This is a genomic window from Streptomyces adustus, from assembly GCF_009377175.1.
Classification (GTDB): Bacteria; Actinomycetota; Actinomycetes; order Streptomycetales; family Streptomycetaceae; genus Streptomyces; species Streptomyces adustus.
Window position 1 is genome coordinate 1 of sequence record NZ_VJZD01000004.1, and the last position, 57,671, is coordinate 57,671.

The 57,671-nt window shown below is 70.0% G+C and carries 48 protein-coding genes and 3 pseudogenes (1 of these 51 running past the window's edge); 24 read left to right on the top strand and 27 right to left on the bottom strand.

The features are described 5' to 3' along the window. Positions 1 to 24: 24 nt before the first annotated feature. Together FNH09_RS01850 and FNH09_RS01855 are read right to left on the bottom strand one after the other, a co-directional pair. Positions 25 to 453 carry a RacP protein gene (locus tag FNH09_RS01850; protein ID WP_152884389.1) on the bottom strand — a complete coding sequence of 143 codons (429 nt, stop codon included), beginning with the start codon at positions 451 to 453 and terminating at the stop codon, positions 25 to 27. A 4-nt stretch (positions 454 to 457) separates the two neighbouring features. Further along, positions 458 to 556, bottom strand: a pseudogene (locus FNH09_RS01855) (DUF6192 family protein); the annotation flags it as partial. Positions 557 to 561: 5 nt separating this feature from the next. On the opposite strand from FNH09_RS01855, the pseudogene FNH09_RS01860 reads away from it, so the two are divergent. From FNH09_RS01860 to FNH09_RS01880, 5 genes and pseudogenes are all read left to right on the top strand, one after another. Next, positions 562 to 1,197, top strand: a pseudogene (locus tag FNH09_RS01860) (transposase); the annotation flags it as partial. A gap of 410 nt (positions 1,198 to 1,607) precedes the next feature. Beyond that, positions 1,608 to 3,485, top strand: coding sequence for an amidohydrolase (locus FNH09_RS01865; RefSeq protein ID WP_152884391.1), 1,878 nt, complete (start codon positions 1,608 to 1,610; stop codon positions 3,483 to 3,485). A 131-nt stretch (positions 3,486 to 3,616) separates the two neighbouring features. Then, positions 3,617 to 4,279, top strand: coding sequence for a hydrolase (locus FNH09_RS01870; protein ID WP_152884393.1), 663 nt, complete (start codon positions 3,617 to 3,619; stop codon positions 4,277 to 4,279). A 55-nt stretch (positions 4,280 to 4,334) separates the two neighbouring features. After that, on the top strand, positions 4,335 to 4,859 hold the full coding sequence (locus tag FNH09_RS01875; RefSeq protein ID WP_152884395.1) for a DoxX family protein: 525 nt from the start codon (positions 4,335 to 4,337) through the stop codon (positions 4,857 to 4,859). Beyond that, positions 4,840 to 5,577: a YoaK family protein gene (locus tag FNH09_RS01880; RefSeq protein ID WP_152884397.1), complete on the top strand. Its 738-nt coding sequence runs from the start codon at positions 4,840 to 4,842 to the stop codon at positions 5,575 to 5,577. The genes FNH09_RS01875 and FNH09_RS01880 overlap by 20 nt, the downstream gene beginning before the upstream one ends. 50 nt (positions 5,578 to 5,627) lie before the next feature. On the opposite strand, the pseudogene FNH09_RS49710 reads toward FNH09_RS01880, so the two are convergent. Continuing rightward, positions 5,628 to 6,023 (bottom strand): annotated as a pseudogene (locus FNH09_RS49710) (NF041680 family putative transposase); the annotation flags it as partial. A gap of 406 nt (positions 6,024 to 6,429) precedes the next feature. On the opposite strand from FNH09_RS49710, the gene FNH09_RS01890 reads away from it, so the two are divergent. Continuing rightward, positions 6,430 to 6,837, top strand: a complete 408-nt coding sequence (locus FNH09_RS01890; RefSeq protein WP_338017433.1) for a 2'-5' RNA ligase family protein — start codon at positions 6,430 to 6,432, stop codon at positions 6,835 to 6,837. Between the two features lie 248 nt (positions 6,838 to 7,085). Continuing rightward, the gene (locus FNH09_RS48095; protein WP_338017434.1) at positions 7,086 to 8,975 is read left to right on the top strand and encodes a DUF2637 domain-containing protein; all 1,890 of its coding nucleotides are present in this window, start codon (positions 7,086 to 7,088) and stop codon (positions 8,973 to 8,975) included. A 76-nt stretch (positions 8,976 to 9,051) separates the two neighbouring features. Here the strand turns inward: FNH09_RS48095 and FNH09_RS01900 are convergent, their stop codons facing one another. The 22 genes from FNH09_RS01900 to FNH09_RS02005 form a co-directional block, all read right to left on the bottom strand. Then, the gene (locus FNH09_RS01900) at positions 9,052 to 9,495 is read right to left on the bottom strand and encodes a zinc ribbon domain-containing protein (RefSeq protein ID WP_238426384.1); all 444 of its coding nucleotides are present in this window, start codon (positions 9,493 to 9,495) and stop codon (positions 9,052 to 9,054) included. Continuing rightward, on the bottom strand, positions 9,461 to 12,880 hold the full coding sequence (locus tag FNH09_RS01905) for a LysM peptidoglycan-binding domain-containing protein (RefSeq protein ID WP_152884401.1): 3,420 nt from the start codon (positions 12,878 to 12,880) through the stop codon (positions 9,461 to 9,463). The genes FNH09_RS01900 and FNH09_RS01905 overlap by 35 nt, the downstream gene beginning before the upstream one ends. Further along, complete coding sequence (locus tag FNH09_RS01910) at positions 12,880 to 13,338, bottom strand: TadE/TadG family type IV pilus assembly protein (protein WP_152884403.1); 459 nt, start codon at positions 13,336 to 13,338, stop codon at positions 12,880 to 12,882. Before FNH09_RS01910 ends, FNH09_RS01905 begins: the two co-directional genes overlap by 1 nt. Further along, complete coding sequence (locus FNH09_RS01915) at positions 13,338 to 13,781, bottom strand: TadE/TadG family type IV pilus assembly protein (RefSeq protein WP_152884406.1); 444 nt, start codon at positions 13,779 to 13,781, stop codon at positions 13,338 to 13,340. Before FNH09_RS01915 ends, FNH09_RS01910 begins: the two co-directional genes overlap by 1 nt. A 14-nt stretch (positions 13,782 to 13,795) precedes the next feature. After that, positions 13,796 to 14,221, bottom strand: coding sequence for a TadE/TadG family type IV pilus assembly protein (locus FNH09_RS01920; protein ID WP_420802730.1), 426 nt, complete (start codon positions 14,219 to 14,221; stop codon positions 13,796 to 13,798). Then, entirely contained in the window at positions 14,221 to 14,532 is a 312-nt protein-coding gene (locus FNH09_RS01925) for a hypothetical protein (RefSeq protein ID WP_152884408.1), read from the bottom strand. Before FNH09_RS01925 ends, FNH09_RS01920 begins: the two co-directional genes overlap by 1 nt. A 45-nt stretch (positions 14,533 to 14,577) precedes the next feature. After that, entirely contained in the window at positions 14,578 to 15,462 is an 885-nt protein-coding gene (locus FNH09_RS01930) for a type II secretion system F family protein (protein WP_162467992.1), read from the bottom strand. Continuing rightward, positions 15,459 to 16,406, bottom strand: a complete 948-nt coding sequence (locus tag FNH09_RS01935) for a type II secretion system F family protein (protein ID WP_152884410.1) — start codon at positions 16,404 to 16,406, stop codon at positions 15,459 to 15,461. The genes FNH09_RS01930 and FNH09_RS01935 overlap by 4 nt, the downstream gene beginning before the upstream one ends. Next, on the bottom strand, positions 16,403 to 17,890 hold the full coding sequence (locus FNH09_RS01940; protein WP_420802728.1) for a TadA family conjugal transfer-associated ATPase: 1,488 nt from the start codon (positions 17,888 to 17,890) through the stop codon (positions 16,403 to 16,405). Before FNH09_RS01940 ends, FNH09_RS01935 begins: the two co-directional genes overlap by 4 nt. Next, positions 17,880 to 18,707, bottom strand: coding sequence for a CpaE/TadZ family protein (locus FNH09_RS01945; protein ID WP_152884412.1), 828 nt, complete (start codon positions 18,705 to 18,707; stop codon positions 17,880 to 17,882). Before FNH09_RS01945 ends, FNH09_RS01940 begins: the two co-directional genes overlap by 11 nt. Next, positions 18,707 to 19,339: an SAF domain-containing protein gene (locus FNH09_RS01950; RefSeq protein WP_338017436.1), complete on the bottom strand. Its 633-nt coding sequence runs from the start codon at positions 19,337 to 19,339 to the stop codon at positions 18,707 to 18,709. The genes FNH09_RS01945 and FNH09_RS01950 overlap by 1 nt, the downstream gene beginning before the upstream one ends. Positions 19,340 to 19,432: 93 nt before the next feature. Continuing rightward, entirely contained in the window at positions 19,433 to 20,362 is a 930-nt protein-coding gene (locus FNH09_RS48100) for an ATP/GTP-binding protein (protein WP_238426385.1), read from the bottom strand. Then, positions 20,356 to 20,892 (bottom strand): hypothetical protein, encoded by a 537-nt coding sequence (locus tag FNH09_RS01960; protein WP_152884416.1) that lies wholly within the window; start codon positions 20,890 to 20,892, stop codon positions 20,356 to 20,358. The genes FNH09_RS48100 and FNH09_RS01960 overlap by 7 nt, the downstream gene beginning before the upstream one ends. Before the next feature lie 608 nt (positions 20,893 to 21,500). Then, the gene (locus FNH09_RS01965) at positions 21,501 to 24,131 is read right to left on the bottom strand and encodes an ATP/GTP-binding protein (protein ID WP_162467993.1); all 2,631 of its coding nucleotides are present in this window, start codon (positions 24,129 to 24,131) and stop codon (positions 21,501 to 21,503) included. Then, complete coding sequence (locus FNH09_RS46965; protein WP_338017437.1) at positions 24,107 to 24,487, bottom strand: hypothetical protein; 381 nt, start codon at positions 24,485 to 24,487, stop codon at positions 24,107 to 24,109. The genes FNH09_RS01965 and FNH09_RS46965 overlap by 25 nt, the downstream gene beginning before the upstream one ends. A 260-nt stretch (positions 24,488 to 24,747) precedes the next feature. Then, on the bottom strand, positions 24,748 to 25,803 hold the full coding sequence (locus FNH09_RS01975) for a C40 family peptidase (RefSeq protein ID WP_238426386.1): 1,056 nt from the start codon (positions 25,801 to 25,803) through the stop codon (positions 24,748 to 24,750). Positions 25,804 to 25,895: 92 nt separating this feature from the next. Then, complete coding sequence (locus FNH09_RS01980) at positions 25,896 to 28,631, bottom strand: hypothetical protein (RefSeq protein WP_162467995.1); 2,736 nt, start codon at positions 28,629 to 28,631, stop codon at positions 25,896 to 25,898. Between the two features lies 1 nt (position 28,632). Continuing rightward, complete coding sequence (locus tag FNH09_RS01985; RefSeq protein WP_152884421.1) at positions 28,633 to 28,989, bottom strand: hypothetical protein; 357 nt, start codon at positions 28,987 to 28,989, stop codon at positions 28,633 to 28,635. After that, a complete protein-coding gene (locus tag FNH09_RS01990; RefSeq protein ID WP_162467996.1) occupies positions 28,989 to 31,670 on the bottom strand; it encodes an ATP-binding protein in 2,682 nt (893 codons plus the stop codon). The genes FNH09_RS01985 and FNH09_RS01990 overlap by 1 nt, the downstream gene beginning before the upstream one ends. Then, entirely contained in the window at positions 31,667 to 32,251 is a 585-nt protein-coding gene (locus FNH09_RS01995) for a hypothetical protein (RefSeq protein WP_162467997.1), read from the bottom strand. Before FNH09_RS01995 ends, FNH09_RS01990 begins: the two co-directional genes overlap by 4 nt. Continuing rightward, on the bottom strand, positions 32,248 to 32,589 hold the full coding sequence (locus tag FNH09_RS02000) for a hypothetical protein (RefSeq protein WP_162467998.1): 342 nt from the start codon (positions 32,587 to 32,589) through the stop codon (positions 32,248 to 32,250). Before FNH09_RS02000 ends, FNH09_RS01995 begins: the two co-directional genes overlap by 4 nt. Continuing rightward, positions 32,586 to 33,515 (bottom strand): conjugal transfer protein, encoded by a 930-nt coding sequence (locus tag FNH09_RS02005; RefSeq protein WP_152884423.1) that lies wholly within the window; start codon positions 33,513 to 33,515, stop codon positions 32,586 to 32,588. Before FNH09_RS02005 ends, FNH09_RS02000 begins: the two co-directional genes overlap by 4 nt. Before the next feature lie 710 nt (positions 33,516 to 34,225). Here FNH09_RS02005 and FNH09_RS02010 point away from each other — a divergent pair. The 13 genes from FNH09_RS02010 (at position 34,226) to cysK (ending at position 49,010) form a co-directional block, all read left to right on the top strand. Further along, positions 34,226 to 35,635, top strand: coding sequence for a hypothetical protein (locus tag FNH09_RS02010; protein ID WP_162467999.1), 1,410 nt, complete (start codon positions 34,226 to 34,228; stop codon positions 35,633 to 35,635). Between the two features lie 25 nt (positions 35,636 to 35,660). Next, positions 35,661 to 37,097 (top strand): hypothetical protein, encoded by a 1,437-nt coding sequence (locus tag FNH09_RS48105; protein ID WP_238426387.1) that lies wholly within the window; start codon positions 35,661 to 35,663, stop codon positions 37,095 to 37,097. A 665-nt stretch (positions 37,098 to 37,762) separates the two neighbouring features. Beyond that, on the top strand, positions 37,763 to 38,635 hold the full coding sequence (locus FNH09_RS02020; RefSeq protein WP_152884425.1) for a TauD/TfdA dioxygenase family protein: 873 nt from the start codon (positions 37,763 to 37,765) through the stop codon (positions 38,633 to 38,635). Further along, on the top strand, positions 38,632 to 39,411 hold the full coding sequence (locus FNH09_RS02025; protein ID WP_162468000.1) for an aldolase/citrate lyase family protein: 780 nt from the start codon (positions 38,632 to 38,634) through the stop codon (positions 39,409 to 39,411). The genes FNH09_RS02020 and FNH09_RS02025 overlap by 4 nt, the downstream gene beginning before the upstream one ends. Positions 39,412 to 39,425: 14 nt before the next feature. Next, positions 39,426 to 40,409, top strand: a complete 984-nt coding sequence (locus FNH09_RS02030; RefSeq protein WP_238426388.1) for a PLP-dependent cysteine synthase family protein — start codon at positions 39,426 to 39,428, stop codon at positions 40,407 to 40,409. A 1-nt stretch (position 40,410) separates the two neighbouring features. Beyond that, complete coding sequence (gene asnB / locus FNH09_RS02035) at positions 40,411 to 42,234, top strand: asparagine synthase (glutamine-hydrolyzing) (RefSeq protein WP_152884430.1); 1,824 nt, start codon at positions 40,411 to 40,413, stop codon at positions 42,232 to 42,234. Continuing rightward, positions 42,231 to 43,247 (top strand): 2-methylaconitate cis-trans isomerase PrpF family protein, encoded by a 1,017-nt coding sequence (locus FNH09_RS02040; RefSeq protein WP_238426389.1) that lies wholly within the window; start codon positions 42,231 to 42,233, stop codon positions 43,245 to 43,247. The genes asnB and FNH09_RS02040 overlap by 4 nt, the downstream gene beginning before the upstream one ends. Before the next feature lie 4 nt (positions 43,248 to 43,251). Continuing rightward, entirely contained in the window at positions 43,252 to 44,400 is a 1,149-nt protein-coding gene (locus tag FNH09_RS02045; protein ID WP_152884432.1) for an acyl-CoA dehydrogenase family protein, read from the top strand. Further along, entirely contained in the window at positions 44,388 to 45,788 is a 1,401-nt protein-coding gene (locus FNH09_RS02050) for a dihydroorotase (RefSeq protein ID WP_152884434.1), read from the top strand. Before FNH09_RS02045 ends, FNH09_RS02050 begins: the two co-directional genes overlap by 13 nt. Beyond that, a complete protein-coding gene (locus FNH09_RS02055) occupies positions 45,788 to 47,023 on the top strand; it encodes an FAD-dependent oxidoreductase (RefSeq protein WP_152884436.1) in 1,236 nt (411 codons plus the stop codon). The genes FNH09_RS02050 and FNH09_RS02055 overlap by 1 nt, the downstream gene beginning before the upstream one ends. Next, complete coding sequence (locus FNH09_RS02060; protein WP_152884438.1) at positions 47,013 to 47,324, top strand: hypothetical protein; 312 nt, start codon at positions 47,013 to 47,015, stop codon at positions 47,322 to 47,324. The genes FNH09_RS02055 and FNH09_RS02060 overlap by 11 nt, the downstream gene beginning before the upstream one ends. After that, the gene (gene epsC, locus FNH09_RS02065; protein WP_420802729.1) at positions 47,321 to 47,917 is read left to right on the top strand and encodes a serine O-acetyltransferase EpsC; all 597 of its coding nucleotides are present in this window, start codon (positions 47,321 to 47,323) and stop codon (positions 47,915 to 47,917) included. Before FNH09_RS02060 ends, epsC begins: the two co-directional genes overlap by 4 nt. Before the next feature lie 121 nt (positions 47,918 to 48,038). Next, positions 48,039 to 49,010, top strand: a complete 972-nt coding sequence (gene cysK / locus FNH09_RS02070) for a cysteine synthase A (protein WP_152884441.1) — start codon at positions 48,039 to 48,041, stop codon at positions 49,008 to 49,010. 1,224 nt (positions 49,011 to 50,234) lie between these two features. Here cysK and FNH09_RS02080 read toward each other — a convergent pair. Both FNH09_RS02080 and FNH09_RS02085 read right to left on the bottom strand, forming a co-directional pair. Continuing rightward, a complete protein-coding gene (locus FNH09_RS02080; protein WP_338017438.1) occupies positions 50,235 to 53,885 on the bottom strand; it encodes a S8 family serine peptidase in 3,651 nt (1,216 codons plus the stop codon). 328 nt (positions 53,886 to 54,213) lie between these two features. Then, positions 54,214 to 54,486 (bottom strand): hypothetical protein, encoded by a 273-nt coding sequence (locus FNH09_RS02085; RefSeq protein ID WP_152884445.1) that lies wholly within the window; start codon positions 54,484 to 54,486, stop codon positions 54,214 to 54,216. Positions 54,487 to 55,176: 690 nt separating this feature from the next. Between FNH09_RS02085 and FNH09_RS02090 the strand changes: the two genes are divergently transcribed. The 4 genes from FNH09_RS02090 to dpgC all read left to right on the top strand — a co-directional run. Next, entirely contained in the window at positions 55,177 to 55,416 is a 240-nt protein-coding gene (locus FNH09_RS02090; protein WP_152884448.1) for a helix-turn-helix domain-containing protein, read from the top strand. A gap of 287 nt (positions 55,417 to 55,703) precedes the next feature. Further along, complete coding sequence (locus FNH09_RS02095; RefSeq protein WP_152884450.1) at positions 55,704 to 56,045, top strand: hypothetical protein; 342 nt, start codon at positions 55,704 to 55,706, stop codon at positions 56,043 to 56,045. A gap of 328 nt (positions 56,046 to 56,373) precedes the next feature. After that, positions 56,374 to 56,580 carry an MbtH family protein gene (locus tag FNH09_RS02105; RefSeq protein WP_152884452.1) on the top strand — a complete coding sequence of 69 codons (207 nt, stop codon included), beginning with the start codon at positions 56,374 to 56,376 and terminating at the stop codon, positions 56,578 to 56,580. Between the two features lie 824 nt (positions 56,581 to 57,404). Next, positions 57,405 to 57,671, top strand: partial view of a (3,5-dihydroxyphenyl)acetyl-CoA 1,2-dioxygenase DpgC gene (gene dpgC / locus FNH09_RS02110; protein WP_152884454.1) — the 5' portion only. The gene runs 1,077 nt beyond the window's last position; 267 of the gene's 1,344 nt are visible here — the first part of the coding sequence; its start codon is at positions 57,405 to 57,407; its stop codon lies beyond the right edge, outside the window.

Below are 57,671 nucleotides of genomic sequence, written 5' to 3' on the forward strand. Positions count from 1 at the left end.
CTTCGCGGCCGGCCCCCACCGGGATCATGCGTCGATGTAGTCGGCGATCACGTCGAGCGTGGACTCGACGGAGTTGAGCTGGGTGTTCAGGTGCCGGATCCACCGGCCCTTGGGTTGCAGGGCTGCGTGCGGGGCGACGACGCCGGTAATGAAGCGACGGATCTCGGTGAGTTTCTCGCGGATGACCGCGACCTCGTAGGCCTGGAGCTCTGTGGGGTCGGAACAGAACTTGTAGCCGTCCGCTCTCGTCCAGATCAGGGGCGGCCAGCCGTGTTCGGCGATGGTGTCCCGAAGGCAGGCCAGGCCTGAGCGGGCCTGGTGGGCGGAGAGTTCACTCGACCTGACCAACTGGTTGAAGGCCAGGCCAGCAGGTCGTGCCTCGAAGAGGATGAAGCGGACGGTGTCGGCGTGCCGTTGGGCCGCCGGTGACCGGCGCTGTGACGCGCGCGGCATCCCACTACTCGCCCTGCAGCAGGCGGGCCAGTTCGCCGTCGACGTCGACCTTCCCGGTGTCCACCGCCGTCTCGATCCAGTCGAGCGTCGCCCGTACGCGCGCGCAGTGCGCTGGTCGCACTCGTGTACCTGCGTCACCACGAGACCCTCGCCCGTATCGCCGCGGCCTTCGGGATATCCGTCGGCACCGCCCACACCTACATCACCGCGGTCACCGCTCTGCTCGCCGAGCAGGCGCCGGGCCTGCTGAAGACGCTGCGCGCGCACGACCCGGACTTCGTCCTCTTGGACGGCACGCTCGCAGAATGCGACTGCGTCGGCGACGGCAGGGCCGACTACTCCTCGAGACACAAGCGGCACGGGGTGAACGTGCAGGTCGTCACGGACCCGGCCGGCGAGATTCTGTGGCTGTCGCCGGCACTGCCGGGCCGGAGCCACGACCTGACGGCCGCCCGCACCCACAAGATCCTCCGGATCTGCGCGCGCCAAGGCGTCCCGATCCTCGCCGACATGGCCTACATCGGTGCGGGCGACTGGGTCACCACCGCCAAGCGCCGCCCGCCAGGCGGTGAACTCACCCTCACCGAGCGGGCCCGGAACCGGGCCCTGTCCGCGACCCGGGCGCCCGTCGAACGAGGCATAGCACGGCTGAAGTCCTGGCAGATCTTCCGCAGATCCCGGATCAGCCCCAACCGCATGAGCGTCATCACCAAAGCCGTCCTCACCCTGGAGAAGCAACTCTGAAAACGCTCAATCACTGACCACGGCGCTTCGTCCCCGGTGCCTGCGCCTCCTGGCGGAGTCGTCGATCGTCACGTCAAGCCGCGGAGGCGGCGGAAATTCTCCATGAGTGCACCGGATCTGGCCCTACAGCGAATGAAGAAGCAGTTCACTCTCGGAACGCATCTGGTGCACCGTCGGGATATACGGACGCTTGGGCTCGAAATAGCCTGGTGGTGCAGGAGCCGAGGGACACCGGGCCTGAGCCTGTGTACCACGCGGAAACCCCACCCGGAATGCAGATCGGTTCAGCTTAGGCGGCAATTGCGCATTACCCGATTCCTTTGCTCCCGCCGCTGCCCAGTCACATGGAAGTCGATGCAAATGCAATCGACGCCGTTCATCCCGCAGGAGGTTGTCGAAAGGTGTCCACGATGCCGGTCGGTGGGCTGGTTCCCCGAGCCATCGACAACGCCGCGGACTTGGTGGTCCGCAATGCGAAGATCCACACCGGAAACCCCGTCCGCCCACAGGCTGAGGCGATCGCCATCCGCGACGGCATCATCACAGTTGTCGGTGACGACAACGACGTCGCCTCCCACGTCGGCCCGGACACGAAGGTGGTCGACGCCCTCGGCCGCCGGATGGTTCCTGGCCTCAACGACGCGCATCTGCACGTCATCCGAGGCGGGCTCAACTACGTACTGGAGTTGCGCTGGGACGGTGTCCCCACACTGCGCCAGGGCCTGGCGATGCTGCGTGAGCAGGCCGCCCGTACGCCCAAGGGCCAGTGGGTGCGGGTGGTGGGCGGCTGGTCGGCCGAGCAGTTCGCCGAACGGCGGCTGCCGACCGTCGCCGAGCTCAACGCCGCCGCGCCGGACACCCCGGTGTTCGTCCTGAACCTGTATCAGTCGGCCATCCTCAACCGGGCCGCGCTGAAGGCCGCCGGATTCGACAAGGACACCCCCGATCCCCGGGGCGGACAGATCATGCGCGGCCGGGACGGAGAGCCGACAGGCATGCTGCTGGCCGCGCCCGGCGCCCTCATCCTCTACTCGACGCTGGCCAAGGCGCCGGTCTTGGACGAGGAGCACCGGAAGAGCTCGACCCGGCACTTCCTGCGCGAGCTGAACAGGTTCGGGCTGACGTCCGCGATCGACGCGGCCGGCGGGTTCCAGAGCTTCCCCGAGAACTACAGCACCATCGTCGAGCTGGCCGAGGCCGGTGAGCTGTCGCTGCGCATCGCCTATCACCTCTTCCCGCAGACCGCAGGCCAGGAGGTCGCCGACCTCGCCCGCTGGATCGAGATGGCCTCTTTCGATGACGGCGACGAATGGCTGCGGCTCAACGGCGCGGGCGAGAACCTCACCTGGGCTGCGGCGGATTTCGAGAACTTCGCCCAGCCTCGTCCCGAACACCCCCCATACGAGGCGGAGTTCGAGAAGGCGGTGCGTCTTCTCATGGAGAACGGCTGGGGATTCCGACTGCACGCCACCTACGACGAAACCATCCGCCGGGATCTCGCGATCTTCGAGAAGCTAGCTGCCGAGGGACTCTTCCCGGCCGGGAACCGCTGGTTGTTCGACCACGCGGAGACCGCGTCGCCGGACAGTCTCGACCGTGTCGCCGCGCTCGGCGGTGCCATGTCCGTGCAGAACCGGCTGTCCTTCCAGGGCGAGGCCTTCCTGCGTCGCTACGGCCCCGGAGCCGCCGCCGACGCCCCGCCGATCGCTGCCATGCTGGAGCGTGGGCTGACCGTGGCCGGCGGCACCGACGCCACCCGGGTCTCCACCTACAACCCCTGGGTCGCGCTGCACTGGCTGGTGAGCGGCCGGAACGTCGGTGACCTGGTACTGCGCCCGCGCAGCAACCGGGTCGACCGGCAGACCGCGCTCAGGATGTTCACCCGGGCCGGCGCCGAGCTGACCGGCGAGGAGAAGGTCAAGGGCATCCTGAGCCCGGGGTTCTACGCGGACCTCGCCATCCTGTCCGACGACTACTTCACCGTGCCCGAGCCGGAGATCCCGCACATCGAGTCGCTGCTCACGGTCACCGGCGGGCGAATCGTCTACGCCGTCGGCGAGTACGAGGGCCTGGACGAGGAGCTGCCGGCCATCACCCCTGAATGGAGCCCGGTGGCGCACTTCGGCGGCTACCAGGCCACGCCCGGGACGGGCCTGTCGGGCGCCCGCCAGGCGCACGCGCTGGGCGAGGCCGTCGCCGAGTCGGAGCAGCACCGTCAGTGGCGCGCCCGACGCGGCCTGGCCCCGGAGACCGTGAGCTCGTTCTTCGACCCCTGCTTCTCCCTCTGATCTCCCGGGAGGGGCCCGGCCACGAGCCGCCCCTCCTGGGAAACCACCCCCAACTCGCGCCGCACAGAGCGCGGTTGCGTTCGACAGCGCACACCCGTCCGCGATCACCACACACCTGGAAAGGCCCCGTCATGGTCAATATCTCCGAGGTCACCGCAGCCCCCAGCCCCGACCTGCTCACCCCGGACAACTGCGCTGTGCTCTTCATCGACCACCAGCCGCAGATGTTCTTCGGTGCCGCCAGCGGCGACCGCACCGCGATCATCAACGCGACCGTCGGCCTGGCGAAGGCCGCCAAGGCGTTCGACGTGCCGGTCGTGCTGAGCACTGTGGCCGCCGAATCCTTCTCCGGTCCGATCATGCCGCAGCTGCCCGAGGTCTTCCCCGACCAGCAGATCATCGACCGCACCACGATGAACGCCTGGGAGGACGCCAACTTCGTCGAGGCGGTCAAGGCCACCGGCCGCAAGAAGCTGGTCTTCGCCGGTCTGTGGACCGAGATCTGCATCGCCCTGCCTGCGCTCTCCGCCATCGCCCAGGGCTACGAGGTCTACGTGGTCACCGACGCGTCCGGTGGCGTCAGCCCGCAGGCCCACGAACACGCCATCCAGCGCATGGCCCAGGACGGCGCCGTCCCGGTCACCTGGGTGCAGGTGCTGCTGGAACTGCAGCGTGACTGGGCCCGCAGTGAGACCTACATGCCAGTCATGGACGTGGTGAAGGAGCACGCCGGTGCCTACGGCCTCGGCGTGGTTTACGCGCAGGCCGTCATCGGAGCCCACGCGGCCGGCTGATCTCCGCCCTTTCGCAGAGCGGTCGAGGACAGAGCCAGGAACAGGCAAGGAAAAGATGAACGCTGGACTGCTGGTCCTCCGGCTGGTGGCGGGACTTCTCATCGCCGGCCACGGAGTACAGAAGGTGAGTTTCCGGCTCGGGGGCCACGGCTTGGCGGGCGGAACCGAGGAGTTCCGCCACGACGGGTTCCGCGGCGGGCGGCTGACCGCGATCGTCGCGGGTGCCAGCCAGATCGGGGCCGGCCTGTTCCTGGTCGCCGGACTGCTCACACCTCTGGCCGCGATGGCCGCCATGGGTGTGATGACGGTTGCGGGCACCGTCAAACGGGCCAAGGGCCTGTGGGTGCAGAACGACGGCTACGAATACCCGTTGGTACTCGTCGTCGTCTCCGCGGCGCTGGCCCTCACCGGGCCCGGCCGGTGGTCGCTCGACCAAGCCCTGGGCGTCACGCCCTGGCCGCTGTGGGTCGTCCTCCCCGCGACCGTGGCTGGCCCGGTGAGCGGACTGCTCACCCGCCTGGTGCTGCACCGCCCGTCCGTAGAATCGGAAAGGACGCAGTATGCGCAGGCTGCTGAATGACGCGGTACGCACGCTCGCACCGTCCAGACAGGACCCCCATGGCCCGCTGCCTCCCCTGATGCTGGCGCTGACGGTGGTCACCGGTCTGGTGGACGCGGTGAGTTATCTGGGGCTCGGGCACGTCTTCGTCGCCAACATGACCGGCAACGTGGTGTTCCTGGGGTTCGCTCTGGCCGACGCCGTGAACCTGTCCGTGCTCGCCTCCGTCGTCGCGCTGACGGCGTTCCTTCTCGGTGCGCTCGCAGGGGGCAAGCTCGGCACCCGGTTCGCGACGCACCGTGGAAACCTGCTGAAGACGGCCACCGCCGTGCAGACGGTGCTGGTCGCCGTCACCGTGGCTGCGGCCGCGGTCACCGACGGCCGGGTCACCACGGGTGTCCAGTACACGCTGATCGTGTTCCTCGGGCTCGGCATGGGCCTGCAGAACGCGGTCGCCCGGCGCCTCGGCGTCCCGGACCTCACCACGACCGTACTGACCCTGACCCTGACGGGGCTGGCCGCGGACTCCACCCCGGCCGGCGGGGCGGCGCCGCGGCCCGGCCGCCGCATCCTGTCCGTGCTGGCAATGCTTCTCGGCGCACTCGTCGGAGCCCAACTGGTCCTGCACGGCCACCTCGTGCTCACCCTGAGCCTGGCCCTGCTGCTCCTCGCGGTCACCTCCGTGATCACCCACCGCCTCTCGGCCGCCGACCCGGCCTGGACCCGGTCACCTTCCTGAGACGGGGACCGCTTGTCCCACAAGGGCGTAACGGATACGTCTGAGCTTGATCATTGACCTCGCTGCTGTTTCAGGCGGACGTGTTCGGTGAGTGCTTCGATTCGTTTCACGGTCTTCCCGGGCTCGTGACGTGGGGTTGGCCTGCGATTCTTCGAGCCGGGTGGTCGTCCGGGCCCGGCCTTTAAGGGTCTGGGCACGTCGGCGGGACGGGCGGCCTTCACGCGGAGGTGACGGAACGCCCGGCTGACCCGGGCAGGGGTGAGCCGACGAGGCTGCGCTGGCTGCTCCCGGGGCCTGCGCAGATCCTCGGCGAGGGGCCGGGCCAGGCGGAGTTGGGTGTGAGCGGAGGTGATCAGCCACGTCTTAAGGCCGGCCGTGTGTGGATCGCGGACCTTGGGGACGGTCCAGCCCAGGGTCTGCTTGAACAGCCGAAAAGTATGTTCAAGGAGCAAGCCGTAATGCCTGCATAGATGACTCCGAGGACGGGAATGTGTCGGCCATCGGGGTAAATGGCCCGCGTCGTCGGAGCGGCCGGGGCAGGTCTGCGCGGCGCGATCGAAGCCTTCTGCCTCGACTCCGCTCCCCGGCACCTCGCACTCTCGCCAGGGGGTGGCTCCGCCTGATTGGATCGCGGTCATGACATCGGACACCGAGACCATGCGGAACCACTGGTGGTGGTGGCCCGGTTGGAGCGTGGGCCGCCGCTTCTACACCTGACACCTCACCTTCGAGGGACAGGACGATGTCCACCGCCTGGCCGCTGAATACCGGGCCGCCCTCGCCCCACTGGGAGAAACCGTCACCCTGATCCCCGACCAGTGGCTGCACCTCACCATGCAGGGCATCGGCTTTGTGGGCGAGACGAGCGAGAAGGACGTCGACAGGATCGTGGACGCCGCCGGGGAACGACTCGCCGAAGTCGCGGCCTTCGACGCCGAGATCGGCCCGGCCGTCATCGACCCGGAGGCCATCCTGCTGCACGTCCACCCGGACACGCCGGTGCGGCGGGTACGCGACAGTGTCCGCGCGGCTATCGGCGATGTCCTCGACGAAGTGCCCGAACGCGCCGATGGGCTCACTCCTCACGTGTCGGTGGCCTACAGCGCCAGCGACGGCCCGGCCGTCCCGGTCGAGACTGCTCTAGCCACCATCGATCTCACGCCCGCCCGTACGCGGATCACCAGTGCCGAGCTGATCGTGCTGCACCGCGACCGGCAGATGTACGAGTGGGAGACGTACGCCACGGTCCCGCTGGGATGACCCGTGGCGCCATCCTTAGTGAGGGGGCGTACAGCGAAGTCGCCTGCTGGGCGATGGCGCCTTGTTTGCAAGTCGCCACAGGGGCGGTATGGCACCGACGCCATCGTCATCACCTCCCTAGCGCCATGTCACGACCGGTAAGGAACGTCGTTCGCGCCCGAGGGGACAAGCTTCTTGCGCAATCTGACACAAAGAATCCGCAGCCGTGGAAAGGTGAGAACTCCTGTACGAACAAAGACGAGACAGGAGTGGCAGCAGAAGTGACGGCGCCGGGGACCGACGCAAGGCCCGCACTTACTCGGTTACACCGAGTCCTGATCGGCGTCGTCGTGACGGGGGCACTGGTCATCGCCGGTATCGGCTTCGCCGGCTCGTACGCCGCCGTGCGCGAGCTGGCGATCAAGAAGGGCTTCGGGAACTTCTCCTATGTCTTCCCGATCGGCATCGACGCCGGCATCTGCGTCCTGCTCGCCCTCGACCTGCTGCTGACCTGGATCCGCATCCCGTTCCCGCTGCTGCGCCAGACCGCATGGCTGCTGACCGCGGCGACCATCGCCTTCAACGGCGCCGCCGCCTGGCCGGACCCGCTGGGCACCGGCATGCACGCGGTGATCCCGATCCTGTTCGTCGTCGCGGTCGAGGCCGCCCGGCACGCCATCGGCCGGATCGCCGACATCACCGCCGACAAGCACATGGAAGGCGTCCGCCTCACCCGCTGGCTGCTCTCCCCCCTGCCGACCTTCCTGCTCTGGCGCCGCATGAAGCTCTGGGAGCTGCGCTCCTACGAGCAGGTCATCAAGCTGGAGCAGGAACGTCTCGTCTACCAGGCCCGCCTGCACTCCCGCTTCGGCCGGACCTGGCGCCGCAAGGCACCCGTGGAATCCCTGATGCCGCTGCGCCTGGCCCGCTACGGCGTCCCGCTGTCCGAGACCGCCCCCGCCGGCCTCGCCGCCGCGGGCATTGACGCGCCGCCGATCCAGTTCACCGTTGAGCGTGCCACGGTCCCGGCGCAACGGCAGAGCCCTGAGCCTGAGACCACCGTCGTTCAGGAGACGGAACAGGAACTGGCACAAGTGCGCGGGCCGCAGCAACCTCAACTGACTGAGCTGACGCGAGACGCATCTCCGGGCCAGCCGCACGAACCGCAGAGCCAAAGGCATGCCCAGCACCTCGCCGATGCCTATCAGGCATGGCTCGCGGCCTTCGGATCCGAGCCGACGAGCGCCCAGTTCGCTCTGTGGCTCCAAGACCAGTACGGCATCGCGACAGCAGCCGGCAGTCCGCTGTCTGACAAGCAGCTTGAACCCCTGCTGCGACTCCTCAAGCAGCGTCACGCAGCCACAAATGAGAAGGCACGCCAAGCCCCGCAGGATGCGGACGTCGGGTGGGTCGACTACTTTTACAGCGCGTGGCTCACCTACGCGCACCAGCACGGGATCTACCCCGATGCGGCCACCCTCGCCACATACGTCTACGAGCGGGACCAAGTCGCTGGCAGCAACGGCCAGCCCATCACGGGCGAGGATCTAGAGCACTTCGTTGCGGGCTTTCGGCAGCGAGAGTTCGACGAGACGGAGCCGGCCGCCAACTCGGAAGCCGCCGAGTTCATCACGCAGGAACCCTCGGACGAGGCCCTCCCGCACGCCGGCCAGCCCGAGGAGGCACCCGTCGGTGCGGACGCGCATCCTGCCACGGAGATGCGCAACCCGCGAGCGAACGCCGCGATCGACCAGGCGGACGAGGACGACACGGCCAAGGGGCCTGCCACACTCACCACAGTCGACCGCTACTACCTCGCCTGGGCGGAGTACCAAACCGAGCACGGCGAGGAACCCCGGGCCGAGCAGCTCTCCGCCTACCTCGCCAACACGAAGGGCATGAACGGTCGCGGCGGAAAGCCGGTCAGTCCTTCCACCCTGCGCCGCTACCTCCTGCCGTTCCGTGTCTACAACCTCTGGGCGGAACAGCGCGTGCGCAACGACGCACCGTCGCTCGAGGTCATTGCGCAGGAGTGCGCAGCCCACGGGATCACTGCACAGCACAACCGGCCGCTGGCCACCGACTACATTGCAGCGCTAGCCGTTGATTTCGAACGGCGCTGGCACGCACTGATCCGCCACCACGCGCAGTCCCAATAGTGGCCAAATCTCCCGTTGCTGAGTCCGTAGTCAGGTCTCAGCATTCCGGGCATTTCGGCCCGGAAGGTCCGTCTCGTCACCAGAGCCTCAGGGGCTCGGCTTGAGTAGGGTCTCTCGATTCTGTCTGCCGCTGGTGCGGCAGGGTTGCGCCACCTGCCCGCCCCGCCTCCGCCGTGCGGCGGGGGCGGGTGGCGCGGGTCTTCTGGTCGGCTCCGCGAGGCTTCGATACCCGCTTGGGGGTGTCCTGGTCTCCGGCCACTCCGGTACCGGTCATGCAGGCTGCCGCGAGGGCGGCGAGGTTGCGTGCGGCGTTGGCGTCCCGGTCGATGACCAGGTGGCAGGCGTCGCATTCGTAGGTCCGGACGTGCAGCGGCAGCTTGGCTTTCGCCGCACCGCACCCGAAACAGGTCTCAAGACGGCCCTGATCGACCTGCTTGCCGACGCGCCAGGCGACATCATTCCCAGCGCCCGGTGCGCACCAACGGCTACAAAGCTTTGCGCACCGCAGGATCCGAGCCATTCAGGAGGTCGTTGATGAGCTGCTCAGTCTCCGGCTCCAGCGAGCAGTCCAGGGTCCGGTTGATCTGCTGTACGCGCGTGATCGCGGTGTGCACCCCGGAGCGGTTCCCGTGCGAAGCTTCAAGACGCATCCAGTCCCGGTAGAGGAGCTCGGCCGTGGGGTCGACGTCGAGACCGGTCGCGACGGCCTGACGCGCGGCGACGACGTCATGATGGGGGCCTGCAGGGATGCGGTAGGTGGCCACGGTGTGCGCGATGTCGATGATCCGCGTGATCATTTCCTGCTGGTGGGGCTCGGCCCACGGCAGCGGCCGGCCGCCGAACGGTCTGCCCCGCACCAGCGTCAGTGCCTTCTCCAGGTCGCCCAAGCCGGAGAGGCCCAGCGGCAGGGCGTGCTCGACGAGCTGGAGGAAGCGGGTCCAGTCGCAGCGGACACCGGCAGCCAGACGGTAGGGGTCCTCGCCCGCCTTGCGGCGAGGCACATAGAGTTTGTCGGCCGGGTCGCTGCCCAGCGAGCTGCGCAGCCCCTGCATCCGCGCATTGAGGGTGCTCGTCGACCACGGTCTGACGGGGTCCATGTCCGTACACAGCACATCCGCGCTCCGGCCGGGCCGGAAATACAACAAGGCGGCCAACTGCGCCATCTTCGGGCCGTGGCCGGTGCTGTCCACGCCCGTCACCTCTACCGGCCCCAGAACCCGGATCTCCGGTGCGTGCAGATCCTGCGCTTCACACCCGTTCTGCTCTCCCGCCGCTGTGTCGGCGGAGTCCGCAGCAGCCGGAGCCGATGGCGCCGTGGCTTCAGTGTCCGCACCGGCTTCGCTGTCGCGCTGGGCTGCTGTTGCGGCGGGGGAGAGGAGGCGCAGTCCGGACGGATCGGTGCCGGCGGCGAGCAGGGCCGGGAAGACCGCGTTGTTCGCATCCGCCGCCTCTGCCGGTGGCGGGACCGAGGCCGCACCCTCGGTCGCGGTGGACTCCTGCGGTGATGTCTCCTGGGGCGGTTGCGTGCCGGCGAGCTCGTCCGGGACGTTCTGCCAGGGCCCGGCGGCCGGGTGGGAGGGCTGACCGGACAGTTTCAGCGCGGTGGCGATCTCCAGGTAGGCGGCGTGCTCCAGGCGCTGCACCGTGATGTCGGTACCGGCGTAGTCGAAGGGCTGGGACTCGCTGAGGGAGGCGTTGAGGATCTCTGCCTCGGGGAAGTGGGCGGCCGCGGTGCCGGCCGGGGCGATCAGTGTGACGGGCACGGACCCGGCCCGGTCGATGACGTCGGCGAACTGCCAGGCCGCGTCTTCGTCGAGGGCGGACGCACACAGCAGCAGATAAGGCTGATGCCGCATTTCAGGCATCTGGTGCATTTCCAGCAGGCGTTCGCTCAGATCACGCAGCGCAGGGGTGGGCTGCCGCATGTGCGCGATCCGCGCGGTGGGCAGCAACTGCGGCAGGTCCTCGCCGAACCCTACGGTGACGACCTCTACGTCGCCCGCCCACGGACTCATCCCGAGTTCCAGGGCGAGCGAGGTGCATACCTCGGTGATGTGGACCGGGTTGCCGTCCAGCAGCAGTGCGGGCAGCTGCGCGAGGTTGAGCAGCAGCAGGTCGCCCGTCTCGGTACTGCCGATCGTGACCAGCGCCGGGTACGGCGCTGGTATGGCCCGGGCGGCCTCGTCGTCCAGGAGTGCGGCATCAGCGGGCAGGACCCACCAGCCGCCCTGCCCGGAGGTGAAGGGGGCCACCGGCTCCTGGGCGAGGTCCTCGGGCAGTACCTCCACCGTGCGGGCTCCGATGCGGGCGGCCCGCAGCGATGGCAGGACCGCATCTTCCCCTTGCTGGGCCACGTAGTGAGCCAGGGCCCGCAGCGCCAGGTCCAGGCGGGCAGCGGTGCCGGGTTCGGCGGTCGCCGCCAACTGGGCCTCAGCGGCGGAGGTCTCCGAGGCGATCGCGATCGTCTCGCCCGGCCTGCGGCGCCGGCGCTGCAGGGTCCGGCGCAGGGCGAGCGCGCCGGTGATGGCCGCAGCGAGCAGCGCACCGGCGCCGAGCACGATGCGCAGGTTCAGCGGGCCGGCCGACGGCGGCACCGGAGCCTGGGGCGTTTGGGCGCTGGGGGAGGAGGCAGCGGCACCGGATGGCTCCGTCGACGTCGACGGGGAGGCGGCCGAAGCCGAAGCCGAGGTGCTGGGCTCAGGCCTCGAGGACGCCGCTGCGGACGGCGAAGCCTGCTCCTGCCCGGACTGCTCGGCAGGACGACTGGACGGTGCACTGGGCGCCGACGACTGCGGTGCACCTGTCGCGTTCTGGCTGGGCACGGGTGCCTGTGCGTCGCCCGTGCCGTCGCCAGGCTTCTGTGTGCCGTTGGGGATCTGGCTGACCGGGGGAGTGGTCTCCTGGCCGCCCGACTTCTCGCCTCGTCCTCGGTCTTGGGGCGGCTGGGAGGTGGTCTCTGCGCCGGGCACGGTGATGTGCTGCCCCGGGTGAATCATGTCCGGGTCGGTGATCTCGGGCAGGCCGCGCGGCTGCGGCTTGCCCCGGCTGGCCTCGAACAGCCGCGGCCATTCATTGCCATCGCCGAGCTCATCCTCCGCGATCTTCGACAGGTAGTCGCCGGAGTGGACCGTGACGACGTGCCCGTCCTTCTCACCGGCAGCCGGGGCGCTGTCGCCGAGTTGCGCACTGACGCCTCCCACGGCGGCGGTTTCGGGCATCTGCAGCTGCCAGCCGGGCTGCAGAAAGCTGTTCGCGCGGAAGACCGTGCCGTCGGCCATGGTCCGGCCCCCGTTCAGGGCGGCGATCTCCCGCCACCGCTCGCCGTCCCCCAGCTCCTTCTCGGCAATGCCCCACAGGCTCTGCGCGGGACGCGTCTGGCGCACCGTGTACATGGCGCGAGACCCAGGCGCGCTTGCCGCGGGCGCCTGGGCCTGCTCGGTTCCGGCGGCCTGCGGCGCCTGGGCCTGTCCGGGGACGCGTGCCGACGTGGAAGTTGGAGCGGCCTGGGCGTCGGAGGCCAGCGCCGAACTGGTGGGCAGCAGCACCAGGATGCTGCCGATCAGCAAGGCCGCGGCACGCTGCGAGGCGCCCATCCCGCGCGGGGCGTGCCAGGTCCGGCCCCGCACCTGCGCAATGAGCTCGCGTGCGGCGCAGAACGTGAACTGCAGCCAGCCGATCCAGCCCACTGCGGTGAGCAGCAGCAGGAACACGCTGCCGGTGTCCTGCCGGTCGAGCAGGTGCGTGAGGTCATCGTGGCTGGCAGTCCAGATGACCGGGGTGGCCCAGGCCAGCAGGAGTGGCAGCCCGGCGACCGTGACCGCCAGGACCAGCAGGCTCAGCACGGCCTTGAGGATCCGCGTCAAGGTACGGCCGGCAGTTGCGGCGGGAGAGGGGGCGGTGCGCATCAAATTCCTAATTCTTCGGGAGCCGTGACGCCGTGCAGGAGGGTGGCCTTGCCGTGGCCGGACACAGGCAGCGAGCCGATCCCCACCACCGACAAGAACTTCGTGTCGTACGAGCCGGTGACCGTGACGGTGAGGGACGTGCCGTCGCCAGACACGCTGACCGCGCCGGTGACACCGGCGGAGCGCAGGTAGGCCTGGGCTGCGGCGACCGCGGCCTGCGGATCGACGACGATGGCCCTCCCGCCGATCGCGTCGGCCGGGTCGATGGCCTGCCCGCCGGCCCGCGCGGCCTCACCGGCGATGTAGTCGGCGCGTTCCGTGGCCCGCATCTTGCTGCCACCGTCGACGGCGACGCCGATGATCCCGATCAGCGCGATGACGCACACAGCGACGAACACCGTGACGCCTCCGGCATCGTCCAGCCGCGCTCGGCGCAGGCAAAGCTGGCGAAAGATCATCACTCACCCCTCTGCCTGAACTGGTCCACCACCGAGGTCGCCGTCGACGTGAGCGTCTTGGCTCCTGGCACGCCTGGAAGCAGAAGGTCGGACAGATTGACCACGCAAGTCACGGTCACGGTGACGGTGCCGACCTGTCCGACCGGCACACTGAGACCGCCAGTGTTGACACTGACGTTGGTCGACGAGCACTTGATGCCCTGGTCGTCCAGAGACTCGGCTGCCGCCGCCTGCGCTGCGCTCTGTGCGGCCGCCGCCGTGCGGTGGATGGACGCCTCCCTGGCCGCGTCCTCCGCCGCGGAGTCGATTTTCGCGCCGGAGGTGACGATCCGGCCGCCCGCGATCGCCATGCACAAGAACATGATCAACACTGGCAGGACGATTGCCGCCTCGATCGCGGCACTACCCTCATCGCTGCGTAGTCTGCCTGCCCAAAGAGCCATGGATGGCACGCGATTCACTCCCCCGGACTGACCCAGCGTTCCCGGGGCCCGGATGCCGACTGCGTGACCTGCAGGCCCGACACCCCGGGGATCATCGACAGGGCCATACCGGACACCTCAACCCGCACCCGCTGCCCGTCGCTGCTCGCGGCGACGCTGTAGCCGCGCAGGCTGTCACCCGCAGTGCGCTCCAGCACGCTGCGTGCCTGGCTGGCACCTGCGGCCGGGCTCGACTGATAGGCCCGGGCGGCGGTGGCTCCTTCGCGGGCAGCGGTCAGAGCGATCTGCCGGGCGTAGTACCACAGGGAGGCCTGGATGACGGCGACTGTGGCGAGCAGCACGAACGGGAAGACGATCGCCATCTGGATGCTGGTGTCCCCGCGGTCGTCGCGCCACCGTCGCCCCTGCCACCAGTCCGTCCGCGGCTTGGGAGGCTTCATCACAGGCCGGAGAGTTTGCCGTTGTACTTGGCGATCACGACGGCGATGGTCCCGGCGATCAGGACGGCACCGGTGACGGCGGCCACCCAGATGATGACGGTCGTGGTGGAGATATCGCCGCGGTCCGGCCGGCGGGAGGCCTCCTGAAGGCCTTCCTGCACTCGAGTGGTGAGCCGGAGAACTGCGCCGTTGGCGCGTGCCCAGGTGCGTGCACCCCAGCGGCCACGCCCCGGTCCGCGTGACGTGGCGGTGTGCGGGTGGGTGGCCGCAGGGAGCACAGCACGACGGGTGCGGGCTGCGGTGTGCTTCATGTTCCTTGACCTCTCTGGGGCGTTGAATAAGTCGGCATGGTCTCTTCAGACCGTCAGCATGCGGATCACGGCGGGGAAGGCCATCAGCAGCATCACCAACACCGCGAGCAAGGCTCCGGGCGCGGTCATTTTTTCGCTGGCCGCGTTCGCCTCGGCGGCCTGATCCGCGAGGAGTTCGGCGTTGAGGGCGGCGGTGCGGGCCCGCAGCGCTTTGTAGACGGCCGCGCCGTCGGTAGCGCTGCCGCGCATGATGTCGGCGACGTCGTCCAGGACGGGCAGCTCGTACTGAGCGGACAGTTCCGTGAGCGCCTGGTACGGCGGGATCTTCTCCAGCCGGGCCCGGCGCAGTGCGCTCTGCAGATACAGGAAGGGCCAGCCCTGGCCGACCTCGGCGGCCTTCTCCAGGGCCTCGGCGGGACCGGCGTCGGCGGCCCGCTTGAGCGCGACCAGGTCGAGATAGGCGGACAGGGCGTGCGCGAACTCCTCCCGTGCCCGCCTGGCCTGGTCCCGCACGGCGAGATCCGGGGTGATGAACAGCAGGGCGGCGACGATGAGTCCGACAGCGGCGGGCACATAGAAAGGCAGGCCTACGCCCGCGATGATCCATGGAATCGTCGCGATCACCGGGCAGAAGAGCCCGAGAGCTGCGAGCGCGGTCTTCTTGAGCATGAACTGGCCTGGCCCCTGTCCGAGCAGGGCCAGGTTCGTGGTGGGCACCCGGACGCTTGGCAGGCGCTCGAGGCGGGCCAGCAGCCACCGGCCCCAGACTTCCTCGCGGTCCAGTTCCGGTTCGGGCACGGTCAGTGTGGCTGGGGCGCTGCGCTTGAGGGCTGGCCCCAAGGCGGGCTGAGGCGGCAGGAGTTCCCGGATCAGCAGTGCGACGCCGGCGCCGACCGTGCCGCCGGTTGCAACGACGGGGAGCAGGTTCACGGGGCGGCTCCTTCCGGCTCGCGGGCAGCGGCCGGCCGCTCCGGCTCCGGTGCGGGCAGCCGGACGGTGCTGGCTGGGTCGATGATCAGGAATCGCGGGACGCGGCGGAAATTGCCCAGTTGCCGCATCAGGGCGAGCACGCCGACGAACCCGGCCGTCAGGAAGGCGAGGACGAGCTCTCCGAGGAGCGTCGAGTACGGCTTCGTATAGCTGGGCACGAAGAACCCGGCCACCACGACACTGACGGTGATGATGGTCATCCACCGCACGGTGGTGCGGGGCTTGGCCCGGTCCGCTTCGATGGCGCGCTTGCGGGCGACCTCTTCGCGCACCGTGTCCGACAGATCCTCCAGGGCCTGAGCCAGGCCGGGGCCGCGGTCGTTGACGGACAAGAGGAGCGCGGCGACCACCTTGTCGGCAGTGACGTCGTCGAGTTCCTCGGCGAACGCGCGCAGGGCCCCGTCCGGCCGCCAGCCCAGGCGCAGCCGGTCGGACAGGTTGACGATCTGTGGGGCGAGTTCGTCCGGCGCCCCCTGACGGCTGGTGATCATTGCCTGTTCCAGACCCATGCCCAGCCGGAGCAGGCCGGCGAGCCGCTGCGTCCACTCGCTCAGGCTCTCCAGCTGGCCGATGCGGTCCCGCGCCATCTGTGCCGGGCTGATCAGCCAGGGCACGCCGATGACGGCAGCCCCCAGGAGCGCCCCGCCGACGAAGTTCCCCGAGACCAGCCACACAGCGACGAAGACCACGACGGCTGCGGCGATGAGCGTCCGCCGGCGCAGCCGGGTGTCCTCGCTCTGGTCCTTCCCTCCGCGCACGGCTGCCTGCCAGCGCTTGAGCAGCGGGGCCCGGCGCGGCGCCGTGGTGCCCACGAGTCCCGCCACGACACCGATTAGTCCGCCGGCCACGGCCATGCCGCACAGCAGTCCCAGCAGCAGTGTCATCGGCCTGCCCCCACCTTCAGCGGCAGCGGTGCCTGCCAGGCCCCGTACGACTGCTGTAGCAGACCGGAGTCGAAGCCCACACGGCGCAGGTCATCGATGCAGCCCGGGTCCATCCGGGGGACCGCGCGCAGCTCCCCCCACTCGCGGCCGGGGGAGAAGATCTCGTTGGTGGCGGGGCGGCCGTTCTCGCCGATCCCGGTCAGTTCCAGCACGTGGGAGACGTAGCGGTGGCGGCGGCCGCCGATCTGCGTCTCGTCCGTCATGTCGACGTAGACGATGAAGTCGAGCCCGTTGGCGGTCTGCCGGTAGGCGAGCTGCTCGGAGAGGTTGTCCTGTGCGAGCGCGTAGAGCTCGGCGATCCGGTCGAAGATGATGTCGGGGCGACGCGCGTGGATGGTGCACAGGTTTCCGCCTGAGCCGTTGGTCAGCGCCTGCATCATGGCGACGACCTCGGGGCCGCGGACCTCGCCGACCACGATCCGCTCCAGCGACATCCGCAGCGCCGGATGCATCAAGTCCAGCAGCGTGACCTCACCGGCACTCCGCCCGGTGACGTCCTTCTCCCCGTTGGACTCCCGTCCGACCAGGGAGACGACCTGGCGGTGGTAGCCGTTGGTATGGGCGAACAGCTCGTCCTCGGTCTGAATGGTGGCGAACCGGCAGTCCGGATCGAACTCCTTGAGCATCGCCCGCAGCAGTGTGGTCTTCCCGGCCTTCTGCTTCCCCGCGATCATGATGTTCTTCTCCGCGCGCACGCACGCACCGAGGAACTCACGCAGGACCGGGTCGATCGTGCCCAGCCGCACCAGGCCGTCGAGATTCACATGGGAGATCCGGTGCCGGCGGATGACCGCATACGTCATCGGCCCCAGCCCCGTGATCGCCTGCAGACGGGAGCCGTCCTGCAGCGACAAAGCCAGCGTGGGATTCGCGGTAGAGATGGTGCGCTCACTGTGCCCGGACCCGCGTGCCAGCTCCCGCAGCAGCTCCAGCAGCTCTTCCTCGGAGTCCGCAATCGGCCCGACCCGCTGGCGCTCGCCGTCGCCGTAGTCGAGCCACACCTCGTGCGGGCCCTGGATGATGATGTCCTCGACCCGGTCGTCATCGAGATACGGCTGAAGCCGACCAGCTCGGAACAGCAGGTCGTACACGGCACGCCGCAGGACTTCGTCCTCCTGCGGTGCCATCGCCTGGGCATCCGACCACAGGGCGACCGCCTCGTTGATCCAGTCCAGGCAGCGTTGCTCTTCGCTGGCCCGGTCCATATCGGGCGTCGCCTTCAGCAGTTCCTCACGTTGCTTGGCGACCTGGGACGCAATCTCCCGGGCCACCCGGTAGTCCACGGTGATCTGAGGAGCTGCCGTACCGAGCACCTGCGTACCGGCCGCAGCACCGGCAGGCGCCGGTGCGTCGGCAGTCCGATGTCCCCGCTCCGGGGGCAGCGGCGCCACCATGGGGTCTGGGTGCAGGGGCCTAGCGTGCACGGGTCACCTCCCCGCCGGCTGCGCGAGGGATGCGCGGATCGAGTCGGGCCCGGCGCAGCGCGGCCCGCTGGAGAAGCAGCGAGCTGCTGGTGCGGGCGGCCTTCATCAACGGCGACCTGGTGAACCGACGGGGCTGTTCGGCACCGTCGGACAACACGCGAGCGTCGTCCGGCGCGTACGGAAGAGTCGCGATCACCGGAACCTGCAGCACACGCTGCACCTCGCCCGCCGGATACGGACCTTCGTTGATCACCAGCACGCCGACGTCACCGACACGCTCTTCCAGCGCGCGTACCCGGCCCTCTGCTGCCTGCAAGCACCGCAAGGTGTTGCGGACCACTACGAAGGTGGCGTCGGCGTGCTCCGCAAGGGTCCCGGACGGCCCGTACGCCCCGCGGCGGCCGAGGTCGATCAGCACGTCGTGGCCGCTCTCGGCCTCGATACCGCGGAACATCTGCGCGAGCATCTTCCAGGCTTGGCCAAGGCTCGCCGACTGAGAGGGGTCGGTGATACCGGGCAGCAGCAGCCGGTTGCGCGGCGATTCCTGCGCGCCGTCCTCACTGCTCAGGTCGATGAGCTGGCGCCAGAACGCGTCGCTGAACTCGCCCTTGCGGGCGGCGACCGACAGGTTGCGCAGCCCGTACCGGTCGCCGAGCGTGCCCTGCAGCAGTCCGTGCAGCACAGCCCCGCCGTCCGGGTCGCACTCGGCCAGGACCATGTTCCGCCCTGGCTCCAGCGGCCACGACAGCAACAGGGCCAGGGCGCTCGTGGTCACGCCGGGAGCACCACTGCAGCCAGCGAGCGCGATGACAGCCATCAGTGACCGTCCGGGGCGGCGAGGACCAGGCGCAGGGTGCCGGCTGCTTCCCATGCGGCGGCCGTGGGCCCGTCGGCGGCGGAAGTGGCCACGTCCACGACCACGATTCCTGTCCCGGGAGCGGCGTCGGAAGCCTTCACGACGCGGCCGTTGATGGTCTGTGGCGCAGCATCGGATGTCTTGTCCGCGTCCGTGGTGCCCAGGGCCGGTACGCGTACCAGCTGAACCTTCTGGCCCGGCACCAGCGCGGTGGCAGGGATCTGCTTGGGCTCCAGGCCGATCGGCACCAACTGTTCGCCGGCCTTCACCAGGTTGTCCTTGGTCACCTGCGAGGGGGCGAGCAGCGAGCCCGGCTTGAGTTCCACCGCGGCCCGTTTGCCCACCACCGACTTCAGATCGTCGGCGCGTACCGCCTTGACGGCCGGGTCCAGGGCTACGGATGCCCGGCCCAGGTCGCCCTCGGTGAGGACCTGGCCGACCTGGACATCACGGACCACGGTCACCACGTCGGTGCGGTTGCCGACCTGCAGCAGCAGGACGGCAACCCCGGCGCCGCCGGCGGCGATCAGGGCCAGTGACAGCGCGATGACACCTGGTCTGCGCCTGCGCGCCGACACCCGGGGCGGTGCCACGGGTCCTGCGACGCGTCCCTGCTGGGGGATGCCGCTCGATCTGGCGGCGTCTAATTCTTGGGTCTTGCTCAACGTCTCGTCCTTCCGGTGGCGTTATCTGACGACCTGCAGTTCGCCGACTGCCACCTGTATCCGGGACTGCCGGGTCTCCGTCATCTGGCCGGTCTGTCCGCCTCCTCCGGCGGTGACTTCCCAGTCGATCGACCACGTCGAGGTCGCGGTCACCGCGTACTTGCTGCCCTGGGCCTCAGCCGAGGTTTTGGCGTAGCGGTGACCGCAGGTCGGGGAATCGGCCATGCCGGACGACGCGGAGTACACCGTGCCCGGGCCCGTACACGTCACGGTGGCGCCATCGTCCATCTGCCATACGATCTTCGACACCTTCGCCGTCGCCGTGACCGTCACGGTGCCGGCAGACGCCGACGCCGACTGAGGCCCGTACGTCGTCGCGCTCTGGTTGACCCACATCCACATCGGAACGCCGACTATGTACTTGCCAGCAGTGCGCGGGCTGGCGATGTCCGGGCCGCTCAGCGTCATCTTCTTGACCGCCTGCAGTGCCAGCACTTCGGGATCCACGCCCGCGGCGCCGTTCGGAGGCTGGGCGAACCACTGGCTGGTCATGTTGGGGTTGTCAGGGCAGTACGCGCTGTAGACCGCGCCGTCTTCCGGGGTGTGCCCCGCCCATCGGGGATCACCCGCAGGTGGTTGGGGGTCGAGTCTCTGGAAGTAGCAATTGCGGCCGTTGACCCAGTAGCCAAAGTGCTCCAGATAGCAGGGGACTTCCGTGTCGCCGACCATGTTGCTGTCGTAGCACTTCGGATTGGCGGACTTGCCGTCCGAGGCCTGTTCGCCGTTACCGTCTCTACCAGGTGTGGTGGTGGTGTCGTCGGCTACGACCCGGCACAGGCCCCTCTCATTGCAGACGACCTTGCCACCGCCGGCATACGCGGTGACTTCTGCTGACGCTAAGGCGAGCAGAGCGGCCAGCGCGGCGCCTGCCAGGGCGCGCTGGCTCAGCATGTCTTCTCCTTGTTCGCCTTCTCGTCGGTGACCAGCCACTCCGAGCTCTGCTTTTGGAGGTGAGCGGTGATGACGTACCGCTTGACCTGCTTGGGTGGGGTGACGCTCTCGCCCGTCTTCTTATCGATCGACTCCCACGTGTTCAGGTCGAAGCACACGGTGAGAGTCGCCCGCGTGCCCGCGGCACTGAGCGCAACGTCATCTTCGGTAGCTGTCACCTTTGGTTCACCCCTGACGACGATGCCGTTCCGCATGTTGACGAAGACCGTGTCCTTCGCGTCCCGTAGCGCTGCGCCAGTGGCGTACTTGGTGATGTTGCTCCCGGCGAGTGACGACTTCGCGTACGCCTTGACCTCTTCGTCGTTCATGCCGCGGTAAGCGGCGATGACGTCTTTCCGCGCCTGGGCTTCTTCAGCGTTGGGGGAGTTCGTGGGGCTCGCAGTGCTGGCACTCGGCGACTCCTCGGCCTTTCCGTCGCCGCTGGACGAGCAACCCGTCATCGCGGCGGCCGCGAAAAGGGTCACCAGCATGGCCGGCACCGTGTGTCGATATCGGATGCTGGCCGCGGTCAGCCATGACGAACGATGTGGTCCTCGTGTCACGTTGTCTCCCCATACGAACGTGATGCAGATGGCCGCCTCCCTGGGCGCCTTGCGGCGGCAGACCAGGGCCATGGCCCATCCAAGCTGCGGTGATCCGTTTGTGCAGAGCGGCGCACAGGGTGAAAGTCGCGGCTGTGCCTCTACCTGGCGGGTCACGATCCCTCCTTGATCAGTGCCCGGCGACCAGACTGCCCAGTCTGCAGTCGCCCTGAAGCCCAACCCGACCGTGAGCCCTGATTGGATCGGGCATTCGCGCTCTCTGTGATCGGAACACTACGCAAATGCCAGTCAACTTCCCAGTCGTATAAGCGAGTTGTCCTGAGTAACGCTGGTCAAATGCGGTCACACGAGGACAGTGGCATCGGCAAGTTGCTCTCGCTGGAAAGCGACCGACGTCCCCGTTTCGCCCACGGACCGAGGCTGGCCCCGATGGGAGCGGAGGCGCGGCCCGCGGCTGGGCAAGGGGTGCACTCCCTCTCTGCATGTGGGGCTGGGCGCGAAGCCCACTGGCGTCCGTTCCTTGCTTTGGGCGGTGGTCAGTTCCATTCGCTTTCCTCCTTCGACAGGTGGACAGCGGCGTCGGCAGGAGCGTGCGCGGCGAGGAAGGCGGCGACCCGGCCGAGCTGCTGCGCGACGCGATCGGTGAGCTGGTCCAGAGGGAGCGCTTGGGCGTTCGCCTGGGCGGCCCGGTCCAGGGCGGGGACGTGCTGCGGGCGTGCCTGGGCGGCGAAGACGTCGTCGAGATAGGGGCCGCGCAACTGGACGGGTCCGACACGGCGGCCGCGCACGTTCATGGAGGCGTAGTGCTCGAAGCGTGCCATGGTGGCGACCCGGTCCGGGCTCGGGCTGTCGCCCCACTCGGCGGTGATCGGCGCGATCGAGGACTTCGACCCGGCTGTGGTGGCCAGCGTGGACGCGTTCTGCACCAGGGACAGTCGCACCGGCGAGGGCAGGCGTGCCAGCAGCTGCGTCATGCCGTGGACCTGGCACTTGTACTTCCGAAAGTCCTCGAACATGGCAGCGATGGTCTCGGGCGCCGCGCCAGTCAGCGTGATCAGCTCGTCGAAGTACGTTCGGAAGGGCACCCGCTTGGCTTCCGGGGTGTCACGCCGGGAGCGCACGGCCCGCAGCAGATCACGGGCCAGCAGCGCGGTCACCAGCCGGTCGGTGGGCCCGTTGCCGCCCGGGCACACCCACACGACCATCCGCGAGTCCATTGCCCCGCGGATGTTGTAGACGCCGACCGGCTGGCCGAGGAAGGCACGAGTGATCGGGTTGGCGGCCAGCCGGGCAATCGGGTTGAGGACGACGGCGAACGCGTCCGGCGGCAAGGTCGGGAAGACCACCTGCCACCAGGATCGGGTCTCCCCGTCCAGACGGTCGGCGACCGCGGCAAGCGCCGACTTGCGGAACGCGGTATCAGCGAGCAGTGCACGCACGTGGAAGATCGTGGCCTGGTCCTCGGGGCGGCCGACCCGGCAGGCGGCCTCGTTGACGGCGATCAGGACGGCCAGCGCGGCGGTGAGGATGGTGATCGCCCGGGGTGCGGTTGCGTCGTCCCAGGCCAACGCAGAGGCGTAGGCGTCAGCGATCGCCTCGACGACCTCGTGCGCCGTTTGGCCCTGGTGCATGCCGAGCGGATTCCACGAACTCACCCGCGGGTTGTCGCCGAGGCCGTTGAGGTCGACGAGCGCGATCCGCCGCATCAGATGGCCGTGGGCCAGGAACGGGAGGGCGCGGGGCCAGGAGTCGCGGTGCGGGTCGACGAACAGCAGGCCGCCCCCGGCATGCGCCCAGCCGATCGCCTGTGCCAAAGCCCGCTCGGTCTTGCCGCCGCCTGCCTTGCCCACGCCGACCTCGAACAGGGTCTCCTCAGCGTAGGTGGCGACCAGGCGCTCACGGCCGTCCGGGCCCCGGTAGGTGCCCTGCAGCAGCAGCTTCGGATCGCCGAACTCGAACGTCGGCAGGTCCCCGGCGAGCACCGGCAGACGGCAGTTGATGGTGGGCGGCTTGAGCAGGCCCGTCAGCTCTTCCAGCCTCACCCAGTTGGCGCGAGGCGGCTGGCAGTGCCCCAGGTTCCAGCGGCGCTCGAAGCCGCGCTTGGTGGGCCAGTGGTCGGCGCCGATCCGCCACGGTCCCAGCCGCCATCCGCGCATGGCCCACCTTGAGCGGCCGCCGAACACGTCAAGCGCGGCTTGGAGTTGGGCGAGCCGGGCCTGGGCGCGGCCCTCGGTGTTCGAGGCGCACATCACCAGTAGTTGAACCCGGACGAGGTGGTCGTCGTCGGCGAGCTTGCCCAGCGCCTCGGCTGGCTCGACCCGGCGGGGTACCGGCGGCATGACCAGTCGCCGGCCGGCGCCCGCAGCGGGCTTGTCACTGACCAGCTGCTGAAGCTGCCAGGTAAGCGAATCCTCGAGGCCGCCGGCATCCTGCCGCAGCCAGCGCGCGGCCCGCTGGGCCTCCCGGCGTTCCGCACGGCGGGCGGCGCCCAGCAACTGAATCCTGCGTGCCCGCAGGGCCCATTTGGGGGCGCGCTGGATGTCGAGCCGGATCTCGGCGAGGTCGCCGAGCTCGGAGCGCAGGTCGGCCACGGCGTCGATGAGGGGCTGCAGCGGGTCAGGGGTGAGGGGCACCTCACGCAGCGGGGCAGTGGGCTTGCCGCGCAGGATGAACTCCGCGCGCACGGTGTGCGTGCGCGACTTGTCGGCGATCGGCCGGCCCCGGGTGACAGTGACGTCCGGCCCGAACGGGGTGATGGACAACAGCCGTTGACCGCCGGCCGGGCCCTCGATGCGGTAGCGCAGCGGGCTGGAGCCGTCCGCGCGTAGCCGGATCTGCACGGCTTTTGTCCGGCGGGGCGCCCACCAGGGCATGGCCGTGGACGCGCGGGCGAGCTGCACGCCGCGGCGGAAGATCTCCTCCAGGCCGGGGTCGAAGTGCCGGTTGGACACCAGCTCCAGGGCCATCCGCTCGGCCGAAGCCTTGGCCGCGAGCCGGCGCACCACCATCTTGCCGACCCTCCAGGCCACGGCAATGACCACGGCTGGCAGGTACCAATGGTCGTAGAGCCAGTCGGCGGCGTCGACCAGGCTGGAGATCAGGCCGAGTACCTGACCAGCGGCCGTGTCATCGGCCCGGTCCGTCAGGTACGGGGCTGCGGATTCCACGTCGTTGCTTCCTTCTTCGAAGTAGTCCGGGCGAAGCGCCAGTCGGTAATGCGGAGGTCGGTGAAGGTGCCGCCGCGGTCCATGCCGGCCCACACCAGATGGACCACCGCCTTGTCCGGCCTGCCGTCGCGGCGGGCGATCGCCGCCTGGATGCGGAAACGAGCGGTGGCGAACGCCGGGACCACCTCCTGGCCGGAGCCGGGAAAGACGCCCGGCCACGCTGCGCGGCCGACTCCGGTGGCGTCCGCGCGCAGCAGCGCGCGACCAGCGGTGAGCAACTCCCGCTCGTCGGCGGCGGGGAGGTCGCAGGGCCAGGCCGCCACCAGTGACTGCTGGATGGCCCGGTCGCCGGCCACGCCCTCGCCATGTGGCGGCAGAGCGGACTGGGCGACTGACGGTGTCGATCCCGAGGGTGTCGTGGAGGGAGCCGTGGCCACGGCTGGCTTCCGCCCCGGCGCAGCGGGCGCGGATGACGGATCCGTGGTCGCCCGCGCGGTCGACGACGTTGCCGGAGCCAGTGGCTCCTGATCGTGCGCCATGACCAGCAGGGCGATGCCGGCGACGGCGAGCAGTGCAGTGCTCAGCAACAGCAGACGCGGGGAGCGTGGGGTGGTGGTCACAGCAGCCTCGCGCCCCCCGCAAAGCCGGACATGGCGGTGACCGAGTCCAGCCGGACGACAGTGCCCGGGCGGGCAGCGTTGATCATTTGACCGCTGCCGACATAGATCCCGACGTGGTAGATCGTCGTGTCGTGTTCGGGGGCGTAGGCGTAAAAGACGAGGTCGCCCGGGTCGAGGGCGCCGGTGCCGAGGCTGGCGGGGATGCGATGGCCGGTACTGGCCTGGGCGGCCGCGGTGCGTGGCAGGCTGATGCCGACCTTGGCGTACGCGTACACAGCCAGTCCGGAGCAGTCGAAGCCTTTGATGTCCGTGCCGCTTTTGCCGCTGGGGGAGCAGCAGATGCCGTACGACTTTCCGCTGGCGTTGCCGCCGCCCCACGAGTAGGGCACCCCTTGCTGGGAGAGCGCCGCCTCGAGCACCGTGCGGACCTTTTCCGGGACGTTCTTCAGGTCCGGGTTCTTGGAGGCTGCCGTGTACTGGTCGATCCAGCCCAGCACGCCTGTGACGTACGCGTTCGAGTGGTTGTACTGCCAGATCGCGGCGGTGAGTTGGGCGCGCTTGGCCAGATCGCGGCCGCCTGCGCACAGGTAGATCGCGGCGCCGAGCGCTGCGTCGTCGGCGTTATGCGGGTCGGCGACCATGTCGCCGTTGCCGTCCTTGCTGATCGACTCCCACGTGGAGGGCAGGAACTGGAACGGACCGACCGCACGCTCCCCTTGAGAGGTTCCGTCCCACTTGCCACCGTCGGTGTCCGAGACGACGGTCGTGTTGCCGCCCTGGCCGGAGCCGTTGAGGAGCACCCCGTAGATCTTCGGGCGGATGTCGCCGTTGACGGCGATGTTGCGGCCCACCGCGTGGTTGGACTCGACCTTCGCGATCCCGGCCAGGATCGGCCAGCGCATACCCTGGCACTTCGGCATATACGTCCCGACCTGCTGCACAGCCTTCTTGTAGGCGGCCAGCATGCGCGGCGGGATGTCCGCGGCACTGCCGCCCTCGGCGATCCCGCCGTCGTCCTGGGCACCCGTCTTCAGCGCGGCGTACGCGCTCATGGCGTTCCCCACCGGCGCGGCACAGCACACGGCGGCAAACATCAGCAGCGCCACCACACACCCCCACCGCGCCATCCGTCGCCGGGACGGCCTCACTCGTCCTCACCGTCCTCGGTCCCCCACCGGGCCCGCATTTCGCGCAGCGCTTCGGCCTGCCGCATCGCCTCCTGTATCCGGGCCTGGCTGCTGGTGCCTGCGGAACCGCCCGCGTCACCGTCGCCGGGACGAACCGGACGCCCGGGCCTGCCGAGGTCGGGCCGAGGCACCGGCGCAGGGCCGTCCCGGCGGGGGAGCGGTGCCGGGGGCGGAGTTGCTGCGGGACCGCCGGCAGGCGCGGCCGGCCGTGCGGGGGCAGGGGCCGGATGGCCCGAAGGACGACCGGAGGGCTCAGGCCGCGGACGGGGTGCCGGGCGGGGGGTCGCGGCCGGCGTGGCGGCGGTCGGCAGGCGGCGGCTGGTGAACGGACCGCTTCCGCCGCTGTCGTCGGAGTGCTCGCGGATGACCCGGGCCACGTGGCGCCCGGTCTCGCCCCAGGCCCGGCCGTCCTCGCGGACGGTGTTGCCCCATACCCGCACCTGCTGTCGGGCGTCCTGGGAGTAGCGCGAGCCCCCCGACCGCGCGCGGCGCACAGTGGCCGGCAGGCCAACGGTCGCCCCGTACACGGCTCGGCCCCCGCGGTGCAGGATGCGGTACCCGCGGAAGCGGACCAGCCGGTTGTGGGCCCGGGTCGACAGCAGGGTGCGGTCGGTGTTCTGGTCGTGCAGCACCTGGCCGGTGTTGCGGTCGACGACCTGCCCGTCCTCGTTGCGATACCGGTCGGGCGGCCCCCCGGGCCGACGCGGCCCCCTACCGCCTGAACCGCCGTCCGATGACCCGCCCGTGTTCGGATCGCCGTCGGCGGTGGGCTTGCGCCACTTGGCCAACTGCTCCTTGTCCGGCCGCCGTCCGATCAGCAGCCAGCCAGCACCTTTGACGCCGAGCCGTGCGCCCAGCCCGCCCACGGCCGCGGCCGCAGTCAGCGGGGCCAGGCCGCGCCCGGCTTCGGCCGTGGCATCGGCGAGGATGCCGCCGGTGTCCACCGGCATGCCCGCTCCGTCGAACAGGGAAGTGAGCGCGCCCATCAACCGCTGCCGGGTGCCGAGCAGCCCGAACCTGCCGCCGCCCCCGCCGGTGAAGGCACGCAGTCCCGCGCCGTATCCGCCCATCGCTGCGGGGGAGTTCATGGCGAGCGCGGCACCGAGCTCGGAGGTGTCGCCGGGCAGGTGGGTACCGCCGACCTTGGCGTAGCGCATCCGCATGGCCATGCGCCGGCCGAAGGAGGCGATCCCGGTCAGCAGTCTGCGGTGTCCAGCCGCTCCGGCGATGGCGAGGACGTCGATGAGCAGGATCCGCTCGACCATCAGGTCGGGCCCGTGGGTGATGGTGGCGTCTACGGCGATCCCGAAGAAGGGAATGAACGCGCAGATCCCGACCACGGCCAGGACCGCGATGCCCCACACGGACAGCCACTTCCACACCGACTGGCGCGCGGGCCCGGGCAGCATGCCCGCGACGAAGGTGACACCGCCGACGGTTGCCGCGGCCGCGCACACACCCTGGGTGCCGAGCAGAACGATCGCGCTGGACAGCAGCATGCCGCAGATGAACAGCGCGGCGATCAGCAGCAGGAAGGCACCGCCGACTCGCCACCAGGTGGGCTTCTCGGCGTAGGCCGCGCACGACTTTCCGACCGGGCCGGCCTTCTTCATGTCCGAGAGGAACGCGGCGAACGCCTGGTCCTCGTCGGTGACGATCGCGCTGGAGGCGTACAGGAGTTCGCCGCCTGGCGTGAGCTCCGGCGGATCGGTGATGGGCGTTGGGATGCCGTCGACACCGCGTTCGCAGTACTTCTTGGCCTGCCCGACGATCTTCTTGCAGGCGTCCTTGGCCTTGTCCGAGGGCTCCGTCTCCGCACGAGGCATGTAACCACCGGTGACCCACTTCAGATGGACGGCGTACGCCTTGAGGTCAGAATCCTTGGCCGGGTCCAGGATGCGCCCGTACTGCAGCAGCATGTACGGCTTCACAATCAAGGCATTGGTGATGGAATCCTGGAGAGGTCGGGCCACCTCTGCCGAGGAGACCGGCCCCTCGCCCTCCCGCTCCTCGCACTTGATCTCGGCATTGCCGGCCATGCCCGCGCACGGGTCATAGCTGGCAAGCTTGCCGCCCCAGTCATAGGAGTCGACGCTCTGCTGCGCGACCTCGGCAGCCACCTGCTGGGACTGCCCCAGCGGCCCGTCCGGGCCGAGCAGAGTGTCGGGGCGGATGAGAGCCGACGCGGCGATCGCCCCGATGAGCAAGGTGAGAAAGATTTCGCCCAGACCGCGGCCGACCCGGCCACGCACGATCATGAACCCCGCGAACACAAACGCCCAGGCCAGCAACAGCCCCTTCAGCCCGAGCGTGTCGACGACCACGCTGTCGTAGGTGCCAGCGACCTTCTGCGCCGGGTTGGCGAGGAGCTTGAGCAGCGGGAACCTGAACGCGACCTCGATCGCCCACCCCGCCAGCCCGACCAGCAGCCGGATCAGAGTGAACAGCCCGGACAGGGCGAAGGCCAGGGCCTGCGACTTGAAAGCGACGATGGACCCGCCGTCGGCGTTCAGGTCGTACCCGTCGATCGGGACACCCTCGGACGAGTAGATGTTCAACGGGGCGAGCAGATCTCCGGTCTCGCTGTTGCTGCCGGCCGCGTACACGACCTGCGTGTTCACCAGGAGGAACACACCGGTGAGCAGCACGACGAAGCCGGCGGAACGCAGTCTCGCGAGGTCTGGACGGAACACGTCAGCGCCGCCTTTGCCCAGCGGCGCCGCGCAGCCGCCACACCACGAGAGCGCCCACACCCGCACCGGCAGGCACCAGTCTCCACGTCCCGCCGGCCACGTTCTGATGACCGGCGGAGGCATTGGCCGCGACACCGCGCTCGCAGTAGGCCTTGGCCGGGCCGACGATCGCCGCGCAGGGCTCGTGGTGCGCGGGGCGGGCATCGGTGGCGAACGCCTGCCCGGTGTGAGGCCACCAAGTTTCCGGCAGGCACACCCCGAGAGCGAGGATGACCGCGCCGCCGACGACGGCGATCACGGTGAGGATGCTCCCGGCCGCGGCGATACGCCCAGAACGGGCCCCGGAAGAAGTGGGCATCAGAGGTGCTCCTTCGGACGGGCACCCATGACCTCACCGGCAGCGGATGCGGAGCGCGGTGGGGCGCTCGTGCGGCGTCCTGGCGTGGTGGTGATGGAAGTGGTGATGCGCTGGATGCGCGGGATGACGGCCTTGATGCGGCCGGTGTTCTGCCGCGGGCAGGTCAGCAGGAACTCGCCCTCGCGGCCCGTGTGGCCGACGGGGGACAGACCGGTGGTCACCAGCCGCAGTAGCTCCGGGTCGCTTGGGTCGAGGCCGACGAACTCAAGGCCTCGGCGGGCGCGTTCGCGGTCGGCGGTGCGGGCGAGTGCCCGGTAGGCCATCAGGCCGCGGTCGGGGCCGAGTTCTGCGGCGTCGTGCGAGCCGGCGAGCAGGCCTGCGCCGTGTTTGCGGCCGTCGTGGAGGATCTCGTGGACCAGCGCGGTGCCTTCGGCGGACGAGGTGAGCCAGTACAGCTCGTCCAGGACGACGGCGGTGAACCGTGCGGGGTCCTCGAAGGCGGTCTGCCGGGCGAGCGCGGCGATCAGGTAGAGCACCGCCCGGCCGATCAGCGCCTCGAGCGGCTGCTGGTGCAGGATCTCGGGGTTGGCGAACGCGGCCTTCGGGGGCAGCTTCAGACCCGTGGTGGTGATGACGATCATGTCGCAGGCGCTGGAGGCGTCCAGCCGCACCGGCGGCAGCGTCGGGTCGAAGACCATCCGGGCCAGGGAGTTGGTGGCGACGACCCGGATGAGGCCGGCGAGCGTGGCGGCTGCGTCCTGCCGTTTGCCCGCCTTGCGTGTGGCCATCTCCTCGAGGACCTCAAGGACGCGGTGCATGGAGGGGGCGTCGCTGAGGGCGGCCTGCTCGACGGCGTGGTGGAGGACCTCGCCGCTGGTGCTCATCGGGCCGATGCCGAGCTGCAGGGTGAGGTAGGACAAGGCGTAGTGCCGTCCCTCGGGACCGTCGAACATGCGCAGCGGGTCGATGGACACTTCGGCCTGGGCGGCGTCGATGATCTGGACGCGGCCCTTGGCGGCAGTGCGCGCGAAGGTCGCCCACTCGCGTACGGGGGTACGGTCGATGCAGATTGCGCAGCCGCCCCGCGCCCACACGGCCTCGGCGATCAGCTTCTGCAGCACGCTCTTGCCCGCGCCCAGATCCCCGACGATCCCCATCGACGCTGATGCGTCGACCTTGGGCGCATCCGCCACGTTGATCATGACGGGGCGGGTGGTACCGCAGTCCAGGTCGATCCCGAGGAACATGCCGTTGGGGTCGCCGACCTCCGCAGCGGTGAAGGCCCCGCCCAGAGCCCAGTCTTCGGAGACTTGGTGCTGGGTGAACTCCCGCACGATTCCCGGCCGTACGGTGCCGGGCAGGCCGAGGGTGAAGAGGGCCTCCTGCAGGCCGGCCGGGCGCACGGCGCGGTAGTCGGCGCCGCCGAGCAGCGCGGCCAGGGCGCGGGCCCTCGCGTCGCAGATCGCGGCGGTCGGCCCCCACACTGTCAGCGCCGTCACCGACTGCACCTCGACCTCCACGCTGGTGCGGGAGAGACGGGCATCGAGCTCGCCCAGGTCGCGGGCGGCCTCGGTCAGCGAGGCGGGCATGCCGGTGGGGCGGGCGTCGTACTGGTCGGCCTGGTCGATGAGTTCGTTCTTCTTGCGCCGCACCTGGTCGCGGGCCTTCTCCGCGGGCACGAGGGTGAGGTCGACGGTGTAGTCGACGGGGAAGTCGAGCAGCTCCAGCTGGGCGAACAGGTCGGCGGCGTCCTGGCTGACCGCGGGCGGGCATTCGGCCAGAGCCAACTGTGCCTGGTAGCCCACCCCGTTGTCGGACTCGACCTGCAGCCAGCGCCGCCCGAGCGGTGAGCCGGTGTTCACTCGCCACCAGGCCTTGCGGCCCGACCGGGTGATCCGGCCCGCGCTCTTGAGCTCACGGGCGTCGTCGAGGTCGGGGTCGATGCCGCCCTCCTGCAGGCGGACCTGGCCGAGGTCGGCGTAGCTGGGGGAGCGCAGCACCCCGTCGCGGAGCTGCCCGCCGTACATCTCGCTGGTCTCGGCCTCCGCCAGCAGCGGCTCGGCAAGGCCGCGGTGCAAGGCGTGCTGGATCATCCACACGATCTCCGCCGGACGGGCGGGGCGGAAGGCGATGCCGCCGGCGAGCGCGGCCTCCACCCGCGCAGCCTGCTCGCGATACGCGCTCACCTCGCGCCGGGCCACCGGCGCCGGGCGCATGCCCAGCATCGGTGCGACCTCGGCCCACGCCGCGCCGAGGGATGCCGACACCAGGCTGCCTGTTTCGGTCTGCAGGGGCACGGCCAGCCACAGGGTGCGGCGGTGCATCTCTTGGTCGTCGAGCAGGTCGAGGGCGGCCTCGACGTTCTCCACCCACGGGTGCCGGCCCGCACCGGGTGCCTGCTCGGCCGGCTCGATGCCCTCGATCATCCTGAGGGCGATCTCGCCCGGGTCGACCTGGGCGCACATGCCGTACAGGCGTGGGGCCCCGGACAGCGAGCGCACCAGGTGGGTGATTTTGGCGAGTTGTTCGTCGCGGACGGGGGCGGGCACGTAGGTGCCCTGGACGGTCTCCTCGCGGCGTCCCTGCGCGTCCGGGCCCGGGTGCAGGCGGTAGAGGGCCCACACGCTGCCCTGCGTCGACCACACCAGATGCCCGGCGATGTGACGGATCGGGACCCTCACCGCGCACCCCCCTGCTGGGCGAGCGCGAGCAGCTGCTGCACGCCCGACACCGGCCCCGATGCCGTGGGAGCAACTGGTTGGGTGCGGCTGAGTGCGGACGCGCGGTCTGCGGCCGGGACCGGGCGCGGAGCCCAGGCTGGACGCCGCTGAACGGCAGGGGAAGGCGCGGCCTGAGCAGCCGGGAGGGGAGCGGGCGCGGGCCTGTCCTCGATGGTGAAGCCGCCGAGCAGCGGGTGGGGAGCGCGGTCGCGGGCGGCCCGCCCGCCGATCCGCCCTCCGCGGGGCTGCCGACCGAGCAGCACCCAGCCCAAAGCGGCCTGCATCGGCGCACGACCCCGGACCTTCGGCCGGCGCACCATCCAGATGACCAGGCCCCACCCCACGACGGGGACCGGCCCCATCCACGACCACCAACTGATCGTCTTGACCAGAACGAAGCCGCCGCCGACGGCGACCGCGATCTGCGCGGGCGTGTACGGGCCGAGCGGGATCTTCCAGTCCGCGACCTTGCCCAGTACCCAAGGGTGGCGGCGGGCGGCGGTGTAGAAGCGGCCCACCCGTGCCGCGACGGCCGCGCTCACAGCCGGCCCCCGACGCCCGGCGAGTGGTCATGCGAGGCCGGGAGTTCGGACCGGACGATCCCAGGAACGGCGGGCGCCCCCTTGGACGGGTTCTTCACCTCGTCGGTGAACATGTTCGCCAGGTCGTTGCGCGAGTCGTACAGACCCAGCGCGATCACCATCAGGAGCAGGGCACCGATCCCCGCCTTCAGCGAGAACTTCTGGATCATGATGACGACGACCAGGCAGATCAGACCGGCCTGCAGCCCCTTCGTCGCCCACTCCTTGAACATGTTGATCCACGAGTTGCCGAGATCGTCCAGCTGCCCGGCGAGTATCAGGCTGTGCACGGTGTTCACCGGGCACCCCCGTCCTGGGCAGCCCCGGACTCCAGCGCGGCGACTTCCCACCGGCCCGAGCGGGCCTTGAGGTCGAGCTCGTACGCCAGCGGCCACCGGCCGGTCGCGTCACGGGCTTCCACCGCAGCGAGGACCCGCACCTTCGTACCGTCCGCCGGCAGCTGCCCGGCGGCCGCGGCCTCTTCGACGGCGGACACCTGCTGGACGGCAACAGCCGTGTACGGGGCGGGGGAGACGGCGGTGAGCTTCACGCCGGGCGCGAGATAGCGGTCGACCTCTCCGGCCCCCGTCAGGTAGGCGGCGAGGAACTGCCCGACAGCAGACGACAGATCCCCCTCTGAGACGGTCACCGAGTACGACGACTTCGCCACCTCGGCCCGGTCCGGGCCGGCTACCACGCAAGGCGCACCGGTCACCGTGAACGAGGAGCCTGTGCTGTCGGAGGCCACCGGCACGGCGTAGTACCGCACCGAGCCGCCTGCGTACTGCGCAGCTACCGTCACCGACCACGCACCGTCCGCCCGCTGCGCACTGCGCACTGCCGTCACGTACTGCGGCGCCGATTGCGCACCGGCGGCAGGGGCGGGCAACTCGACGTCCGGCGCCATCGACTGCGCAAGCCGCGCCTGCGCAGTCGTCTCGTTGTTCGCGTTGCTGCGCAACCACGCGCCGACGAACACCTGCGCATAGCCGCCCGGGGCGGCGGATGTCGCGGTGCGCACGGCGGTGGGCTTGGCCGCGGGGGCTGCCGCGAGCGTGGTCGGGGTGGAGGCGACGGCGACGCACAGGGCGATGGGGCCGGCCGCGATGAGGGTCCAGACCGCCACGCGTGACAGGCGTACGCGGCGGTGCATCGCCTCCAGCCGGGCGCCGGCCACCATCGGAGCAGCGGCCTCGCTCTGTGCGGACGGCTTGCCAGGGGACATGGTCAAACTCCCAGGTCAGAACGTGTAGTTGCTGACCTTGAGAAAACCCGTCGACCCCGACCCGACCACCGACCACGAACCCCCGACCACGGTCACGATGGGGACACGAAGTCCGTGGTCGGGGTCATGGTCGGGCCGACCATGACCCCGACCATGGGTCTGCTGCGAGTCGGCTGCAGGTCACCGCGTCCGGCGCGCTTTGCCCGGACCGGCGGCTGCCACGCGATCATGTGCTGCCCGGTCACAGGGCCCGGACACCCATGCGCAGACGGAAGCCGGCCGGACCGCGACAGAGGCCTGCGCGGTGCGCGAGACGGACCTGCGCAAGAGAAGATCAGGAAGTCCGGGCGGACTGCGCAGCCGCCCCAGCACAACTCGACTGCGCAGGATCCCCAGGCCGGTTGCGCAGCCGACTGCGCAACCCCTTTCCAGGGCTGCGCAGTCGACTGCGCAATCACTGACGGCCCGAGCTGAAGGCGCGTGGTCGGCCCAGACCATGAGCCCGACCACGGCAGCTAGACGGCGCCGTTGCCGGATCGTGACCGATGGTCGGGGCTCGTGGCCGTCAGCCTGGTCGGGGTCGGCCGGTGAGCTGACGCCATGGAACACACGCACGCCTCCACGCCCAGGACCACCGACCGCCCCACCACCGCGGCGGGCCCGGTGTGCCGCCGTGGGCACCGCCCGCGGCATGCGTCGGGAATACGGCGGTGAGCCGCTTCGGGGCCGGGATCCGCCGGGGCGTCATGGCGGCCGATCAGTTCACCCAGATCGCCAACGTGCTGTTCCGTGCATCCGGGCTGTCGTTCAAAGCCAAGGGGATCTTCGGGTACGTCAGCACGCACAGGAACGGCTGGCAGGTGACGGTCACCGACCTCGTCCGCCTGGGCCCGGACGGACGCGAAGCGGTACGCACCGGCCTGCAGGAGCTCGAGGCGCACGGCTACCTGATCCGTGAACGTCTGCGCCGCCCGGACGGCACCCTGGGCGAGATCGTCTACTGCATTACGGACCGCCCGGCCACCTTGGACGTCGCGCTGTTGGAGGCTGACTTGGTGGGCACGGCCCCCGGGGCCGAGCACACCGGCGGCCGCCCGGCGGGGATTCGCCGGGGCGTGATGGCGGCCGATCAGTTCACCCAGATCGCCAACGGGCTCTTCCGCGACACGCAGCTGTCCTTCAAGGCCAAGGGCCTGTTCGGACTGCTGTCCACGCATCGGGACGGCTGGCGGATGACGGTTGCCGATATCGCCCGTCGTGGCCACGACGGTGACTCAGCCGTCAAGAGCGGGCTGAAGGAGCTGGAGAAGCACGGCTTCCTGGTGCGGGAACGCGAGCGCGGCCCAGACGGCACCCTCGGTGCGGCGGCGTATTTCATCACCGACCTGCCCGCTCTGCAAAGCAGCAGGTCACAACCAGAGTCAGGTTTTCCACCAGTGGATGACCCTACGTTGGCTGATCGGTCCACTAAGAACACCAACAGAAAGAAGACCAACAAGCAGAACACCAGACCCCTCCGTCCGTGCCACCGCGAAGCGACGCGAACACCGGGACGGACAGACCAATCGGACACGCCGCCGTCCCCGCCGACCGTGCCTGTGACGGATGAGATGCACCCGGGGATCCGGCTGCTGCTCGACCTCGGGGCGACTCGCCCCGAGCTGCTGCTGACCGGGCAGGCGCTGACCGACCAAGGCCGCGTCGTGACCGTGATGCTGGAATCCGGCTGGAGTTATGAACAGCTGCGGCACGTCATCGCTGCCCGGCCCCTGCCCCATCCGGTGCGCACCACGGTCGGCGCGATCATTGCGGCCCGCCTGCGCGCCGCTCAGGCCTACCCGCCGCCCACTTTCGCGGCCGGCCATCACGACGCACCCGTGCGGGACGACCCGCCGCCACAGCCGATGAGCGGCTCCGCTGCCACACGCACGGTGAGCGAGGCCCTGACCTACCGGGCTCTTACCGAATGCGCCGGCTGCGGCGCTCCCGCAACCGCCCCCGGCGAGGATCTCTGCCCGGCCTGCCTCGGCTGGCCGCTCTGCCGTACCTGCCCCGGCCCCACACCCCGGCGCGCTCACCCCGACGGCGACGGCCACTGCACGACGTGCGCCTCCGCCTGACCCACCAAGCGGAAGGAAGCAGCCCGTGACCGACACCTGCCGCACACCACCGCCAAGCGGCATCACCGAGCACCGGCACCCCTTCGCGGCTGACCCAGGCCGGTGGGAGGCAGAACACGCACGCGCCCTGCGAACCGGCCACGTCCGCGACCCCACCTGCACAGCCGAGTGCGAACCCGTGCTCGTCTACGAGCGAACCCGGTGGGGCTGGCTCGCCTGGACGATCCCCGGCGACGGCTCCCGGCCCGAACTCCCCCACCAGATCGCAGTCCTCACCCCATCGGCCACGTCCATGCAACGCTTGGTCCTGCGCTGGCTGACCAGGCGCCCCGCCCGGCACCTCGGCCTGGCCCCCGGCATCCCCGGCTCGTTGCGCTTCACAGCCGTCGCGGTCGCGTTCTCAACCCTGATCGTCGGCCTGTTCGCCATGGCCGACGGCATCGCCGCCGATGTCGCCCTGCCAGCGATAGTGCTTGCGCCGCTGCTCGCCGAACACCTCCCCGGTCGGGTGGACGTCCGGGCCCGCGAACACGTCCGCAGCGTCGAAGGCGCCAGCGCCTGCCGTTACCTCCAGCGCCTCGCCGCCCTGCATACCTGCCGCGTCCAGGCCGCCGCAGGCAGCGACCGCTACGAACTGCGTCGGTCGGCCGAGATCGGCCAGCACCTGCTGTGGGACGCCGCCGACCTGCTCGAAACGCACGACACTCGCTCGGCCTCATGCGAACTGATCGCCCGCGAACGGCTGATGCTCCTGCTCGCCGACCAGGTCGCCCAGATCCTCAAACACGCACCCGCCCAGGCCGGGTCGGACCGCGCTGCCCAGGTCAGCAAGCCGGGTCGGCCGCCTGGCGCCCGGTCGACGACACGGCCAGCACCGCAGCACACGCCCGGCACGTCACTGCTGGAGGGAGCACTCGTCATGCCCGATCCCAACGCCGCTACCCGCACCTCAGGCGTCTACCTGCTCTTCGCGCACGAGCCCTACTACCCAGGCCCCAGAAGCCAGGAGATCAACACCACCCTCGTGGCCGCCGACACCCTGCTCCACCCGCAGGTACTCCAGCCCGACGGCACCCGGATCCACGCCCTCCTCACCCGAGGAAGGCAGCCGGGCGAGATCATCCCGCTGGCCACCCTCACCCACGAACTGAACGGCGGCGTCGACTGGCCGACGGTCGGCGACTGGGAACGCGTCACCGTGGACCTGGTGCACCTTGTGCGGACCCAGATGTGCGACGCCCTCAGCCTCGGGCTTTCCGAAGTCGCCCGGGCTCTGATCTGTACCGGCCCCGACAGCGAGGTGCGCGCCTTCGACGCTGCAGCAGGGGAGTTCACCGTCTACGGGCTGGACGACCGCATCAAGGTCCTGACCGAGGTCGGCATGTTCCTCACCAGCCTCGCGGCCGAGCAGCCCTTCTGGCCGGGCGACGGACTCCTGCCGCCGTTATGCCAGAGCGCCTGACGGCAACGTGAGAGCAGAACGCTGATCAAGCCACGACGGTTCGGACAAACGCTTGCTGCCCCAGGCTGGCGGCCTTTCTCGTCATCTCCGCGACGTGCTGCGGCAGATAGTCATCCAGCGCAATGACGTCGTCACAGAGCCGCGCCCGCAGGCCGCATGGGAGGCGGCTGGCAGGGCCACGCGGGAACCGGGTGGCCGAGCACCCTGCCAGAGGGATCCTTCCGCACATCAGCGCCGCCGCCAGCCCCAGGCGAGTCCTCGCACGGAGGGGGGTGCACCCCGGCGGGGCCGCAGGTGAGGACGGCGCGAACGCGATATTGTATCGATCGTTCCATAAATATGGAGCGCGGGATGTGTCACGCCGAGCCGCGTTGCGAATGGTTGAACATTGGACTACCTTGGTCGTGTCGCAGCGGAGCCGCCAGCGATCGGCGAAGGCCGACCGGTTCCAGGGACGCATCAGCGACCGCGACCAGGAGCGGCAGACCCAACCTCCTGTCCGGCTCCGCAGGGCCGGTAGATGCCCCGGACGAGCCCCGGCAGTTACGGACAGCGTGGTCCGGACCCGTAGGACACCGGGAGCCGCAGCCGGAGCCATCGCCCCTACTTGTGATCAACGGAGCACGAATACCCCTGGGTTTCCCACCGGATAGGTGATTCGAGGAATGTGCAGTTTCGACATACGCCGGATCGGCGGGCGCATAGGCGCGGAAGTCACCGGCGTCGATCTCTCCACCGAGCTCTCCGACTCGGTGTTCTCTCAGATCAGGGAAGCGTTCCTTGCCCACAAGGTGCTGTTCTTCCGTGACCAGGAGCTGACCGACGAGGCACAGCTGGCCTTCGCCGGACGCTTCGGCCCGCTCACCCAGAAGCACCCGACGATGCGGACAACGGAGGAGAATCCGCAGGTCATCCCGGTGGACGGCGAGGATCAGCGCGCCGACCACTGGCACACCGACATCAGCTTCACCATGACGCCCTCGCTCGGCACCTCGCTGCGGAGCGTCGTGCTGCCGCCCTATGGAGGCGACACGCTGGTGGCCAACGCTGCCGCGGGCTACCGGGACCTGCCGTCCGAGTTGCGTGAGGTGGCCGACCGACTGTGGGCGGTACACACCAACCACGCCGAACAACCCCGGCTCGGCACCGAGCGGGGCGAGGCGGTCCGCAGGGCCTTCCTGGCCAAGCGGTACGAGGTCGCGCATCCCGTGGTGCGCGTGCACCCCGAGTCCGCAGAGCCGGTGCTGTTCCTCGGCGGGTTCGCGCAGCGCCTGGTCGGCATGACCCTGCGGGAATCCAGGCCGATCCTCGACGTCCTGCAGTCCTATGTGCGCCGTCCGGAGAACCAGGCGCGCTGGAACTGGCGCCCCGGTGATGTGCTGATCTTCGACAACCGGAGCACCCAGCACTACGCGGTCAACGACTATGGCGACCACAAGCGGGTGCTGCACCGGGTCTCGATCACCGGCGACCTGCCCCGTGGTCTCGACGGCCGGACCAGTTACCCGCTCGAGAACCGCCAGGAGGGCACGCTGTGACGGCCACCAAGACCTTCGCCCACCGACTGCGCGGACGCGAGCGCCTTGTCGGCTACTGGATTGCCCTGGACAACCCGGCGGGGACCGAGCGCATCGCCCGCCTCGGCTACGACTACGTCGGTGTCGACGGCCAGCACGGCGTGATGTCCCAGCCGGGCTGGCAGTCGGCGATGCTCGCCGTAGACGCGGGACAGCGGTCCGCCGGCGTGATCCGGGTCCCGTCCGTCGACCCGATTGCGATCGGCACAGCACTGGACACCGGCGCCCACGGCGTGATCGTGCCCATGGTGAACTCCGCGCAGGAGGCCGCCGTGGCGGTCCGCGCCACCCGGCACTGGCCGGCCGGTACGCGCAGCCTGAGCGGCCCGGTCCGGGCCGAACTGCGGCTTGGCGCGGTACCCGCCGAGATCGACGACGAGGTCGTCTGCATCGTCATGATCGAGACCGCGGCGGCGCTCGACGAACTCGACGAGATCTGCGCCACCCCGGACCTTGCCGCGGTGTACGTCGGCCCGGCCGACCTGTCCGTAGCGCTCGGTGCCCGGTTCTTCGGCGACCCCGAGGCCGAGCCGGCCCTGGAGAAGGCGCTGCACCGCGTCACCGCCGCCGCCGAACGGGCTGGGATCGCCTGCGGCATCCACTGCCTGGACGGCGCGAGTGCAGCCGCACGGCTGGCGCAGGGTTTCACCTTCGCCACTGTCTCCAGCGACATCACTCACCTCCAGCAGATCGCCGCGGAGCACCTCGCTGCCGCGCGGGCCGACGAGCAGGGATGACGGAGGGCACGAGCTTGGAATCCGCACAGTCCACGGCCTCCGGCGCCCGGATCGTCCGCTCCCTGGAGGAGCTGGTCGGTGGCACACCACTGCTGGACCTGCGCCTGCCCGGAGTACCGGACACCGCGCGGATCCTGGCGAAGCTGGAGATGTTCAACCCGCTCTCGAGCGTCAAGGATCGCGCCGCGCTGCACATGCTCCGTGCCGCAGAGGCCTCCGGCGCGCTCCCGGCGACCAGCGGCACTGTGATCGAGTGCTCGTCGGGAAGCACCGGCATCGCGCTCGCCGCCCTGTGCGCCGCACGCGGCCACCGCTGCATCATCGTGATGCCGGACAACGCGACCGAGGAACGGCGTCAGATCCTCCGGGACCTCGGTGCCGAGGTCGTACTGCGCCCTCACCACGACGGGCTGCTCGCATCCTGGGCGTTCGCCGAGGATCTGCGGCGCGCGACCCCCGGCGCGTGGATGCCCCGCCAGGACACCAACCCGGCCAACCCCGCGGCGCACTACGCGACCACTGGTCCCGAACTGTGGGAGGCCACCGGCGGCGCCATCGACGTGCTGGTGTGCGGCGTCGGCACCGGTGGCACCCTGACCGGCACCGGGCGTTACCTCAAGGAGCGCCGCGACGTGCATGTGGTCGCCGTGGAACCGGAGCGCTCCGCCGTCCTCTCCGGCGGCGAGGGCGGTCCGCACGGCATCCCGGGGATCGGAGCCGGCTATGTCTCCGAGATCACGGACCTCGGCCTCATCGACGAGGTGCTCCCCGTCTCGGACGAGGACGCCACTGAGGCGACCCGCCAGATCACTCGCTCCTCTGGTCTGCTGGCCGGGATCTCCTCGGGCGCGGCCGCGCACGCCGCTCGTCGGCTGAGCCGGCAGCGGCGCTGGGCGGACGCGACGATCGTCACCGTCTTCCCCGACACCGGGGAGCGCTATCTCTCCCTCGCCCTGGGCGGACCGACCGCTTCCGAGCCGAGCAGCGAGGACAGCTGACATGTGCCGGATCTACGGCTACTTCAACGCCATTGCGTCCGTCCACGAGGTACGGGCGGTTGCCGCCCTGCAGCGGCACGGCGGCCCGGACGGCAGTGGTCGGACTCTGACCGGCACCTGGGGGGTCGGCAACAACCGGCTCGCCGTAGTCGACCTGGATGGCGGGCAGCAGCCGTTCCACCTGGGCGAGCGGATCACGGCGGTCTTCAACGGCGAGATCTACAACCACGACGAGCTGCGCCGCCGGCTGCGACGGCACGGTTATCGCTTTGCCGACCGCAGCGACGGCGGGATCATCCCCGCGCTGTACGAGACCTACGGCGAGGGTTTTGTCGATCTTCTCGACGGCATGTACACGGTGGCTGTGCTCGACCGCCGAGGCGCGGTGCCGAAGCTGGTGCTGGCCACCGACCACGCCGGGATGAAGCCGCTGTACCTCCGCTGGGACGCGGCCGCACGGTCGTTGCACTTCTCCTCCGAGATCCCGGCCCTGCTCGGATTCCGGGCCGTCTCCGGGGCCCCCTGGGAGCCAGGCCTGCACTCCTACCTCAGCAGCAAGACGCCGTTCGGCGAACAGACGATGTTCTCCGACATCACCGTGCTGCCTCCGGCGACCACGCTGGTCTGTGATCTGGGCCAGGTGCCGAGGACAGTGCGTCGTGGGCTGCCGGAACGGGAGGGCTCGCACTTCTCCGGCGCGGCCGAGGAGGCCGCCGCCGCGACCGAGCTGAGGGAGCGGCTGCGCACCGAGGTGCGCCGGCTCCTGGTCGCCGACGTCCCGGTCGCGGTGATCACCTCCGGCGGGCTCGACTCCAGCCTCGTCACCGCGCTGGCGGCCGAGCACGGAGCGGTGCACTCCTTCAACATCGCCTACCGAGGCCACTGGCCGTTCGACGAGCGGCACTTCGCCCGGCAGGTCGCCGAGCACGCCGGTACCGTCCACCACCAGGTGGAAATCGACCCGGCCGACTTCCCCGCTCTCATCGAGGACGTCGTCTGGCACCTCGGCCAGCCCAACGCCGACCCCATAGCTCTGAGCACCCTGGCGCTCTTCACGGCCGTGCGTGACGCGGGGTTCAAGGTCGCGCTCACCGGCGACGCGGCCGACGAGGTCTTCGGCGGATACGGACGGATGCGGGCGGCGGCCGAGGACTCGGCTGCGCACGGCGACTGGTACCAGACGTATCTTGACGAGCTGGCCGTCCTGCCCGCGCACCTGCGCCACGGCCTGTACACCGAGGCCTACCAAGACCTCGTCCGTGCGTCCTCGCCGATCCCCGAGGAGGCCCTGGAGCGCCTGCGCCGTGGCCCGGACACGGTGCTGCGGCGGATCACCGACTTCGAAACGAGCCACCGACTGCCCGCGTATCACCTGCGCCGCGTGGATCACCTGAGCATGGCCGGCAGTGTCGAGGCACGGCTTCCGTTCTGCCAGCGCGACGTGATGGCCATGGGCGCGGGGCTGCCCGACGCGCTGCGGATTCGCGGCGGCAAGGTCAAGCGCGTCCTGTACGCCGCAGCAGCCGGAATGCTCCCGCAGTCCGTGCTGGACCGGCCGAAGCAGCCGTTCACCCTGCCGGTCACCGCGATGCTGGCCCCCGGCACGCCGCTGTGGGTGTATGCCCGCGACATGCTGGAACCCCGGCGCTTGGCCGCGGCAGGGCAGCTGGAACCGGGGGCGGTGGACGCTCTGTTCACCGCGCAGACCGAGAAGCCCGACGACACCACGGCTCTCACGCTGTGGGCGCTGTTGGTGCACGAGGTGTGGCGGGAGCAGTTCCAGGGCGGCGTGCGTCGGACCGGCCCGCTGGGGGTGGCCGCATGATCGGCCACATCGCCTACGCGCATGGCAGCCCCTGCCCCACGGCGGTGCTGGACGCCCGGCAACTTCCTCAGGGCGATCACACGCTGAAGCAGGCGCTCACCGACATCAGGCGATGCCTGCAGGCCGCGGGGGAGGGCCACGTACTGAAGATGGCCCTGATACGGCCGTCCGAGCATCCCATGTACGACCTGGACTACCGCTTCGTACAGGCGTTGCCGGGGGAGGACCGGTTCGAGCTGCGCGGCTCCTGCGGGCACTCGATCCTGTCGGCGGTGACCGCGGCGGAGCGCTCTGGAATGCTCGGCGCCCTGGAAGTCGGTGACCGCGTGCGGGTGAATGTCCTCAACAACGGGGACAGCGTGGTCTGTGAGGTCGATGAAATCTCGGGCGACGAAAGGGAGTTCACCGCCTACTTCGTGCGTCCGCAGGCAGTCCCGGTCGCCCGACTGCTGCTGACCGGTGAGGCCACGACGGCACTGGAGGCCGGCGGGGCCCGCCGCGAGGTGTCACTGATCTCGTCCGGCAACCCCTATGCGTTCGTGGACGCGCGCACGCTCGGAATCAGCGACCACAGCGAACTGTTCATGGCCGGGGCGGAGTTCTTCGCCGCGTTGGCCGAGATCCGGGCCGCCGCCTCCGCGCACCTCGGATGGCCCGCAGACGGGGCGTTTCCGAAGATCGCGGCGATCATGCCGGTCGAGGCGGGTCGGATCGCCGCACGGGCCATCTCCGTTCCCGGCTGGCATCCGACCATCGCGCTCACTGGCGCGGTATGCCTCGGCACCGCGATCCGCACACCCGGCACCATTCCGTGGCGTCTGGCCCGGGAAGTCGGCTGCATCGACGGCCTGATCGACATCGTCACCCCGGGCGGGAACACCGCGGTGACCGCGGCGACTCCGGATGTCGCCGGAGAACCGGCGCTGACCTGGGTCTCCGTCAGCCGCAAACGGGTCGACTTCCACGGCTCGTTCGCGATGCAACCGTCGGCCCCCTGCACTTCGAGGAGCTAGCCCGATGACTGGCAGCGTCAAGGACACCCGGACCACCGGTCCGCGAGCGGCCGCGGCGCGGATCGCCCCGGCACTGCGCGGCACACTGCGCGAGTCGGCGGCACGGACCGCGATCACGGGGGCACCCGACAAGGACCTGCTCGCCGACATACGCGCTTCCGGCCTGCTGGCCGCCGCCGTCCCGGTCGCGTACGGCGGCGCGGGCGGCGATTCCTCGGAGGTCAACCGGCTCGTGGAACAGCTGGCGGCCGTGAACCCTTCGATCGCCATCATCGCCTTCCAGCACTTCGCCGTCACCGCGAGAATCACCGAGTGGGGCAGCGAGGAGCAGCGCGCCACGATCCTGCCTCGACTGGCCGACGGCACCTGGCTGGCCGCGTCCGCGTGGAGCGAGCCCGCGGCCGGCGCGGCCAAGCAGAATCTCGCCAGCACGGCGGAGCGGCTGGACGACGGCCGATGGGTACTCAACGGGGCGAAGTCATTCACCACCGGTGCCTCGCTCGCCGACATCTACCTGGTGCTGGTGCAGACCGCCCGGCCGGAAACGGGGACAAGCGGGGTCTACGGCGCGTCGGGGCAGACCTTCTTCCTGGTCGAAGGAGCCAACCCCGGACTCGTACCGGACCTCGGCCTGGATCTGACAGGCATGCGCGGCTCGGCGACCGGCTTCGTCACTCTGCGCGACTGCCTGGTCGGCGAGGACGACCGTCTCGGCCCTGAGGGCAGAGCTCCGCAGATCATCTCCGGAGTACGGGAATCGGGGGCGACCCTGGGCGCGGTCGCACTCGGCGTCGCCCAGTCGGCCTTCGATCTGGCGCTGGACCACGCCGCGCGGCGCGGCCTGCTGGCCCGCCCCACGGTCAGACACCGCCTGGTGGATCTGGAGACCCGGATCGAATCGGCGCGCGCGATCGTCGAGCGGGCCGGCGCCAGGACCTCGCCCACACCAGGGCTGACCACCCTGCACAGCAAACTGCACGCCTCCGAGGCCGCCGAGGAGATCTGCCTGGAGGTGGCCCGCCTGCTCGGATCGGCCGGCTATGCGACCGGCCACGCCCTGAACCGGATGCTCGCGGACGCCCGGGCGGTGGCGCTGATGGGCCCGACCAACGACCTGTGCCGAGAACTGGTGGCGACAACATGGCCGAGTTGACGAACGACATCTCCCGCACCGCGGAACTCGTGGTCAGCGGCAGCCGACTGGTGACACCCCAAGGCGTGCGCGCCGGACATGTGCTGATCGCCGCCGGCCGGGTGCTGGCCGTGGCGGACACCGACACGGCGCCGCCCTCCGCGAAGCGCATCGACGCCCGGGACGCGTATGTCCTGCCAGGCCTCATCGACTCCCATGTGCATTTCCGCACCCCCGGCCTCACGCACAAGGAGGACTGGGAACACGGCGGCCGGGCCGCTGTCGCGGGCGGCGTGACCACGGTGCTGGACATGCCCAACACGGTTCCGCCGACGCTCACCGAACAGGCGCTGCGGCAGAAGGCCGCCCTGGTGAACGGTCGCACGCTCGTCGACTACGGCTTCCACCTCGGCGTCGACCCCGAACGTCCCGAACTGCTCGCCTCGCTGGACCCGGCAGTCGCCCGCAGCGCGAAGATCTTCATGGCCGGCCACCACACCGCGCCGACCGTGCTCCGCGAACCGGCACAACTGCAGAAGGCCTTCGCCGCGGCCGCCGAGGGCGGCGTGCAACTGGTGCTGCACGCCGAGGACGACTCGCTCTTCGCGCTGCTCGACGGCTGGTGGGGTGAGCCCGGCAGCTACGCCGAGTACGAGGCGCGGCGCCCGCGCAGCGGTGGCATCGTCGCGGTCGCCAAGGTCATCGAACTGGTACGGCGTCACGGGACCAAGGCGCACATCCTGCACCTGTCCAGCCGTGAGGAGGCGGACCTGGTCTGCGCCGCGCAGAACGCCGGTCTTCCGGTCACCTTCGAGGTGACCGGGCATCACCTGTCCTTCACCGACGAGGACACACACCGCCTCGGTGCCCGCACCCGGCTGTCGCCCGCCATCCGCAGCCGCGCCGACCAGGACCGGCTGTGGGAGGCCGTGTGGGCCGGGCAGCCGACGGCCATCGGCAGCGACCACGCCCCGCACACGGTCGAGGAGAAGACTCGTGGCGTGCGGCAGTCCCCGCCGGGTCTGCCCGGCGTGCAGGAACTCGCGGTCGCGGTGTGGACCGGGATGCGCCGCCGCCGGCCCGACGAACACCCGGACCGGGCCGCCGAGCGACTGGTCCGGCTGCTGGGGAGCGGCCCCACCGATCTCTTCGGCCTGACCGGCAAGGGCCGCATCGAGGCCGGCTCCGACGCCGACCTGGCCTTCCTCAGACCCGATGACACCTGGATGCTGTCTGCCGCCGACGTCCGCTCCAAGTGCGGATGGTCGGCCTACGAGGGCTGGACGATGGCCGCACGCGTGACCCGCACCCTGCGGGCGGGACGGGTCGTCTGGGACGCCGAGGACGGCACCTTCGGAGAGCCCGACGGCCGGTGGCTGACTCCTGCCGACAAGCACGGAGGTCTGTGATGTCCGACCAGCTCACGGCCGTGATCGCCGGCGGTGGCATCGGCGGACTGGCCACCGCGACCGCGCTGGCCCGGGCCGGACTCGCCGTCACCGTGGTCGAACGCACCGAACGCCTCGCCGGTGCCGGGGCAGGCCTGGTCCTGTACCCCAACGGGGTGGCCGCCGCCGAAGCCGTCAGCCCCGGGCTCGGTGACCGCCTCCGCGAGTCCGGGCACATCGTCGGCCCCGGCGAGGTCCGGTTGCTCCTGGATCCCTCAGGACGTGTGCTGTCCCGCGAGCCCATCGGCGACGACAACGAGCGCTTCGGCAGGCCCCAGATCCCCATCCTGCGCAGCCACCTGCAGACGGCACTGGTGCAGGAGGCGACCGCGGCGGGGGCCCGGCTCATCCTGGGCACCGGCGTACAGGCGTACCGCGACGCCGTGGGACGGGTGTCGGTGCGACTGTCGGACGGCGGAACGCTGGAAGTCGATCTTCTGGTCGCCGCCGACGGCATCAACTCGGCGCTCCGCAGACAGATGCTGGGCGACGGCCCGCCGCTGTACCGGGGCTACACCTCGGTGCGCGGGCGCAGCTCCGGCTCGGGCCTTCCTCAGCAGGGCTTCGTGGTCAACGGGCGCGGCGTCCAGCTCTTCGTCGCTCCGGTGGGAGACGACACCCTGTACTGGACGGCGAAGATCACCGCGGCGCAGGGCGTCTGGCCGGCCAAGGGCCCGGCAGGAGCACGGCGCGCACTGGTGGAATCCCTCACCGCATGGCACGAACCGGTCGTCCGGATGATCGCCGGATCCGACGACATAGTGGTGAGCGACATCCACGACCGCGACCCCGTGCGGCGCTGGGTCGACGGCCGGGTCGTCCTGCTCGGCGACGCCGCGCACCCGATGGTGCCGGCACTGGGCCAGGGGGCGAACACCGCCCTGGAGGACGCGGCGGTGCTCGCCCACGAACTGCTGAAGCACCGCGTCGCGGCCGGCGGCGCGCTGACGGCGCCGCTGGCCGCGTACGAGCGGCAGCGCACCGAGCGGACCGCCCACGTGGTCCTGCGCTCACGACGGCAGGGCTCGCTGGACCAGGGCGCCGGGCGTCTGCGCTCGCTCGCCCGTGACGTCTCCATGCGGCTGCGCGGCCGCAAGGACGCGGCGATCCTCGACATCGCCGCCTGGACTCCCCCTGAACCCCCTCGCGGAACCCCCGACGCAGAACCACTGAGGAGACACCATCATGAGCGCTGAGCAGCAGGAGATCGCGACCTTCCGCGCGGGCCCCATCTGGCGGGACGCCAATGTGCGCACAGGCCCGTCCTTGGACAGTCCCGTCATCGAGTTGCTGCTGCCCGACGACGGCGCCGACTACCGGGCAGAGGTGTGGACGGTCGGCGAAGAGGTCGTCGAGGGAGTCATCGTCAGCGACATCTGGCTGCGGTTGTCCGCCGGTGGCTGGTGCAGCGCGGTCAACTTCGACCAGGAGACCATGGCGAGGATCCCGCGGGAGGCCGAACTCCCGCCCGGTGAGACCGGACGGGTCGACCGGTGACCTCGCTGCCGCGCCTTCTCGCCGAGGACCTCCGCACGGTCGTCGAGCGCGATCCGTCGGTCCACGGCCGGGCAGAAGCGATGCTGCATCCGGCGCTGCCCGCGCTGTGGGGACACCGCGTCGCGCACCGTCTGCACCGCCGCGGCCGCCGACTGGCCGCCCGCCTGCTCATGGTCACCGCCCGCGCCGTCACCGGGGTGGAGATCCACCCCGGTGCGGTGCTCGGCCGCCGGGTCTTCATCGACCACGGCGCCGGGGTGGTGATCGGGGAGACGGCGCGGGTCGGTGACGACGTCACCGTGTATCACCAGGTCACGCTGGGTGCTGTCGGCTGGTGGAAGGACAACCGCCGATCGCCGGGCGAGCGACGGCATCCGGTGGTCGGCAACGGGGTGATCCTGGGCACGGGCGCCACGGTGCTGGGTCCGGTGACGGTCGGAGACCGCGCGATCGTCGGGGCAAGGGCTCTGGTCGTCAAGGACGTCCCGGCCGGAGCCCGGGCACTGGCCCCCGCCGCGGTGATCGACTGCCGCACGGACAGTACTCAGGCCGTCGAGATGCCGCGGCACACCGCCTCCGCGGGTTCGCGGTGAGGAGGTAGGGCCGGGTCCGGTGCGCGCCGCCCACCCGCGCTCACCCATCGACCGCAGTCCCGTCAGAGAACGCCGACGCCGACGCCGACGCCCACGCCGCCCCCCGATCAGGAGACCCCGCATGTCCATCCCCACCGAGTCCGCCGTGTCAGCGGCGGCCGTGCCCCGCATCGCCGACGGCATTGACCAGTTGATAGGCGGTACGCCCCTGTTGCGGCTGCCCCTCGACGGCGACGCCGCCCCCGGCGTCCAGGTCCTGGCCAAGCTGGAGTCGGCCAATCCACTGGCCAGCATCAAGGACCGGCCGGCGCTGTGGATGCTTCGGGCGGCCGAGGCGGCCGGGGAACTGGTGCCTGGCCACGGAACCGTGATCGAGGCGACGTCCGGGAACACCGGTATCGCGCTGGCGGCCCTGGCCGCCGCCCGCGGCTACCGCTGCGTGATCGTGATGCCGGACAGCGCTACCCGGGAGCGGGTCAGCCTGTTGGGCGCCCTGGGCGCCGAAGTCGTCCTCACGCCACGGGAACTGCGCTTCCAGGGCTGCATAGACAAAGCCGAGGAGATCCATCGCGGCACCCCGGGCTCCTGGTACGCCCGACAGCATGAGAACCCGGAGAACGTACGCGCGCACCGGGAGACGACCGGCCCCGAGATCTGGGCGGACACCGGGGGCAGGGTGGACGTGCTGGTCTGCGGGATCGGCACGGGAGGCACACTGTGCGGGTCCGCCGGTTTCCTCAAGGAGCACAACGCGAGCCTGAAAGCCGTGGCAGTGGAGCCGGCCTCCTCGCCCCTGCTGTCGAAGGGATTCGCCGGTCAGCACGCGATCCCCGGACTCACCGGCGGCTTCGTGGCCCCGGTCACCGACCTCTCGCTGATCGACGAGGTGCTGACCGTCTCCGACGATGAGGCTCTGGAGACCGCGCGATGGCTGGCCCGGCGCGCGGGTGTCCTGGTCGGGATCTCCTCGGGCGCGGCCGTCCACGCGGCGCTGCGTCTTGCGCGGCTGCCGGAGCAGGCGGGCCGGACCATCGTCACGATTCTTCCGGACACCGGCGAACGCTATCTCTCAGTGTGGTCTACGACGGAATGATTCCTGACAGATCTGCGTGAATCCGCTGTGCGGGCGCCTGGGATCCGTCTTGACAGATCATCGAGTGGCGGATCATGACGGGTTGATAGGCCGCCATGAACTCATCGCTCAGGATCGGAAGTTACTCGACTCTCGCGGTTTTCCCAGGGTCGCCCGGGTGGGTGTGACTGCTGGCGTTCGGCGCCTGGGTGCTTGGCGTTGGCCGTAGGGTGCGGCTGCGGATGAGTTGCTTGTTGCGCGGGTGCGGATGCTCGATCAGCAGGGCCGGTCGGCGAAGGCGATCGCCAAGGCGACGGGGATGGGCGCTGGAGAGATCGTCGGGGTGCTGAATGGCGCCGTCGCGGTCTCAGGGCCGGGGCGCGGCGAGCCTCGTTGCTGGGTGAACGCCGACTGGAGCCACAGTGTGGATCTTGAGGGTGCGCCGCAGTGGGCGGGCTTTGATCCTGGGGCTTCCGATGCCGAGGCCGTGCGTGGTTTGGTCGCGGTATTCGTCGCCGCGGCCAGCACGCGCTCCACGAAGGCGCAGGTTGCGGGGTTTCTGCTGGACGTGTGGTGTCTTGGCGTGAAGAACGCGCTCGCGCCGGAGCCGATGAGCGAGAGTCAGCTGGCCAGCCACCGGGGGCTCCACTTCAGCGCTTTCGAGATGCATGTACAGGTTCCGGCCGACCTCGTCCGCGCTCTGGTATTCGAGACCGCCGCCTACGGGCGCGGCTTCGGATTCGAACCCGAGGGGGAGCTTGCCGAGGAGACCAGGGCGAGGTGTTCGAGCCGGTGGCTTCCACGCCCACGACCTGGCGGCTGCGGCAGTCGCCGCCCGGCTTACCCGCGGCGGCCGCCGCCTCCACTTGAGGATCTCGGCGACCTGGCCCTGGCGACACGAACTCACCACCGCGTTCCACCGCCTCAGTGCCCTGCCCCCCAGCCAGCTGACCTACAGGTCCCTGTCCGCCCACGACCCGAAAGACCTCGACGAACCAGGCCACAGCGCCGGGACCTCGACATGCCAGCAGCTGAAACCGACCAGACCACTACCAAGTTGGCTGCGCACCACACCTCGCCAGCCGCAACCGAAATGGCGAGGCTAGCCGCACGCACATGCCATCGACCGGTCGTGCGGGAGCCCCCTCTCGTCACCGGGGCCAGTGCAGAGGCGGGAGCGAGGGCTCACCCTGCCGGGGGCTGGTGTCGTGCTCGCGAGCGCGACACCAGCCCCCGGCACAAGGGTCACTTGAGGCCGAAGGCCCGTATGACCGTCTGGGTGACGCCGCCGCCGTTGCGCTGCTTGACGGTGACGCGGATGGACACGTACCTGGACCGGTGCGGTGCACTCAGCTTCGCCAGCCAGGAGCCCGTGCTGCCCTTCAGGCTCTGACGCGTCCAGGTTCGCCCATCGTCGTAGGAGACCTCGAGTCCCAGTGACGAGACCGCGTCCTTGGCGGAGGAACTGCCCAGTACGCCGGGTGTGATGGACAGGTCCGTCTTGCGTCCGGCTCGGCCGTCGGCGTCCAGGTCCGTACTGTAGTCCAGCTGGACCAGCGGAACGGCCTGTATGTCGGTGGCAGCCCCGGAGGTGAAGTTCCACTCCGTGCGGGTCGTCTCGGAGTACGGGCTGACGGCGGTGTTGCCCTTCGTCTCCACGACCATCCGGTACGGCAGTTGCCGCGGGTCCAGCTCGCCGGTGCCGATCTGCGGGCCGCCCTCGAACCGGGACAGCAGGTTGTCTCCCTGATAGAGCGAGACCGTCTGGGACGCGCCGGCCATACCGCCGCTGTGCGCGGCTCCGGCATCGCCGAACGCCTCGACATAGCCGCTGAAGCCCACCGAACCGCGGTAGAGAATGTTCCTGTCGAGCAGGCGTGGCCTCGTGATGGGTCCGAACCAGCGGTCCTTCTGGACCGTACCCGGCTGATAGGCCACCGGGTCGGTGGACGCGTTGCTGATCCCCACGAGAGCCCCGTACTGCTGCCATTTGAGGCCGTTTCCAGTGGAGACCCAGTCGATGCGCCGGCCGGGAGCGACCGGCTCGGCGGACAGCGCGGGCGCCGCGGTTCCCGGCCATTCGTACGGAGGGAAGTCCACCCGCTTCTCGACGGCCTGCGTGCCCGCGGGCGAAGCGAAGGCGAGGTCGATCCGGGCGAGCTTGCGAGGGTCCGTGTTCGCCGAGGGGTCATCGGGGATTCCGCCGACGTGATAGTCGGCCAGGTCGTACAGGTACTTGGCCGAGGGGTGGGCCTCGACCGCCAGCCGTACCCCGTCGTGGCCCGCCGCGGCGAGCTTCTTGACCAGTGCCTCGCCCTCGTCCAGGGCCAGCGAAGCGACCGGAAGCGACCCGGTGGTCACCATGTCGGGGTCGCCGTACCAGTCACTCTTCCGGCCGAGACCTTCGTTGACCACCAGGAGCACGGCCGCGCCGGCCGCCTTCGCCGCCGCCGCCTGATCCATGGGAGCCACGGTGTCGCTGCTGCGCACCACCACGGCCTTGCCACGGGCGGAGACGCGGGCGTACTCGGCGGCTGAGCCGGTACCGGCGAAGACGGTACCCAGGTGGGTGGTGCCGTCCGGCAGCGCCTTGGAACCAGGCTGCGCGAGTACGTCGTCCAGGCGGTGACCGCCGTAGGTGACCGCCAGCGGCGTCTGCTCCGCGCGAATCCTGGTGCTGAAGACGAAACTGCCCTTCCTCACCTTGCCCTTGGTCGGCACGGCCCACAGGCTGTCGTATTGGGCGGAGGGGAACTCGACGTCGAACAGGGCCCCCCAGTCGGGTGTGGGCTCGGTCGACGTCCAGTTGCGGTAGAGGTCGATCCGGCTGCTCACGACGCTGGTCGGCTTGGGTGTCGCAACCTTCACCTGGCGTGCCCTCGAGGCATCGAGTTCCACGGTCCGGTCGGCCGCCAGCTCGACTTCGGGCGCGGTCAGCACCGCGTAGCCCAGGGAGTGGGGGCCATGCAGACCTTCCACGTCGGCGAAGGAGTAGAGCATGTAGGAGCCGGGAGCCAGCCGGCGGGTGGCCGTTCCGTCCGAGGGGACGTCCACGAACACGTCGTTCCCGTCGGAACTCCTGATGTCGACGTACCCCGTCATGGGCCGGCCGGCACGATCCTTGAGGTGGATCGTGAGCGCGTATTTCTCCGACTCGACGGAGAACCCCGCGGCCGTGTGTATCTGGCCTCCGTCGAAACCGGCCGTGACCTGTGCGGAGTACTGGCCCGCAGCGAGCTCCCCCGGGTCCGCCACCAAGTCGGCCTGCGCGGTTCCGTTCGCGGGTACGGTGAGGTGGTCGGTGCCGAGGGTGAATGCCTTCGCGGGCGAGCCGCCCGGGTCGACGGACAGGTGCAGGACGACCGGGGTGTCCGTGGTGTTGGTGTACGTGATCTGCCGCCGTATCGGCTGCCGTTGCGTCGTGGGCGACCACGTGACGAGCCCCGCGTCGACCGATCCGGTCGCGAACACCTTCGCGTAGTACGCACTGGCCACGTTCACCCGGCCGGCGCCCGCCTGGTAGGGGGTGTAGTCCGGGGTCGGATTGCTGGTGCTCATCAGAGCGTCCTTCAGCTGCTGAGCGGTCCAGTCCGGGTGTCTCTGGGCCAGCAGGACGGCCGCACCCGCCACGTGGGGTGTCGCCATGGAGGTACCGCTGTCCACGCGGTAGTAGCCTTCCCCGTCGCTCATGTACTGCGAGCGCGCCGCCAGTACGTCGACACCGGGAGCGGTGACGTCCGGCTTGAGACCGTCGTCACCCGCCCGCGGACCGACGCTGGAGAACGAGGCGAGGTGGTCGGAGCCGTCCACCGCCCCGACGGTGAGCGCGGCTTCCGCGGTCCCCGGCGCGCCGAGGGTGTAGGGGCCCTGATTCCCATCGTTGCCCGCGGCGATGACGAAGAGCGCGCCCGTCTCGGCGGTGAGCTGGTTGACTGCCTGGCTCAGCGGATTGTCCTGGCTGTTCCGGACCGAACTGCCGAGGCTCATGCTGATCACCTTGGCGTGCTCGGTCCGGGCCGCCCACTCCATGCCGCTGATGATCCAGGAGTCCTGGCCGGAGTTCTGGTTGCTGAGGACCTTCCCCACCAGCAGGTCGGCCCCGGGAGCGACTCCCTTCTCCTTCCCGCCCGAGGCGGCGCCCGTACCCGCGATGGTGGAGGCGGTGTGTGTCCCGTGCCCGAACCGGTCGAGGATGTCCTCGCCGGGGACGAAGCTCTTGGACTCCACGATGCGGTCCTTGAGATCCGGATGGGTGGTGTCCACTCCGGTGTCAAGGATGGCGACCCGGACTCCGGCGCCCGTACCCCCGCTTGCCCAGGCAGCGGGAGCACCGATCTGCGCCGTGCTGTCGGTAAGGGTGCCCTTCGACTTGCCGTCGAGCCACACCTTGTCCACGCCGGCGGTGAAGGGGAGCGCCGGCGCGGCACGGGACGTGTCGTCGTTCCGAGCCGCCGGCCGGCCGCCGATGAGGGCCGACCAGAAGGAGGCGGACTTCGACCGCCGGGTACGGACCGCCTCACCGTGGATCACGGGAAGGCTCAGTACGGTCTCGGAGCCGGGCAGTGCGACGTTGGGATGCGGGGTGGACGAGCCGTTCACGACGGCGGGCCTGAGCGTGGCCGCACTCTTCTCGTGAGTGACGATCAGAGGCAGCGAACTCGCATGCTCGTCGTCGTAGCCCTGGGAGATCAGCTCGGTGACGTCGAACAGCTGCCTGTCGAGCCGGCCGTCGGCGATGTACGGCATCGCCTCGTCGGGGTACACGTAGGTGTCGCGGCCCTCAGTGGTGACGCGTATCGAGCCTGTGGCGCCCGGCGCGCGTTCCACGTCCACCGTCGGCGACGCTCCGGCTGGTCCTGGGGTGACCGTCACCTTGTCGCCGGTGATCAGCGTCACGGTCGTCGGTACACGATGCTTCGCCTCGGCCAAGGACGTTGCGGCGGCGGCCAGTTGGGAGGGGTGAGCGCTTTGGGTTCCTGAGGCGACCACCAGAGTGGCAACGACGGCGGTCGCGACAGCGAGTGAGGCCACGGCCGATCTTCGTGAATCAAAACTCCGCACATTATCTCCGGAGCCGGGGATTATCTGAATCTGAATCACCTTTGAGGCATCATGGAAAGGCAACGCGTTTTGCCGATCGGGGTCCGTAGAATTCGTTGGTCAACTACGGTGAAGGGCACACTAAGAAGGCCTCGTTGCCGGGATGTAACATCCGCGATTCCAATCAACACCCTTGGCACGCATAAGCAGAGGCATCGTCAGTTTCGAAATATTTCGACGAATTGTGCCAGCTGTTCTCCGCGTCGGGCTTCTCCGTGCCGCGCGAGTTTTGTTCCGCAGCGAAGACCGCGGTCCCCCAGACGATGGGGAGCAGGCGGACCAGAGTGCGCAGCGTCATGCCGCGGGCCAATTCACCTTTTCTGCAGGCCGATCGGCCAAGTTTCCGCTGCTCCAGCACGAAGCCGGTGCCGTCGAGGGTCAGCACATCCCACGGCATGCCGAGTTGGTCTGCGACGTACGCAGGGGAGCGTCACGCAGGCCGTCAGTGTCACGTCGACCGTGGGCGGGCAGGCGCTCCAGGCCGCAGGGACCGCGCCGTGTTCGGACTGTCAACGCGGCCGCCACCGGCGCTCCAGAGTGCGGGACGATATCGGTCAAGGTCACCGACGACGCGGATGAGCTGGTCGATGGGCTCACCGCGTGGACACCCGTGCGCCTATGGATCCTGTGGGCCGAACACGTCCCGCTGTGCCCGACCGACCCAGCCAGGAACCGCACCCACTGCACACGGCGGCGGCCGGCTGATCCGGCATCCCCGTCTCCTCAGTGTCCCGCTCTGCGCCCAGGCCGGGTACGCCCTGTCCCGACTCACGATCCGATTCCCCGATATATGCGATAAGACGCTAGTTGGCCCGGTACGTTGAGTAGCAGTCTCCCTGGACGCCACGTCCCCCCGTGCGCTGCGTCCAGGGGCATACTCCCCCCGGTCCGACCTGATCACCGGCCGCCGCCCGTCCCGCCACGACATACACGGCCCTCGACCGCGCGCTTCGCCAGAACGACTCACCTTCCGCGAGATGGCCATCGGCGGATACGACTCCACGTCATGGTCCGGCCACTATCCTGGTGGCCAGCGGGATTGAGCGAGCCACATGAAACGAACGCGCCTGTCGAACTGGTTGACGCGATGCTTCACCGGTTCGACCTGGAACTGTCCTCGGCCTCGGTGTCCCCACTGTTCGCCAAGGAGCCCTCGCAGGTGAAAATGACCACGCCGGCCGCGTTGTGCACCACGCTGGAATGCACCCCCAACGACCTGATCGACGTCGACACCACCCCTGTCGCACGACCGATCGCCCCCTCTCGCCCGGTCGCCGACCTCCCGCAGGCTGCCTCCGCTCGGGGCCGGTCGATGCCGCCCCTGTGACGGCAGGTCACGATGGACACGGAGCAACGGGCCTGCGTCACCCGCGGCAGGCCGGTCGGACATCATTACCGCCAGCACTGCTGCCTGTGCTGGCGCCGCATGGAGGAGCAGGCCGCCAGGGCCCCTTGTCCCTCCTGCGGTCGCGACCGAGTGCTGCAAGACGACACCGGCCGGTGCGCCATCTGCTCGCTCGTCTGCACGGAGTGCGGTCATCCGGTCCGCTCACCACAGAACCAGCTGTGCCGGGACTGCCGACACAGGGTCGGCCAGCTGGCCGGACAGCGGACGTGTCCGCGCTGCCAAAGGCCCGGCTATCTGCGCGAGGCGACCGGCTGGTGCGGTCACTGTCCACGCCCCGGCAGGGGAAGAACCCGCCGAGAATCCGCCGCGAGTGCGGGCAGCTGCGGCGGCACGCCGGCCTCCGCCTGTGCTCGGCTTGCCGGGCGGTCGTCGAGCAGGACGAAACCCTGTGGAGCGCCATCGTGCGGTTCTACCGCACCGCCAGTCCCTGGAAGAACGGGTGTCCTTTCAATGACCCCTCCCTGAGGGCCGCTTACCGCAGGGCGCTGGACGACTGCATCGCCGAGCGGCAGGAGTTCACCACCGCCGCCCAGGCCGATCTGGGCTGAGCCGGGATGAAGATCGTCCGGCCTCAGCACACCTCGAACGGAGGCCGCTGGGCTATTACGCCGTAATAGCCCAGCGATGCCTGTGCGTACGCATGCCTCGACGATCGAGGCTGCGGCCGACGCTGTCAGGACGGGGTTCTTGGGGTTGGCCCCTGGGAGGAACGAAGGATGCACAGCCATGACGCGGTCGAGGGCCCACTGTCGTTCGTGGAGAAGCGCGAGCCGAACTGGACCGCATCCTGACCGTAACGGCGGTCATCACCGAAGCGAGCGCCGCACCGCGTGCGGAGACTGGTCCTGTCCCCCCGACCCCGAGGAGAGAATCGCCATGAACCCCTTCGACGACTCCGACGGCGAGTTCATGGTGTTGGCCAACCCTGAGGGCCAGCACTCGCTGTGGCCGCACTTCTGCGAGCTTCCAGCCGGCTGGGAGGTGGTGTACGGACAGGACAGCCGCGAGGCCTGCCTGGACTTCGTCGAGCGGAACTGGACCGACATGCGCCCCAAGAGCCTCGTGGAAGCCATGGGCGAGTAGCCATCGGCACAGGCTCGCGTCGGCCGGAACATACCGGGGAAAGGGCGCCGTAGCCTTTGCCGCGACTGCAGTGCCCAGCGGACCGGCACGGCACGCGGGTCTGTCCCTGAGCGCACATGACCACGCTGCACGGCCGCGCGGACGCCCGCCGCAGGTGAGCGCGCAGGCCGCGACCACCCGATCGCTGACCGTCATCGGGGAGCCCGGCGATCGGCAGGATCCGACTGGCCATGGAGCTGCTGAAGGAGCTGTCCCAGGAGGGCAACTTTCCGGTGTCCCATGTGGACGTGGCACTCCTGGACGGCGACGGGTCGTTTCAGGAACGCCCTGTCGGGCGAACCGTGGGCGTCACTGCTGCGAAGCTCTGCCACCGACGCTGCTGTCGCAGTGCTCGTGGCCTGCGGTACCGGCACGAGCAGGGAGACACTGCGACGGCCCGGTGAGGGTGTCACCTCGGCGTGGCCGGAGCGCTGATCGACGCGTTGGGCGAGACCGGAGGCGAGGCGCGTCACCGTGGTGCCGCCCCCACCATGGCAGCCACTCCGGCCGCCCGAACCGGCGCTGGCGTCCTCGCGGCAGAGTTCGCGGAACAAGGCACTCGGATGTCCACCCGCCCTGCGGCGGCCGAGCGGCGCCCCTGGACGGCAGGCGGTCGGCCGATCTCGAAGCGTCCACCGCTTGACCTGCCAGGCCTGCCCGTCGGCGCCGACTGTCGGACGGGCGCGCCGACCGGGTGGGGAATTCCTTGCGGCCCGTCGACGTCTCCCGGCTCCGGGACCGCCCGCAGACACCGAACTCATTCCTCCAGAACGGAGAAACCGCTCATGAACCCCGCTGCGGCATGGTCCGACACGTTCGAGACCGACCGGCACGTTGCCGCCCACCGTCTGACCGACACCGAGCGTCAGCTGGCGGCTCTGCCGATCCGGCCCCTGCGGGATGCCGGGCAGGAACAGCGGGCGGCCGCACTGCACGCGACCACCCGTCGGCTGCGCACGGAATTCCTGAGCCGGCACGCCGAGCGCGTGTACGACGTCCTGACGGACAACCGCACGTCGCGGCCGCGACTGGCCGAGCTGGCACGATCGGCT

Coding starts and splice junctions, on each gene's coding strand:
- FNH09_RS01850 (WP_152884389.1), bottom strand. CDS start 453: ATGCCGCGCGCGTCACAGCGCCGGTCACCGGCGGCCCAACGGCACGCC.
- FNH09_RS01865 (WP_152884391.1), top strand. CDS start 1,608: ATGCCGGTCGGTGGGCTGGTTCCCCGAGCCATCGACAACGCCGCGGAC.
- FNH09_RS01870 (WP_152884393.1), top strand. CDS start 3,617: ATGGTCAATATCTCCGAGGTCACCGCAGCCCCCAGCCCCGACCTGCTC.
- FNH09_RS01875 (WP_152884395.1), top strand. CDS start 4,335: ATGAACGCTGGACTGCTGGTCCTCCGGCTGGTGGCGGGACTTCTCATC.
- FNH09_RS01880 (WP_152884397.1), top strand. CDS start 4,840: ATGCGCAGGCTGCTGAATGACGCGGTACGCACGCTCGCACCGTCCAGA.
- FNH09_RS01900 (WP_238426384.1), bottom strand. CDS start 9,495: ATGGCTCGGATCCTGCGGTGCGCAAAGCTTTGTAGCCGTTGGTGCGCA.
- FNH09_RS01905 (WP_152884401.1), bottom strand. CDS start 12,880: ATGCGCACCGCCCCCTCTCCCGCCGCAACTGCCGGCCGTACCTTGACG.
- FNH09_RS01910 (WP_152884403.1), bottom strand. CDS start 13,338: ATGATCTTTCGCCAGCTTTGCCTGCGCCGAGCGCGGCTGGACGATGCC.
- FNH09_RS01915 (WP_152884406.1), bottom strand. CDS start 13,781: ATGGCTCTTTGGGCAGGCAGACTACGCAGCGATGAGGGTAGTGCCGCG.
- FNH09_RS01920 (WP_420802730.1), bottom strand. CDS start 14,221: ATGAAGCCTCCCAAGCCGCGGACGGACTGGTGGCAGGGGCGACGGTGG.
- FNH09_RS01925 (WP_152884408.1), bottom strand. CDS start 14,532: ATGAAGCACACCGCAGCCCGCACCCGTCGTGCTGTGCTCCCTGCGGCC.
- FNH09_RS01935 (WP_152884410.1), bottom strand. CDS start 16,406: ATGACACTGCTGCTGGGACTGCTGTGCGGCATGGCCGTGGCCGGCGGA.
- FNH09_RS01945 (WP_152884412.1), bottom strand. CDS start 18,707: ATGGCTGTCATCGCGCTCGCTGGCTGCAGTGGTGCTCCCGGCGTGACC.
- FNH09_RS48100 (WP_238426385.1), bottom strand. CDS start 20,362: ATGCTGAGCCAGCGCGCCCTGGCAGGCGCCGCGCTGGCCGCTCTGCTC.
- FNH09_RS01960 (WP_152884416.1), bottom strand. CDS start 20,892: ATGCTGGTGACCCTTTTCGCGGCCGCCGCGATGACGGGTTGCTCGTCC.
- FNH09_RS01975 (WP_238426386.1), bottom strand. CDS start 25,803: ATGAGCGCGTACGCCGCGCTGAAGACGGGTGCCCAGGACGACGGCGGG.
- FNH09_RS01985 (WP_152884421.1), bottom strand. CDS start 28,989: ATGCCCACTTCTTCCGGGGCCCGTTCTGGGCGTATCGCCGCGGCCGGG.
- FNH09_RS02005 (WP_152884423.1), bottom strand. CDS start 33,515: ATGTCCCCTGGCAAGCCGTCCGCACAGAGCGAGGCCGCTGCTCCGATG.
- FNH09_RS02020 (WP_152884425.1), top strand. CDS start 37,763: ATGTGCAGTTTCGACATACGCCGGATCGGCGGGCGCATAGGCGCGGAA.
- asnB (WP_152884430.1), top strand. CDS start 40,411: ATGTGCCGGATCTACGGCTACTTCAACGCCATTGCGTCCGTCCACGAG.
- FNH09_RS02040 (WP_238426389.1), top strand. CDS start 42,231: ATGATCGGCCACATCGCCTACGCGCATGGCAGCCCCTGCCCCACGGCG.
- FNH09_RS02045 (WP_152884432.1), top strand. CDS start 43,252: ATGACTGGCAGCGTCAAGGACACCCGGACCACCGGTCCGCGAGCGGCC.
- FNH09_RS02050 (WP_152884434.1), top strand. CDS start 44,388: ATGGCCGAGTTGACGAACGACATCTCCCGCACCGCGGAACTCGTGGTC.
- FNH09_RS02055 (WP_152884436.1), top strand. CDS start 45,788: ATGTCCGACCAGCTCACGGCCGTGATCGCCGGCGGTGGCATCGGCGGA.
- FNH09_RS02060 (WP_152884438.1), top strand. CDS start 47,013: ATGAGCGCTGAGCAGCAGGAGATCGCGACCTTCCGCGCGGGCCCCATC.
- cysK (WP_152884441.1), top strand. CDS start 48,039: ATGTCCATCCCCACCGAGTCCGCCGTGTCAGCGGCGGCCGTGCCCCGC.
- FNH09_RS02085 (WP_152884445.1), bottom strand. CDS start 54,486: ATGCCGTGGGATGTGCTGACCCTCGACGGCACCGGCTTCGTGCTGGAG.
- FNH09_RS02090 (WP_152884448.1), top strand. CDS start 55,177: ATGCTTCACCGGTTCGACCTGGAACTGTCCTCGGCCTCGGTGTCCCCA.
- FNH09_RS02105 (WP_152884452.1), top strand. CDS start 56,374: ATGAACCCCTTCGACGACTCCGACGGCGAGTTCATGGTGTTGGCCAAC.